Genomic DNA, 57,671 nt, shown 5'->3' with positions numbered 1-57,671 from the left:
TACCGCATATGTTAACAATTACATCCACCCTTGGCCTTCCAAGCTCCTCCAGGGGTATCACCTCTATGTTCTTTGCCCAGGGGCCATACTTCCTGTTTATGCGGACACCCAGAAGTTCAAGGATCATTGAGATGGTCTCACCGCCGGTCTTCAGGGTTTCAAATCCCCATAGAACAACTGCAACGGTTTCAGGGTACCTTCCATGCCTCTCAAGGTGGTCCCTGAGGAGCAGCTCTGCAGCCAGCCTCCCCCTGGCCTCTGCAGATGATGTGGGTATCTTCACTGGATCGAAGGCATACATGGCATACCCTGTGGGGTAGGTCTCAGGGTCCCTCACAGGGTCCCCGCCCCTCCCTGGTGGGACATAATTACCTGAGAGGGCCTCAAGAAGGGATTCTGTTTCCCCTGTGAAGTCGCACCTTTCTGATAAACCTCTGACCCATTCAACATAATCAGCAGGGAGATCCACATCCTTCCCAAGGAGTATATCCTTCAGTACCTTCAGTGCCCTCTCCTCAACTTTCCAACCTGCTGCGGTGTCCTTAACCTCACTGTAGTTAACCCCCATCCTCTCTGCGACCATTGAGTGTATGGATGGGTACTTCCTCTCAAACCTGAGGACCCCCATGAGGTAGGCTGCCAGATCATCAATGCTCCACTCTGTGTCAATGACATGAAGCCCCCTGGGGATGAGGCGCCTCTTCATCCTGAATATCTCTGATTCAATCTCGCCCATATCACCTTTGAGGTTGAGTCTGGATGCCTCCAGCTCTATCCTCTCCCTTAACTCCTCACCCCCCACCTCATGCCACTCCCCTATGAGTTCTTCAAGGTTCTGGTATTCCCCGTAAAGGTCAGAGGCCATGAATGGTGGTGATGCATGGGATATGGGGAGTGCATAGGATCTTCTCCTGGCTATGGTTGACTCCGAGGTGTTTCCAGCCCAGTAAAGGTATATGTTTGGCAGGTCCCCGATGAGGAGGTCGGGGTAGCATTTATCCCCGAGTGCCGTCTCCTTTCCAGGGAGAAATTCCAGTGTCCCGTGCATCCCGAAGTGCACCACGGCATCAGGTTCAAGGGACTGGAGGTAGAGGTAGAATGCCAGGTACTGGTGGTGTGGTGGCATGTTACGGCTGTGATATCCATTGGCGTCCATGAGTCCCCTTGACGGCTGTATGCAGAGGTAAACAGAGCCGAGTTCAACCACAGGGATCATTATGTCATCACCATCAACCATCACATCCCCTGGCGGTTCTCCCCATGTGGCACATATTTCACTCTTTAGCTCGTCGGGGAGTTCCCTGAACCATTCAATGTACTGGTCCGCTGGAAGCCTCACACCCCCACACTGGAGGTATGATGGGCTGTTTATGAGACCCTCAGCCATTATCATGTCCTTCAGGGCCTCTTCAGGGAGTCTGACGCTGTAACCATTCTCATGGAGTCTCTGGAGGAACCTCTCGAGGCTTTCAAGGACATCAAGGTACCCTGCGCTTCCAAGGTTCGCCTCTCCTGGAGGGTAGTCGTAGATGATAATGGCCAGCCTTTTATCATGGTTTTTTCTGCTTCTGAGCTTCAGCCAGTTTCTGATGCGTGCTGCAAATTTATCCATCCGCTCAGGTACAACCTCAACCACCCTCACCTCACCGAGGTCCGGGTCATCAAGGGTCCTCATACCTGCAGTGAAAACAGGCTCGAATCCCCCGTCCAGTTCAGGTAGTGTCACCCCCAGGACCACCTCCATTGGGTTCAGGCCGTTCAGGTCCCCCTCCCACTCATCAAGGTCTGTCTCGTAGCCCCTCAGACAGATGAGGTATGGTGCGTTTATCCTCCTGAGGAGTTCCCTGGTTGCTTCAGGGTCGCCTCCCAGGGGCCCCCCGTTGAGCTGAAAGTACTGCATGTTGACGAAGAGGTCCACATCACCCATGTACTCCTCCAGGGCCCTCAGATTGTTTTCAACATCCGAGAAAACGATGGTACAGTTTACCTCCCCGTGCAGCCTCCAATAGAGCTCCTCAACCAGTGGCCTTGTATCATCAAAGTGCATCCCCGAGTAGAAGAGCATTCCCACCGTTGGGAGGTCCGGGTCAAATTTTGATGCCCTCCGGTATGATTCAATGTCAGTGTAGAATCCCCTGAACGGGAGGTAGAGGCCGTATGCTGGCATCTCCACAGGGTCATCATGGGGGACCTCCAGGTCAGTATATGCGTCAAGAATGAAGAGGATCATGTTCATGAGGTTATCAGGGTCGCCACCCCCATAGTAGTCCATTATCCTGAACCAGTTCTCAAGGTCATCCCTGATCTCATCTGAACCACCTATCCTCAGGATCTCCCGGGTGTCCCTTGACCTCACCATTGAGTCGATTCTATCAGGGGCCAGTTCAACGAGTCTTCCTAGATCCAGACGCCCCATTGATGTGAGGGAGAGTATGTGGTTGCTTCCCCAGACGAGGGTTATGACGGTTTTATCCCTTCCCTCAAGGATACCTGGAAGTTCCCGGCCTATCCTCTCGTTTCCCCTTATATCCACAAGCACCACATCTGCCTCTTCAACGTCCCTCTCAAGCTCGTCCAGGGGGACAGAGGGGTCCTCGTACCTCTCCAGATATACCTTCTTTATGCTGACGATGTCCCCATGTTTATCCCTTATCTTCATGAGGGCCTCCTTGAGTGAGGCTGTGTTATTTATCGTGGTAACTGCAAGTATCCTCTTCATTTAACCACCTCAGGCCATTGCCATTATCCATTGAGAACAGATTGTCTGCAACCATTTCAAGGAACTCAAGGTCATGTGATATCACTATGAGGGATATTCCCTCAGCCCTGAGTTTACCTATCCACCGGGCGAGTCTCTTCATGTTATCAAGGTCCATACCGGTTGTCGGCTCATCCAGTACGAGGACCCCGGGTTTTCTGAATATATACGCTGATATGACTGTCCTCCGTTTTTCACCGCCGCTGAGTGAATGGGGGTGCCTTTCCCTTAGATGATGGAGGTTCATGGTCCTCAGGACACCCTCAAGGTCCCTGCTCCTGTAATCATCCACACCAAAGGTCAGCTCCCCCTCAACGGTGTCCATGAAGAGCTGGTGGTCGGGGTCCTGCATGACAAGACCGGTCCCACCATCAGCCTCAATGAATCCTCTGTCAGGTTTCAGGATCCCCGCGATCAGCCTTGCAAGAGTTGTTTTCCCGGAGCCGTTGGGTCCAGTTACCCCCAGCACCTCACCCTCCCTGAGCTCAAGGTTTATACCGGTTAAGCTGAAGTCATCACCATGGGTGTAGGCGAGATCCGAAACCCTGAGAACAGGTTTACCCTTCCTTTCTGTGGATCTGAAACTGAAACTTACATCAGGGGATCTCAGGCCGTATTTATCCCTGAAATCAGGGTCCATGAGTGCATCTGTGTCAGTGTCCTCCACCACAGAGCCCTCATCCATAACAATTACACGGTCAAATACATCAGGAACCCTGTAGGTCCTGTGGTCTATGAGTATCAGGGTCCTATCCCGCATTCTCTGGAGTACATCAAAGAGGTCATCCGTTGCCTTACGGTCAAGGCTGGACGTTGGCTCATCCATGAGGAGGATCTCAGGGGACATTGAAAGCTGTGAGGCTATTGCAACCCTCTGTTTCTCCCCATCTGAAAGTCTGAAGACGCTCTCATACCGTTTATGTTCCAGTCCAACCATACTGAGGGCCTCCCCCACCCTCTCATCAACGTCAGGGAGTTCAAGGTTCTCGGGTCCAAGGGAGACCTCATCATTGACGCTAAGGGTGAAGAACTGTGATTCAGGGTTCTGGAAGACGTATCCCACATCTGCTGCAAGTTCCCTAACCTGGAGATCAGATGTGTCCCTGCCATTCACCATCACGGTCCCCTTAAGGTCCCCTCCCATTATGGAGGGCACCACAGCCGTGATTGCCCGTGCAAGGGTGGACTTTCCACTGCCACTCCTCCCTGTGATGAACACAGCCTCCCCCCTCTTAATTCTGAGGTCAACATCCCTGACGGCATGCTGCTTCTGGTTAGGGTAGGTGTAGCTCACATCCTCAAATGAGACCGCATACAGCTGAACCACCCCCGCTGATCAATCCAAGTAACGTGAAGATGGCTCCAGAGACCAGAAGGAACACAGCATCCCTGTAACTGAAGGTCATCTTACCCCCTGCCACCCTCCGGGGGTTGAAGGCCCTTGTCTCGGCTGCAACAGCAACCTCATCTGAGATCTTGACAACCCTTATGATTAGTGGTATTATGAGGCCACGGTAGATGAGGGACGGTCTTCTTGCCAGCGACAGACCTGAGGCGTTGAGTCTCAGTTTTAGGGAATCCCATATTGATGAAGCCTCAACTGCGAGGGCCGGGATGTACCTGAGGGCCACTGTGAGCGTGAATACAATCTCCCCAGGAATGTGGAGGGACCTCAGGGCCTCTGCAAGGCTGCGTGGTGATGTTGTGAATGCGAAGAATAAGCCGGCGGCCACCAGGATGAAGAACCTTGCAAAGAAGGGGCCGAGAAACCCGATGGCGTATTCCATGTCACCTGACGTTAAGAATACTGCAACCACTGAGAGCACCCAGAAGAATGCGATGAATGAAAGGAATGGGGTTGCGGCCCTGAGGGAGCCTGAAGATGCCAGGAGCCCCGTGAAAATAGCCCCCAGCACCACCAGGACCCAGAGTCTGGATATCAGCACAGAGAATGCCACTGCAAGAAGCATGATCATGATTTTTGATAGGGGATTTATCTCACCGAAAAATCCTGTCTCCGTGGTGGTGAATGGAGAGAAAACCCTGTTAAGGTCCATCATATCCCGCCTGAATTACTGCTTCATTGCCCCCGCCTTTCTGAGTTCCGTTACGATTCCATAACCCACCAGTGCCCCGAGCACTCCTAGAACAGCCACCAGTAAGGCTGATGCGATGATCAGGAGGGGTGCCAGCATGAAATTTGCAAATCCAAAGAGGAATGGCACGGTGAGGATCACAATGGTCTCTGTGAACTTGGCAGCACCACAGCCAAGGAGAAGGGAGTTCCTGGATGAGTAACCGCCGTAGAAACCTCCAGCAGCAATATCACCTGCAAGGCCCCCCAGGAAGGTCGCAGGCAAAAGCGGGAGGAAGGCAGGCATTATAAAGCCGCATATGATCCCATTCACAAGGCCTATGATGGTGAATGTCCCCACCTTCCCCACGCCGGCAAGTCCTATGCTTATAACTATGCATACAAAGAATGCCGATACAATGGACTTGAGGGCGTCCACGGGTGTAATTGCAGAGATACCAAGGATGGTCACCGTCTGCACGATGTACATGAGTGCTATTATGAGACCCAGAAATGTGAGGTCAGATGTTGTGAAACTCCTAAGCTTAAACAAGCTAGCACCTCCCTAGATAATTATATCATCAAGGTAGAATATCTCCGAATTGAACCTGGAGGCCATATCCTCAAGTATACCCAGGCTCCTCTTCTCAGGCTCAGCGTTTACAAATACAATCTTCATGTTACCAATCTCCCCTTCAAGCATTCTGAGGTCCTCCTCAAGGTTGGAGTTTATGAACACGTTGCAGCGTCCATCCGAGATAACAACAGCCGTGCATGCCTCCTCATCGGCGGATTTTGAGACCTCCGCTGCCAGTTTCAGTGCCGGTGTAAGGGGTGTTCTGCCGCCGGCCTTAAGGCCCTCAAGTGCCTCCTCAACAGCCTCCAGACGGGATGTTGGTTCAGCCACAACCGTGGCATCGTAACCCCTGAAAGCTATAAGGGCTATCCTGTTCCTCTTTTCATAGGAATCCTTGAGCAGAAGCCATGAAACTGTCTTTGCAAATTTTATCTTACGCTCCAGCCTCATGGACGACGACGTGTCAAGTACCATGATGTAGAGGGCCCTGGCCTTCCCCACTCGGATCTTCTCCATGAGGTGCTCCGGTTCTATCCTCAGTGAACCATCTGCAGCGGCCCTCCGCAGTGTGGCATCAACCGCCACACTTGAAGGCTCAGGGTTCTCCCTTGCACGGACGTACTTCCCCCTTCTGCCCTGAACAGCCGGCCCTGCATGGCCCTGAAGAGAGGCCTTGAGGTCAGGGACCTTAAGGTCCTTCCGGAGTCTCCTGTTCCTGTCGATCTCAGAGTCATCCTCAAATTCCCCGTTCAGGATGTCCTCTATGAGTTCCTGTGAGAGTTCCTGTTCCCTCTGGAATGGGAGCTGCCTGAGTCTGTGCTTCATTGCAAGGAGTGCCGCCTCCTTAACGTCGTCCCCATTCACCCGCTTCCTGCCGTTGAAAGCCGCTAGGGTTCTCGCTGTCCTTGCTGTTATGATATCGGCCCTGTGGGTCCTGATTGCAAGCGCCGATGCTATTTCAACTATCTGGAGGAGCGCATCATCATCCATCTCAACACTGCTGAGGAGTCTGCGGGCCTCCATTATCCTCCTCCTCAGTTCATCCTGCCTTCTCCTGAACCTTGAATGGAATGCCTCAGGGTCCTCCTGGAAATCAAGTACCCTCTTTATGACCTTTATCCTCTCATCGGGGTCAGTGAGGGCCTCAACATCCACACTTAAACCGAATCTGTCAATTATCTGGGGCCTGAGGTCCCCCTCCTCAGGGTTCATGGTACCTGCAAGTATGAACCTTGAGGGGTGCCTCACAGATATGCCCTCACGTTCAACTATGTTCACGCCCATGGCTGCAGCGTCAAGCAACACGTTGACCACATGGTCATCAAGGAGGTTGACCTCATCGATGTAGAGGATGTTTCCATTGGCCCTTGCAAGTAATCCTGGTTCAAGGGCCTTTATCCCCTCATGGAGCGCCCTCCTTATGTCGAGGGTTCCCACCACCATGTCCTCTGTTGCCGAGACAGGAAGGTCAACAACCTCCATTTTCGCGGACCTCACCTGAAGTTTTCCCTGCATCTTAAGTTTTTCCTGGCACTCCATGCATAGTTCAGATCCATCAGGGTCACATCCGAACCTGCAGCCATCCACGATGTTTCTTTCTGGAAGAATATCACTCAGGGCTCTTACTGCAGTGGACTTTCCTGTACCCTTATCACCCCGTATCAGGACGCCGCCTATTGTGGGGTTTACTGCGTTGAGGACTAGGGCCTTCTTCAGCGTCTCCTGACCTGTGATCGCTGTAAACGGGAAGTATGCTGTATCCAATCTATCACCGTGTGGATGTATCTCAGCAGGGTATTTAATAATTACTAAAAAAATTCAGGTATTACTTTTAAGCATATAAAATCTGGAAAAGTAATAAAAATTTTTCTCTTTAAATTCTCCTGAATCTGGCAGTGAAAGACCTTCAGGATACAATCATATAAAAACAAAGAAACCAGGTTAAAAACGAAAATTTACCAAATCAATAAATAATATCCCTAAAAAATAAGCAGGATGAATATTCAAAATAAAAATTAACTCTCCAATGATGTCAGCAGGAAACTCCAACCATACACAGGATAAATATTCAAAATAGAAATTAACCTGAAATAAATTCAGGTAAACCTATGAAACCTTCCTGTAAACTTCAAGTATCCGCCTAACCTGCTTCTCTGTGCTGAATGAATCTGCCACTGCAAGTCCCCTCTCCCGGATTGCCTCAACCTCCTCTCTGTTATCAGGGTCAAGTATATGGTTTATCTTCTCTGCGATTGCAGCAGGATCCCTGGGCGGTACACTGTAGCCTGTCTCAGAATCCCTTACAAATTCCCTGAGACCTCCAACCGCTGTTGCAATGGTTGGGGTTCCACAGGCAAGGGCCTCAAGGGCCGCAAGACCAAAGGATTCCTCAAGTGATGGTAAAACAAAAATATCAGCTGCATTCATCCAGAGGGCAACCTCCTCGTAGGGTACAGGCCCCATGAATCTCACATCAACACCTGCTGAATCAACAATGGCCCTGAGTTCATTCATATATTCTTTATCGACACCTGCTCCAATAACCAGACACTGAACATCAGAAACCTCAACACCCTTCATTGCCTCTATGAGGTAAAGAACCCCCTTGATGGGTATGATATTGCCCACAAAGAGAATCATCCGTTTATCAGGAGCTATACCGAGTTTTTCACGGATCTCATGCTGGTTGAGTGGTTTGAAAACTTCCGTGTTGACCCCCATGTTTATTATATGAACACTATCCTCATCCAGTCCAAAGTCTGACACGAGTTTGTCCCTCATGTCCCTGCTTACAGCAATAACTGCAGCAGCCCTTCTGAGGACAAAGGAGGTAATCTTAAAGAGAACCCTGTTTTTCCTTGCAAGGTTGTTAATATCACTGCCGTGGACGGTTATTACAAGGGGTTTTCTGGTTAGCCAGTGACATAATAGTCCTATGAAGCCAGTTGGAAAGGCGTAATGTGCATGTATAACATCGAATCTCTTTGAAATGGAGGCCCATATGGATCTAATTAGAAGGGAACCGTACTTCCGTATCAGCCTGACCTTACCCTTCCTCTGATCGGTGTTTGCAACAACGAACTGTTCAACATCCGTGTAAAGTTTGAATGCATCCACATGGACCCTGATGAAACTCCCAAAGGACACATTTTCCTTACCAGGATACATATTTGAAATCACAAGAACTCCCTGAACCAAACCATCACCTCGTAAGCATATACTAGAATGTCTCTGGATGAAAACTTAAAACTTACTGAGAAGATGAACCAAAAACAAGCCATACAGAAAAAACTAAACCCTCAAGAATTTCTCAAGGGACTCAAGTGCCCTCAAGCGATCCTTTCTGTCAATCCTGGCCTCCTCAAGAGCACCCTTAAGGTAATCCACTGTGCTGTCATATGTATCCCTGTCCACAGGGTAGGGGTATCCGTCCTTGCCGCCATGTGCATAACTGTACTTAACAGGATCCCTCCAGCTTACCTCCTCACCATATATGAGGTCAGCAACAAGGGCCAGGGCCCTGATCTTTTTTGGTCCGAGACCTTCAATCATGACAAGCTCTTCATAGTTTCCTGGCTGGATCTCATATGCCCTCTCAAGGACGGCCATGTCCCTCTCTGTGAGGTCCAGAGGTAGAACCTCATGGTGTCGGGGCATGTCAAGTACGTTAAAGTCAAAGAGCGTCCTCTGCCCTGTCAGGTACCCCCTTATGTGTGAGGGACCATCGCAGACGATATCAACACTCACATCACGGGCACCCCGGCTTATGGGTGAGGTCATATCGAGGACCTCCCCCATGGTCCTATCAGATGATATACCGCTGTGGGGCGAGTCAACATAATCCCCAACCCCTGAACCAAGCCAGTGGTACCTCCTGGCATATCCCCCATCAGGGTTGAGGCCCTGCTGTACAACAGCCCACTCACCATCAGCATCAACAAGGAATGTATGCTGGTAGAGGCTGAAACCGTCCTGTATACAGTTACCATCCACCCTGGCAGCTATTCTGCTGGAATAAACGAGTTGGGAGGAATCAAGGTCAAAGAGTTTCCCCGCACCCTCAAGTTCTTCTGGTGTCCTGCGGGAAGCCCTTCCCTTACCACCTGCAACCATTATACCGTGCCTTTCAGGGTCAAGGGCTGATTTAAGGGCCCCGCAGGTTGTGGTGGTTGTCCCCGAGGAGTGCCAGTCAAACCCGATGGTGCAGGAGAAGGCCTGAAACCAGAAGGGGTCAGAAATCCTTGATATGAACTCAGAGGTCCCGTAATCCTCAATTATAACCTCAGCTATGGTAGCTGAGAGTTCAACCATCCTCCTCATGAGCCAGGCAGGAGGATGTCCGCCATGGAGAGGGAGGTTTGCGATACCTGTTCTTCTCATTCCCGACCACTGAACCCGATTACTTCACGCTGAACCTGAAGAGGCACCTCTCTGATCCATCTGCAATATGGTCAAGTGCCCTGAAATCACCTGGAAGCCCACTCCAGTCAAAGCTCAGCTTGAGAATGGCCTCACAGTTGAGGCAGAATCCAGGGTTTTTCCTGGCATCATCAATCCATGGACAGTTCTCGAATTCAACGTAGACGTTCTCATCATCCTCAAGGAAACCCACCCTCACGGTGAAGTTCTCAAATACATCTGCAACCCATGCAAGGTACGCCTCAAGTGGGTCCTCGTAGGTGGATTCCTCCATATATGCTTCAAATCCAGGTTTAAGTTCAGATATGATTCTATCCCTGAATATCCCTGATAGCAATTCCCTTATCTCATCCCTTTCGGCATCGGGTGAGGGCATTGCATTGAGGATGAAATTGTAGAAGTCAGAGATTATCCTTTTCCTCATGAGCTCCATTTCCCTCATGGCCGACCTGTGCCTGTATATCGCCATCTCAATGTTGGCGTTGAGTTCAGATGATTTGAAGGGCTTCACAATGTACCCGTAGGGCTCTGTTATCTTTGCACGTGCCAGCATCTCCTCATCGGCGTAGGCTGTGAGGTAGATTATGGGGATGTTGAAGCGGTCCCTTATCTCCCTCGCAGCCTCTATCCCGTCCATTTCACCCTTGAGAACTATATCCATGAGGACAAGGTCCGGTTCATGTATCTTACTTGCCCTTATGGCGTCCCTGCCTGTTGAGACGGTATCCACCACCTCATGGCCCATTGTCTCAAGTTTGTGTCTTATACCCATCGCCACTATGGCCTCGTCCTCAACAACAAGAATTCTTGCCATAAAATCTCCCCAAGGTCCTTTTAATTCAGATGATCCTCAATCACTCTGGAATCACTGGAACTTAAAATTTGATGTGAAATATGACCTTTAAGCCGCCTGTGGCAGTCTAAAAGCAACACATCTTGAACCTAAAACCTCTTACTGTACCTGATTTGAAGGATGAATTGTTACCGGAATCTGATAGCCATCTTGAACCTAAAACCTCTTACTGTACTCAACCTCACTGAATTTCACAGTGAACCTGGCAGGCCTCTCTATCTTGAGTTCACCATTTATCTGATCCACAAGATTCCTCACAATCCTTAGACCCAGGGTGCCTGTGTTCTCAAGGTCAAGGTCCTCTGGCAGTCCCACACCGTTATCTGCAACTATGAGGGTGTAACGGTCGCCATTCCTGTGAACCTCCACCGTGATCTCGCCTCCATCATCAGGGAATGCATACTTGATGCTGTTGGTTACAAGTTCGTTTATTATGAGGCCACATGGGATCGCTGTTTCGATGTTAAGCATCAGATCATCCACCCGGATTCTCACATCTATCTCACTTCTATCTGCACCATATGAGTCAAGGAGGTCACCGAGAAGTGTCTTGATGTAGTCCCTGAGGTTGACCCGTGATAGGTCCCTTGACTCGTAGAGCTTTTCATGTATGAGGGATATTGCCTCTATCCTGTGCTGGCTGTCCATGTAGAGTTCCCTCAGGCGGGGATCCCCTGTGGTGGATGCCTGCAGCATCAGCAGAGTCGATATTATCTGGAGGTTGTTCTTGACACGGTGGTGTATCTCCCGCAGAAGCAGCTCCTTCTCCCTGAGGGATTCCCGAAGGCGCTTCTCAACCGACTTCTTATGGGTTATGTCCATGAGGGAGAGGAGACACTTCTTGCTCCCAGGGATGGTGACGGTTGTTGCAAAGAAGTTCCTCTCCTCACCCCTCCTGTTTGTTAGTGTCAGCTCAAAATTCTTGGGTATGGCATCAGGGTTAACTGACATGAGCCTGTGGTATGCCTCTATACGCCCGGCATCAGAGGGATCCACAAAGTCCGTGAGCTTCATGTATCCCTGGATTTCACCCTTACTGTAGCCAGAAAACCTTTCAAAGGCACTGTTCGCAAGCTCTATCACCATGTCACTGCCACAGATTATTGTGAGGGTACCTGTATTCTCAAATATTACTCTGTACTCCTCCTTACTGGCCTTAAGTTCCTTTTCAATCCTCTTCTGGACCGTGATATCCTTCCCCATCAGGTATATAAGTTTCTCATCATCCACCTCAACCGCTGTTACTGATACATCGAGGGTGCGGCCCCGAAGACCCACACTGAACTTCATATGGCCACCCTCACATTCCCTCAGAAGCCTTTTAAAGTCCTCGTCACTGACCCATTCACTGATATTCCTGCCTGTTATATCCTCAGCAAATGATTTCAGGAATCCCGCTCCAGCGGGGTTAACATCAAGTATGGTACCATCAGGTGAACATATGAATATGGGGTTACCTGATTTCTCAAAGAGGGCACGGTACTTCCTTTCGCTCTCCTCAAGGGCCCTCTGAGCCTCACGAACCTTCCTCTCCTCCTCTGCTTGCTGAAGGGCCCTCCTGAAAGCCAGGGGTAATTTTGATAGGTTGTTCTTGAGTACGTAATCTGTTGCCCCTGCCTTCAGCATCTCAACGGCGAATTCCTCCCCGATCTTTCCACTGACAAATATGAAGGGGATGTCATATTTCTCCCTCACTATCCTGAGGGCGGATGCGCCATCAAAGTCCGGGAGGGTATGATCAGCCAGTATTATGTCCGGCCTGAATTCCTCAAGGGCCCTCCTGAATGAGTCCTCACTGTCAACTGTGAGGTGCTCGAAGTCCATACCATATCTCTTAAGCTCCCTTATGGCCAGCTCAGCGTCAAGGGGGACGTCCTCAAGGATGAGTACCTTAACCTTTTCTGACATTGAAAATCCTCTGATATGCACACTACTCCGGTGGCTGATTTATGATCATCCAGTAGAAACCAAGGGTTGAAACAGCGTTTATGAATTCATCAAATTCCACGGGCTTGCTCACATAGCTGTTTACGCCAAGCTTGTAGCTCTCAACTATATCCCTGTCCTCCTTGGATGAAGTCAGAACCACCACCGGGATTCTGGATGTGCTTTCATTTCTCTTAATCTCCTGGAGAACCTCAAGACCATCAACCTTGGGCATCCTGAGGTCAAGGAGTATGAGCTTCGGGAGGTTATCAGGGTCCCTCCCAGAGTAGGATCCCCTTGCGAATATGTAGTCAAGGGCCTCTGCATCATCCTTGACCCAGTGAAGCTTGTTTGCAAGGTTATTCTTCCTCAGCGCCCTTATCGTTAGTTCCGCGTCTGTCGGGTTGTCCTCAACAAGCAGTATATCTGCATCTGTCATCATCCCACCGCCTTTGGAAGTGTGAAGTATAGGAGTATATCTGCATCTGTCATCATCCCACCGCCTTTGGAAGTGTGAAGTATATTGTTGCGCCAGCATCAACCTCTCCTTCCCCCCAGACTCTTCCACCGTGCCTCTTTATTATCCTCTGGACTATTGAGAGGCCCACACCGGTTCCCTCAAATTCCTCCTGACTGTGGAGTCTCTGGAAGAGTCCGAAGAGTTTTCCCACATACTTCATGTCAAATCCTGCCCCGTTATCCCTGACATAGTAGATGTGCTCATCACCCCCGTCCATGTATCCCACCTCTATCCTTGCGGGGTTCCTGTCCCTTGTGAATTTGATGGCGTTTGAGAGAAGGTTACCCATAACCTGCCCCATGAGGACCCTGTCTGCCATTGCAGGTGGGAGGTCCTCCACAGAAAACTCTATGACCCTCCCCTCCTCCTGTGAGGCAAGTTCCCTGTAGGTTGACTCTGCAAGTTCCCTCATGTCCAGAGTCACAGGGTTCATCTCCTGCCTTCCAGCCCTTGATAGGAGGAGGATGTCATCGATGAGCTGCCCCATCTTCTTTGTGTTATCCCTGATTATTCCAATTACCCTGAGACCATCATCATCAAGTTTATCCTCATAGTCCTCGACGAGTATCCTTGAAAATCCATCTATAGCCCTTAAGGGGACGCGCAGGTCATGTGATACCGAGTATGCAAATGCCTCGAGTTCCTTATTGGCGTCCTCAAGTTCCGCAGCCTTTTTCGCGAGTTCCCTGTTCAGTTCTCTGAGGGAGCGAACCTTCTCAATCCTCTCAATGAGTAGTGCTATCATCACTGTGAAGAGCATCAGGAGGACTATCCTGAAGAGTTCATCTGATATGTTGAATCCAACTGCACGTGTCATTGGTTGAATTATGAGTAGAGCTGTGAATACTGCAAAAACAAAGAGAATCCATTTAATTACCCTGCCTGAGGGTTTTGGGACTGTGATGAGAGGTAAAATCAGTAAAATCCCATGCATCCAGTTAAAGGATAACATCATAACTGCCGCTGCAATCATCATCAGAATCTCTTCACGGTATTTCATGATAACCACATAGAATTTATGGGGATGATCATATAAAAAATTTCCTTTAAAGGAATGGATTGAAACACCTTTATCTCATGTTAGCTGAGATAGGACCGGGACATGGTTTGCAGAGAAACCATGTGAGAAATTAACTGGAAACCGGCTCATTGAAAAATTAATCGCCATAAAGAATGGCAATAGAAGACTTGCAGAGGAAAATGAGCGTACCTGACTACTTTCCAGTATCCTGTCCCACCGGGATATTCTCATTCTGTACCCCGCTGAGGACATCCCTGAGGAAACGGCCGGTGTGTGTTCCTGAGGCAGCAACCTCCTCCGGTGTCCCCTCAGCAACCACAAGGCCTCCCCTGTCACCACCCTCGGGTCCAAGGTCGATGATGTGGTCTGCAGACTTTATAACGTCAAGGTTGTGTTCTATCACAACGGCTGTGTTACCTGCATCCACAAGCCTTCCCAGTACATTGAGGAGTTTCCTGATGTCATCAAAGTGAAGTCCCGTGGTTGGCTCATCAAGGATGTAGAGCGTCTTTCCTGTGCTCTTCCTTCCCAGTTCCTTTGCCAGCTTGACCCTCTGGGCCTCACCACCTGAGAGTGTTGTGGCTGGCTGACCCAGCTTTATGTAGCCAAGGCCGACATCATAAAGCGTCTGCAGCTTCTTACGCACCTGGGGTATGCTCTCAAAGAACTCAAGGGCCTCCTCAACGGTCATATCAAGGACCTCTGCGATGTTCTTACCCCTGTATCTTACCTCAAGGGTCTCCTCATTGTACCTCCTGCCCCTGCAGACCTCACATGGTACATAGACGTCTGCAAGGAAGTGCATCTCTATCTTGATTATTCCGTCACCACTGCAGGCCTCACAGCGGCCCCCCTTGACATTGAAGCTGAACCTGCCAGGCCTGTAGCCCCTCTTCTTTGCCTCGGGGGTCTGGGCGAAGAGTTCCCTTATATGGGTGAAGACCCCGGTATAGGTGGCGGGGTTTGATCGTGGTGTTCTGCCGATTGGTGACTGGTCTATCATCACAACCTTGTCGATGTGCTCAAGGCCCTCGATGTCGTTGTGCTCCCCTGCATTCATGTGCTTATGGTGGAGCCTCTCATAGACGCCCCTGTAGAGTATCTCATTGACCAGTGTACTCTTACCTGAACCTGATACACCTGTGATACATGTGAAGACACCCAGCGGAATCCTCACATCGATGTCCTTCAGGTTGTTGGCCCTGGCACCCCTCACTGTGAGGTACTTCCCTGCGGGCCTCCTCCTGAATTCAGGTACCGGTATTGTTTCCCTGCCTGACAGATAAGCCCCTGTGAGGGAGGCAGGGTCCTCCATTATCTCCTCAGGTGTCCCCTCTGCAACCACGTGTCCACCGTGTTCCCCTGCACCAGGTCCAATGTCAACCACGTGGTCAGCGGAGAGTATGGTTTCCTCGTCGTGTTCAACCACTATCAGGGTATTCCCCAGGTCCCTGAGCCTCTTGAGTGTCTCAATCAGCCTCATGTTATCCCGCTGGTGGAGGCCGATGCTGGGCTCATCCAGGATGTAGAGGACCCCCACGAGTCCCGATCCAATCTGGGTTGCAAGCCTTATCCTCTGGGCCTCACCACCTGAGAGTGTGCCTGAGGACCTTGAAAGTGTCAGGTAGTCCAGTCCCACGTCAATCAGAAAGCGCAGCCTCTCACGTATCTCCTTGAGGATCTCCCTTGCAATGTACTCCTCCCTACCGGTGAGTTCAAGGCCCTCGAAGAAGCTGTGGGCCTCGCTAACTGACATTTCAACAACATCATGTATTGATTTTCCACCCACAGTGACCGAGAGGCTCTCTGGCCTCAACCTGCTCCCCTTACAGACCGGGCATGCATGGTTGCTCATGAATTTACCTATATAGGTCCTCATGTAGTTGGACTTGGTCTCCATGTAGATCCTTTCCATCCTGGGTATAACACCCTCAAAGCGTCTGTTAACACGGTAGGTCCTGTTTTTCCTCTGGAATACAAACTGGATCTTCTCATCTGTCCCGTAGAGGACGGCCCTCCTGTGTTCCTCGTCCAGTTCACCGAAGGGGGTGTCCAGGCTGAAGCCGTAGTGCTCCGCCACAGCCCTCAGCATCTGGTGGTAGTAGTTGTCCCTCTTACCTGACCTGCTCCAGGGGACTATGGCCCCCTCATTTATGGAGCGCTCAGGGTAGGGTACAACGAGGTCAGGGTCGATCTCAAGTTTACTTCCAAGCCCATTGCACTCCGGGCATGCCCCGTGGGGACTGTTGAATGAAAACATCCTTGGGCTTATCTCCTCAAAGTTTATGCCACAGTCAGGGCAGGCGAAGTGTTCACTGTAGACCCTCTCATTGCCGGTTTCATGGTACAGAACCCGGAGTGTACCCTCACCCATCTCAAGGGCTGTTTCAACAGAATCGGCGAGCCTCTTCCTGAATTCCGTGTCCTTTCTAACAGCAAGACGGTCCACCACCACATCGACTGAGTGTTTCCTGTTCCTGTCAAGGTTGAATTCCTCGTCAAGGTCCCTTATTTCACCGTCAACCCTGACCCTTACGAATCCCTGTTCCCTGAGCCTCTCAAAAACCCTCTGGTGCTCGCCCTTCCTGTCCCTCACCACAGGTGCCAGTATTATGATCCTTGTGCCCTCATCGTTCTCCATTATACGGTCCACTATCTGGGTTGATGTCTGCTGCTCTATCTCCCTTCCGCAGAGGTAGCAGTGGGGTTTACCTATCCTTGCAAAGAGGAGTCGAAGGTAGTCGTAGATCTCTGTTATGGTCCCCACGGTTGAGCGGGGGTTTACCCTTGTGGTCTTCTGGTCTATGGATATTGCAGGGGAGAGGCCCTCTATGTAGTCCACCTCGGGCTTCTTCATCTGCCCCAGGAACTGCCTTGCATAGGCCGAGAGGGACTCAACGTATCGCCGCTGGCCCTCAGCGTATATGGTGTCAAAGGCCAGCGACGACTTCCCTGACCCGCTTATACCTGTTATAACGATGAATTTATCCCTTGGGAGTTCAAGGTCAATGTTCTGGAGGTTGTGTTCCCTTGCACCCTTAATAACTATCTTTCCACTCATAATCCTCAGAATCTCCACTTATTCCATTACAGATTTCAGTTTTATTTTGATGAGGACCCCTTAAGGGACATTATCTGGTCCCTGAGTCTCGCGGCCCTCTCGAATTCCAGGTTCCTTGCAGCCTCACGCATCTCGGCCTCAAGGTCCTTTATTATTACTTCAAGTTCATCCCGGGGTATCTCCTCAGCCTTAAGCTCCTCTTTCTCCTTCTTCTCCCTGAGGGTCCTTTTTGTGCTCCTTGGCTTTATACCGTGCCTGCGGTTGTACTCCATCTGGATCTTTCTTCGCCTGTTGGTTGTCTCAACCGCGGCCTTAACCGAGTCTGTGAGTCTGTCGGCGTATATGAGCACCTGGCCGTTGACGTTCCTGGCGGCCCTCCCGATCGTCTGTATCAGGGAGGTCTCTGATCTGAGGAAGCCCTCCCTGTCGGCGTCCAGGATAGCCACCAGTGAAACCTCCGGGAGGTCCAGGCCCTCCCTGAGGAGGTTCACACCCACCAGGCAGTCGAATTCACCACGTCTCAGGTCGTCTATGATCTCAACACGCTCAAGGGTGTCTATCTCTGAGTGGAGGTACCTCACCCTAACACCAACCCGGGAGTAGTAGTCGGTGAGGTCCTCTGCCATCCTCTTGGTGAGGGTGGTTACCAGGACCCTCTGGCCAATGTCAACCCTCCTTCTTATTTCAGAGAGGAGGTCGTCAACCTGCCCTTTAACCGGCCGGATCTTTACCTCGGGGTCCACGAGGCCCGTGGGTCTTATGATCTGCTCAACGATGTTCTGGCTCCTTGAGAGCTCATATTTACCGGGGGTCGCAGAGACATAGATCACCTGGCTTATGCTCTCCTGGAATTCGTCGAAGCGTAGCGGACGGTTCTCCTTTGCACTGGGGAGTCTGAAGCCGTACTCGACGAGTGTCTCCTTCCTTGCCCGGTCACCGTTGTACATTCCCCTTATCTGGGGGACGGTCACGTGTGATTCGTCGATAACCGTCAGGAAGTCCTCGGGGAAGTAGTCAAGGAGGGTGTTGGGTTTCTCACCCCACTTCCTGCCGCTGAGGTGCATTGAGTAGTTCTCTATGCCCTGGCAGTAGCCCATCTCCCGCAGCATCTCCATATCGAATCTCGTCCTCTGCTCCAGGCGCTGGGCCTCAAGGAGTTTATTCCGGGCCCTGAGTTCCCTGAGGCGATCCTCAAGTTCCTCCTCTATTGACTCTATGGCCCTCTGGAGCCTGTCCTCGGGGATCACGAAGTGTTTGGCAGGGAATACTGTTATGCGGTCCAGTTTCTGCAGCCTCTTACCTGTTACCCTGTGGACGGTTGATATGGAGTCCACCTCGTCGCCGAATAGCTCTATCCTGATTGGGGGTGTTCCATGGATTGGGTTTATCTCTATGGTGTCACCGCGGACCCTGAACTGTCCCCTGTCGAATTCAACGTCGTTTCTCTCGTACTGCATGCTTACAAGGCTTGAGAGGATCTCCTCCCTCCCAATGGTGGAGCCCACCTCAAGGTGGAGTGTGAACTCCCCGTAATCTGCGGGTGCTCCTATGCCGTAGATGCAGGATACACTGGATACCACTATAACGTCGTCCCTGGACAGTAGCGCCTGGGTGGCCGAGTGCCTCATCCTGTCTATCTCATCGTTTATTGAGGCCTCCTTGTCTATGTAGGTGTCTGTCTGTGGTATGTAGGCCTCTGGCTGGTAGAAGTCATAGTAGCTCACGAAGTACTCCACTGCGTTATCAGGGAAGAACTCCCTGAACTCCTCGTAGAGCTGCGCAGCCAGTGTCTTGTTGTGGGATATGACCAGCGTCGGTTTCTGGACCTCCTCGATGACATTGGCGATGGTGAAGGTCTTACCTGACCCTGTGACCCCCAGGAGGGTCTGCTCCCTCATCCCGGAGTTTATACCCTCAACGAGGGACCTTATCGCCTTTGGCTGATCCCCGAGGGGTCTGTAATCTGATACCAGTTTAAATTTCATCACAAATCACTTAAAATAAGAAACTCGATTTATGGTGAAGATATATTTTCAGGTCACATTATATATACCTTTGCAGTTAGAAGGATGATAAACCAGGTATACCTCTGCAGTCTTAGAACGTTAAAGGGATGATAGGTTGACAAGGGTCAGGGATCCAGAAAAACTTCCAGACAGGACAGGCGTTTACATATTCCGTGATGAAAACGACAGGGTCCTCTACGTTGGCAAATCGGTCTCAATAAGGAAGAGGGTAGCATCCTACTTCAGGGAACATGAGAACCCCCGCCTCAGGGTAATGATGAGGCACCTTGACAGCATAGAGTACATCCTCACAGAGAATGAAAAGGAGGCCCTCATCCTTGAATCCAACCTCATAAAGAGGTACAGGCCCACCTACAACGTCCGCCTCAAGGACGATAAGAGGTACCCCTTCATAAAGATAACAGACGAGGAGTACCCCCGTGTAATCATAACAAGGACCATCGGGGGGGACAGTGCAAGGTACTACGGGCCATTCACCGATACAGGGGCCGTAAGGAAGACCCTGAAGTTCATAAAGTCCCTCTTCAGAATCAGAAGCTGCAGCAGAATGGATGGGCCCTGCCTCAACAGCCAGATAGACCTCTGCCATGCCCCCTGCAATGGCGGAATAAGCAGGGAGGACTACCTTGAGATAATTGAAAGGGTGGACCTCTTCTTCCAGGGCAGATACAGGGAGGTTATTGAGGCTCTCGAGGTGGAGATGCGCGATGCCTCAGAAAAACTGGAGTTTGAGAGGGCCGCGGTTATCCGGGACCAGATTGAATCAATACGTGAGGTTATGGAGAGGCAGTATGCGGCCTTCACAGACTCCATCGACCAGGACATAGTGGCCCTGGAGACCAGTGGTGACAACTCCGTCGTGGTGGTTCTGCAGATCCGTGATGGTAAGATCACAGGTAAGGATGACTTCATGCTGAGGGGCTCGGCAGATAGGAGGGAGATCCTTGAGTCCTTCCTCAAGCAGTACTATGCAATCCCCCGTTATATCCCATCAGAGATTATGGTTCAGTACCCGGTAGGGGATGAGGTCATAGCAGAGTGGCTCTCTGAGCTCAGGGGTGGTGAGGTCAGGATACATTCACCAGAGGGGGGCTCAGGCAGGAGGCTCCTGAACATCGCCTGGAAGAACGCCTCCGTAATCCTCCAACAGAAGGGTAAGGTGAAGGATGCGCTCCTTGAACTCAAGGGTGAACTCAAGCTCCCCTCCATTCCAAGACGGATTGAGGGCCTTGACATATCCAACATTGGCGGGGAACACGCCACCGGCTCAGTCGCTGTCTTCCTGGATGGTAAACCCGCCCCTGGAATGTACCGCCGCTACCGTATAAGGACCCGGGGACCGGATGACTATGCCATGATGAGGGAGCTTGTCAGGAGGAGGTACTCCAGTGATGAAACTGAAAAACCGGACCTTGTGCTGATTGACGGGGGTAAGGGGCAGCTCTCAGCAGCACTGGACGCCCTCAGGTCCTCTGGTGTGGATGTGCCTGTTGTGGGCATAGCAAAGAGGGAGGAGGATGTATACCTCCCGGGGCTTTCAGAACCAGTTGAGGTGTCAGACGGTGCCCTTCAGCTGCTCAGGCACCTCCGGGACGAGGCCCACAGGTTTGCAGTTGAATACCACAGGAGGATCAGGGACAGAAAATCCCTTGAGTCAGAACTCGACAGTATAAGGGGTGTTGGTCCCAGGAGAAAGAGGGCCCTCCTGGAGCACTTTGGAAGCGTTGAGGGTATAGGTAATGCCAGTGTGGAGGAACTTGCAGCGGTAAGGGGCATGAACCGGCCGGTGGCAGAGAGGATATACAGACACTTCAGAAGGGGTGATAATGGCTGAATCTCCTCCATAGGGTCTTCTGCAGGTCGGAAGTGTTTTATGGGGTGATAAAGGAATTTTCCAGCAAATTATTTATACTGACCATTTACATAATACTGATTGATGGTGTGAACCTTAATTCAGGGAATGGACGATACCCTGAATGATATCCAGGGAGGATTGAATGTCGCCTACAAGTCTGCTCGTTGTGGAAGATGAGAGTATAGTGGCCATGGACATCAAGCACCGGGCCGAGGGCCTCGGCTACCGCGTGGTCGGCATGGCAGCCTCAGGTGAGGAGGCCATAAAACTCGCCCGTGAGGAGAAACCGGACCTTGTACTCATGGATATAGTGCTCAAGGGTGAAATGGATGGAATAGAGGCGGCAGAGGTCATAAGAGCGGAGATGAATATACCCGTCGTTTACCTAATCGCATACTCTGATGAGAAGACCCTTAGCCGTGCGAAACTCACAGGACCCTTCGGATATATAATAAAGCCCTTTGAGGACCGTGAGCTTCACAGTGCAATCGAGGTGGCCCTCTACAAGCACAGGATGGACAGCAAACTCAGGGAAAGCGAGGAACGCTACAGGGCACTCCTTGAGGCATCACCAGATCCCATAATCCTCCTGGACTCTGACTCAAGGATACTATTTGCAAACAGAACCGTTGAGGAGTTAACAGGGCTTGACAGGAAGAGGTTAAGGGGTAAGAAACTCTCCATCCTGGAGAGGAAGGGTCTCCTATCACGTGAAGTCCTTGAGAAGATTGCTGATCTCATGGACCATGAGCATGAAACCTTTGAAATAGAATTTGTTGATGTAAAGGGAAGGAAGCACCACTTTGAGATACACTCCACCACCATTGAGACAACAACCGAGAAGAACCTCCTCCAGATAATAGGCCACGACATCACAGGGAGGGTAGAGGCCGAGAAGAGGAGGGAGGAACTCATCCGTGAGAGGTCAAAGGCCCAGCTTTATGGATTCGTTGTTTCGGCTGTGCCTGTTTTTGCATCATCAATCCCTCCACAGCTCAGAAATGCCATCATAAAGAACTTTGCAGACAGGTTTGAGAAGAACCTCAAACCCAACTTCCAGAGGATGATGGAGAAGCTGGAGGTTGTTGAGGACATCCGCTCGGGTAGAGCGCCCGAGAGGGTTTTCAATGCATACATAAAGTGGCTTTCAGGGTTTCTAGGGAACCTTGGAATCGAGACCACACTCCGAAGGGAGAAGTCAAGGTACGTCCTTGAATTTAAAACGTTTCCCTGGATCAATGAGGCCCGTCAGAATCCCATCTTCTCACTCATATTCAGGGCCATGCTGATGAGGAGCTTCACATGGACCGGTATCAAGGGAAGCGTCATACAGACCTCAACACTGAGGAGCAGGGACGAGAACCTCACATTCGAATTCCATATGGTATAGTGGAGGGGGAACCTCAAATTTGAATTCATACAGTATCTGAATGGATTAAGGGGGGTAAATAATGGATGCTATATCCAGGTTAGGTACGGGGATTAAGGGACTCGACGATATAATAGGGGGGTACCCTCAGGGGAGGAGTATTCTTGTAACAGGTGACGCAGGGGCCGGTAAAACCATCATGGGACTCCACTTTGCCATTGAGAGTGCAAATAAGGGCCTTAAAACAGTCTATGTTACAACAGAGGAGGATGAAACCGACCTGCGGATCCAGTGCGCCTCACTTGGGTGGAACATAGATGAACTGATGGAATCAGGCACCCTGAGGATCATAGGACTCTCCGCCATAAGGGCGAGGCTCACAGAGGCAGAGATACACATAGGTATTGAATCCGTCAAGGGAAACCTTCAGAAGATACTGTCTGAGATCCCGGAGGACACAGAGGTGCTTGTAATAGACAGTATAGGTAGCCATACAGAGAAACTCACGACACATGAGTTCCGGGACCAGTTTGACCTCCTCATCTATGAACTCAAGAAGAGGGGCATCACTGCAATGATAATCCTTGACAGCGCCACCTCCATGGAGTTCAATGAGATAGCCCTCTACGCGGTATACGGGGCCATAAAGCTGATAAAAAGGGAGAACCCCTACACAGGTAGAAGGGAGAGGGTTATGGATATTATAAAGATGAGGAGTACAAGGACACCGATTGAATTTGTGCCATACATCATATCAGATAATGGTCTTGAGGTCATAGAGAACCCTGAAGACTGAAATCTAAAAAATAGATGCGTCCCTGAATTATTTTTACAGTACAGTATGTTAAACAAAGTAATCTTTAAATTTTTCCGTGTTTTTCAATATTTCATTTAACTCCAGAACTTTGTAATAATTAGATAAATTTATATATTACATTATTACATTATTGATCAGAGTTATTCAAAAGGAGGTTTGCATGTTGAAGAGAAAGGTCATAATAAGGGTGTTTGAAATGAGAAAACAGTGCGAATTTCCTTGCCGGGTGAAAATTTCAGAGGAAACAGTTGGCCAGTTTCTGAATGAGATCATGACCAGCGATGTGTGCATGGGCAGTAAATATGTGGTGGAGGTCTATGAAAACTGGTGCGACAGCCCATACATCTTCTATTTTGACGGGGGAATGAACGTTAAACCTTAGTGAAAAAATAGGTGTGGGGGGTTTAAAGTCTTTCAATTGCCTTAACAAGAAGGTCAACGGTCATCTCGATGTCATTCATACTTGCCATGCTCACCGTTGTGTGGATGTACCTTGTGGGTACAGAGACCACACCTGCAGGTATACCCTCCCTTGTGAGGTGAATGGCTGTTGCATCGGTCGTGCCCCCCTCACTCACCTCTATCTGCACCGGTATATCCTCCTCCTTTGCGGTCTCAAGGAGCCAGTCCTTAACCCTTGGATGGGTTATTATACCCCTCCCACTCGCATCTGTGAGGATGACGGCAGGGCCACCGTCAAGCTTCGCCGGTGCCTCCTCCTCCTTCATACCTGGGTGATCCCCGGCTATTGTGACGTCAAGGGCAAGGGCCATATCCGGGTTGAGCTTGAAAGCCGAGGTCTTGGCACCCTTCAGCCCGACCTCCTCCTGTACCGTTCCAACACCGTAAACTGTTGCATCAGTATCAACCCTTTTAAGGACCTCAACCATTACAAGGCACCCTATACGGTTGTCAAGGGCCTTCCCTGTGAAGCGGGAATTGGGAAGTTCACTGTAGGGTGCATGGAATGTAATGGGATCCCCCACAGAGACAAGTTCCTCTGCATCCTCACGGGACTCTGCCCCTATATCGATGAACATGTTATCATGGGTTGTTACCTTCTTCCTCTCAGCGGCCTTCATCCGGTGGGGTGGCTTGGATCCAATGACACCCATCACGGGACCATTCTCCCCATGGATCCAGACGGCCTGGTTGAGTATCATCTGGTCACTGATTCCCCCAATCTTTGAAAACCTTATGAAGCCCTTCTTATCGATGTGCCTCACCATGAGACCTATCTCATCCATGTGGGCTGCAAGCATTACCGATGGGCCGGACCCACCCTTAGTTGCGATGATGTTACCCAGCCTGTCCTCCTCTATCCTATCAACATGACCTTCAAGTTCAGATGCTATGATATCCCTTACCTCTCCCTCAAATCCAGAGACTCCGCTGGCAAGTGAGAGACGCTTCATGAGTTCCTTCATACAATCACCGCTCAGTTTCTGATGGATTTTATGATTATAAGAACCCCGATGATAACCAGGAGGGCCTGGGGCCAGAACCTTGAATACTGGGGTGGTATAAGGCCTGATGCAAAGGCAAACCATATAACACCTATGATCACCAGCATTGATCCAAGGTAGATCCCCCAGAGATTTCTCCCATACTCTGGCTTTCTGGGTTTTCGTTTGATCTCAACTTCCTCTTCCATTATGGATTCCTCCTCCTAATTCTATCTTCAAGCTGGTATAAAATATTTGGCGACCATCCACCTCAAACTGCGGGTTGAAATAAACTTATTAAATGTCCGGTACAATAGAGTACCATGATTTCAAGGGACCATCCACGCTACCATTCACTTATACAGAGAGAAAAAATAACAGATGCCTGGCGAAGGGGAATACTTGCAGATTCGGGGATGATCGCCCATGGAAGGGGTGAGGCCTTTGACTACCTTCTGGGTGAAGAGACAACAGAACCCGCCAGGAAAGCCATAAGGGCTGCAGCAGCAGCTCTTCTCCTTTCAGAAAAACCTGTAATTTCAGTTAATGGAAACACTGCGGCCCTTGTCCCTGCAGAGGTGGTGGAACTTGCAGGGGAGATTGGAGGAAAAATCGAGATAAACCTCTTCCACAGGACAGAGAAAAGGGTGAAACTCATCGAGGAGGTCCTGAGGGAACATGGGGCATCAGAGGTCCTTGGAACAGGCGAACTCGTACACATAGATGGTATAATGAGCCCAAGGGCAACAGCAAGTCCTGAAGGCATATACAGCGCCGATACAGTCCTTGTGCCCCTCGAGGATGGTGACAGGACCGAGATACTTAGAAAATCCGGGAAAACCGTTATAACCGTGGACCTCAACCCCCTATCACGTACATCGCGGAGAGCCAGTATAAGCATAACAGATAACATTGTAAGGGCTTTGCCGGCCCTGATGGATGCTGTAAGGGAACTCAGGGGTACCCCAAGGGAGGAACTTGAGGGGATCCTCAGGGAATTTGACAACACAGAAAACCTTAGGGAAACCATAAAATTGCTTGATATAAGGCGTTACAATCCAGAGGTTGAGTCTTCCCAAGAATAAATCAGAGTGTGTAATTATGGTGGTTATTGGAGTTTCAGGGATGCCAGGAGCAGGTAAGGGCGTCGTATCAAGGGTCGCCGAGTCCATGGGATTTCAGGTTATAAGGATGGGCGACGTTATAAGGGATGAAGCCAGAAAACGCGGTGAGGACCCTGGAGTGACGGCTGTCCGCCTCAGAGAGGAATACGGTGAATACATTGTTGCCGAGAAGTGTGTTGAAAGGATACAGAAGGCAGAATCTGAGAGGTTCCTTATAGAGGGAATAAGGAGCCCCCACGAGGTCGAGATATTCAGGGAGAACTTCCCTGGATTCAGGGTGATATCTGTATTTTCAACGCGAAAGACAAGATTCAGACGCCTTAAAAAGCGTAGAAGAGAGGATGATACATCAAGTTACACTGAATTCGTTGAAAGGGATGAAAGGGAACTTGGATTTGGAATAGGAAATGTGATAGCAACCTCAGATTACATGATAATCAATGAGGGCCCCATCTGGAAGATAAAAAACCAGGCAAAAAAGATACTGAGGAAACTATGCGAGGAGGCAAGATGATGGATGCCGTGAGGGTTGAGGTTCCGGTGCGAGCAACAGAGGACCCTGAAAAGGTCAGGGAGGCCGTTATGAACGTATTTCCAGACCTTGAAGTTGAGAGTGGTGGAGATTTTCTGAAGGGTAAAGGCAATATTGAAAGCCTCAGTGAACTCAGGGAGGCCCTTGAGAGGCGAAGGATACGGTTAACCGCGCGGGAAATCCTGCTTAAGAACATCAGAGGTAAATCAACCCGTATTTACATAAACAAGCAGGCGGCCCTCATAGGACGTGTCAATGTTCTCGAGGAACCCATCACCCCTCTGGGAGACATAATGGTTGAGATTGAATCAGATGATATAATTGGGATCATTGACTGGCTTGCACCTGATGTATCCAGGGATAGGGGTGAAAGTGTGGATTAGAAACTAATCCTTATCAAAAAGCACAGCTACATAACTAAAAGAAAATAAAAACTAATCCTTATCAACAAGCACAGCCCTTTTTATATCCAGGAATCCGTTATCAAAGAACCACTTCTTTTCATATTCAAGTATCTCAAGTCTCTTTTTAAATATGGGGCCATCAAGGACAAGGGTCTCTGCCTCACCACCCTCAAAGGCAGGGTTTATACCGTACCTCTCACTGAGATCTGCAAGCTCAGAGATCATCTCTCTGTCAACAATCCTCCCGAGCCACGACTCATCCAGGCCCTCGGCTGCAACCGCTGTTACCATGACCCTGAATCCAAGGTCAACAACCTCCTTCATGTAATCCAGCGGGTCCCTGTGCCAGAGGGGTGCCACCGACTTCAGACCCAGCCTACTGCAGACCTCATCTATCCTTGACCTCTGATACTCAGAGTAGAGTGCCCCAGAGTAAACAGCATCTATACCCCTCTCCTTCAGCATGGAAAGGGTCTCTGCAAGGTCCTCAACCTCCTCCTCCTCAACACCCTCAGTCCTGGATTCAATGAGGGGTATTCCAAGGGCCTCTGCGAGGAGGGATGTGAGTTCGATGTTTGGCACGTGGTACATGTGGGACTCGGGGTTATCTGATACCATGGAAACCAGGAATCGGACCTCAGACTCCTGAAGCGCATGGTATAGGGCCATGGTACTGTCCTTACCCCCTGAATAAAGAACCGCAGACCTCATGCTTCACCCCTGTACTTCCTGTAGATGTTCCTGAGGAAACCCATGATGGAGTCTATGAAAACACCTGCAAGGCCAGTTATCACTCCAAGAATACCACAGGAAAGTACTATATTTGATTTAGCCGGTAAAGACCTTCTGAGTTCAGCCACCTTCTCCTCTGCAGGGCCCCTGACGCCTGTTACAACGATGTCCCTGGCCTCAAGGTAGGAGACGACTGAATCGACATTTGCTGGTTTCACCTCCACCACCAGTTTGACTGTGCTGTACCTTGTGTTTATGCCTCCAGTGTACATGAGCCACTCTGCAAGGTTTTCAAGGGCATTTACAGGGTTGTATCCCCTTTTTACCTGTAAAATTATTGTACCATTCGTGTAGACCTTCCATGAGGTTATATTGGAGTCTATAACTGCTATTTTATCCTCTATTATTCTTTTACGTTCCTCTGTGAATTTATCAGTCTTTATCACGATCCCCTCAGAGTGGACATCCACAACCCCCTCCTGGGAGGCTAGATCCGCTTTGAGCCTCTCTATATCGGTACCTGTTGAGACATCCGCAGTTACACTTTCTGTGGCTCCAGATGTTGATAGGTATATGCTCCTTGCAATTTCAGGGATCTCATCGTAGACCGGTGAAATAAGAAATGCGCCGCCAACGGTCCCTGCGATGAAGCCTATGAATACCACAAAAAGCAAGTTTTTTCTGCCAATTACTGGAGTCATGAGACCAGCGGAGAATATGAATGCAAGTAGAAGCAAAAATAGGGCCAGCATTATGATTACACTCAGAACATCCATTTTATTCACCGTGAATCCTTTTGAGGGGGCGCTTCCATCACTTACCAATAGTATCTCAGCTGGCCTTAAATATGTTGTGATTATCCACGGCCCAGGTGAATTCCCTCCTTAGAGGGGATAGAATAAGGATTCTGTGGAACTGCTTAATCAGGTTAATTCCCTGCTTCCCACAATCTGTCCCCCCTCCATGCTGACATAGACCTCCTTAACTGTCCTCCCACCCCTCTGGAGGGGGACAACCCATACCTCCACATCCGTGCCGTTCAGGTTTATTGAGCCCCTTGTGGGCTGGCCTGCAGTGTAGCCTGACTCTGCTGCTATCTGCCTGGCCTCCTCAGCCGTAACATTCTCTGTTGTGTTTGTTCTGTTATCTGTCATGTTGGGTACACTCACAGGTACCGGCTGTGGCTGGGGCTGGATTTGTGTGGAATCAGAGAGCCTCACCCTCTCCCCGTGATTGAATGAGCTGTATGAGTACAGCGTTACAAGAGTCGCTATGATGGCGATGATTGCAAGGGCCTTATACTCCCATCTAAGGTCACTAAACAAGAGAGATCCTCCAGAGTTTGATTGCTCAGGTGACTTTACTTATGGTTATGGTGCCGTTCTGGTTCCTCACAGTGTATGTGAATCCAGGTGTCATGTTGGTCGTTGTCACGTTGACCTTGGGTATAAGGTTGAGCCGGATAGTGTTTGAATTATAGAACACGGTGACCCTGCCATTCCTCACCTCAATGGTGTATGGAAAATCAGAGGTTAATGTGAGGTTAACAGAATACCCTGGTCCATTGGTGTAGGCTGCATTCACAGCGCCCACAACACGCTCACCCATCATCCTGGCCTCGCCAAGTTCACCCGCCTGTGTCCTTGAGAGTTCACTGTCCACTATGCTTACCATCCCTGCGATTATGATGAGAGCTATCAGTGTTGCGAAGAGGAAGTCTATGCTTAAAACACCAGCATCATCCATTAAATCACCTTAACTGTAATTGTTTGCTGCAAGTCCCAGGAGGTCCTTATATGTCGCTGAGAGGCAGAATGGACATCCAAGAGGGTCATACATGACACTGTTCCTTACCTTGATGGTTGTCCCGGCGATTCCAAGGAAGTACTCCCTGTCAACCTTTGAGATGTACTGGTTGCCGTTGTGGTCCTCAAGGAGTGGGTCCCCTATTATGAAGGTGCTCATCCTTGTGTACTGGGGGTCTGCAGATGATGACCTGTTTTCGAGGCGGTCAAAGAATGATAGGCCATATGGATCCACGAAGTAGTAGGGCCTTGGCGTTATGTTACTGGGGTTGTCGGTGCCGTTGAGGCAGTACCAGAGGTTCTGGAGTCTCCCATCACTGTCGACGCTCTCATTGAGCCTGTAATCTGCATATGTACCGTTACTTGCATAGTAGGGGTACTTGTAGATCACGTTACTTGCACGGAACTTGGTGTTTATCCATATGTAGGGGTCCTCTATGCCCTCCAGGCTCACATAGGATGACACCTGTGGCAGCCTGAACTCATAGACCTGGTCCCTCTGGACAACCTTCACAGGTATGCCTCCGCGTATCTCAACTGAGAACCCGAAGGGGTCATTCTGTGTTATTGTAACATCGGATGTTGTGAATGTGGCGTTGGTGTAATTGGTTATGGGTATATTGTTGATGTAGATCTGGCGGCCTGTCTGCCCTTCAAGCTCCTGTGACGTGTTTATGACGTTATCATTTATGGCATCAACTATGTTCCTTGTTATGTTGGCCTTGCTGGTGCCGGCCTGGAAGAACTCAGCGTTATCTATAACGTTCCTTGATGCATTGTATGCCGCGTTACGCCCTGCATCCGCAGCAGCCTTCTCAACGGTCGAGTATATTGATCCAACCACCGTTACGGTGACATCACCACCCATTGTAAGGGCTGCCAGCATGTTGGCCTCATTGGCTATACTCCCATAGGATATTGCGATTACAATTACCGGTATGAAGAGGAGTACTGCAAGTGGTGTGAATGCGTATCCATCCTCGTCACGGATTATACTCATATCTAACTCCTCCACAGTGTTAGTCTAACAGGTAATGAATTGGGTATGTCCCCTGTGTAGAGGGCTTCGGTCCTTATAAGTGACGGGTCTATGTTGTAGCCTGATGCCTGGAGCATCGCTATGAGCTCCTGCCTTGCAAGGGCCTGGGCAGTGTATGCGTCGTTGGAATATTCTGTGGCCCACATGTTTGCAAGGAATTTCGGGTATATCACAGCGACACGTGTACCTGAATATATCTCGGCGTTGGAGTCCCCTGACTCCCACCCCTGACCTGAATTTATGGTGACACGTATATCATAGGTTCCGGGTCTTGTACTGTAGTTTCCAGGTGTCCCCCCGGTTGTGAATATCCTGCTTCCTGCAACATCAATGGCCCCTATATCCAGAGAGAAGGGTACAGGGCCATTGTAGAGCTGGGTCCAGGCACTCGTTGAGTTTTTAACCTCAACCCTGATTGTTTTGGTGTCAAGGCCTGCCCCCATGAAGAGCAGGACCTTCTTGGCATCTGATCCAATGGCGAACTGCCTCACAGGTGCTGATACGTTGGTTGAGTTCTGGTAGCTTGCAAATGGGTAGTTGTTCCACTGGATGGGTAGTGATGTGTAGGAGACCGTGGAGTAGCAGTCAACAAGACCCACCAGGTCGTAGTCCTGGCCAGGGACATTGTCCCATATCGTCACCCTGACCTTATTGGTCTGCCCGGCCCTCAGGTAGTCCCTGATGTATATTATACCCGGCACGTTACCGTAACCATCAGACACTGCACTGTATGTCACTCCCCCATAATTGAATGAACAGAATGCCACATTCCAGGCGGTACCATTCCATACCTCCACAAGGGCATTGTCAACACCACCATAGGGGTTGACAACGGTGTATGCATCAAGTATCCTTGAACCTGTAGGTATGGGGACGTCCTGTGTGACGCTAACCGCACATCCATCTGCGCTGCCACCATTAACGCTATCAATTACGAATGGCAGACCATCAGAGTATAAATGGTTCTGTCTCACCATACTGCTCCATGCTATCACCCTCCTGGTGTTTAGGTTTGTAACTGTACCTGTGTTGAGGTCATATATACGGCCGTAACCCATGGTACCATTGTTATCCAGTCTTGTTAAGCCGGGCACCGCAAGGCCCGCAACGTCATTGAAGGGATATGTGCGGGTAATGATACCTTTCGGCACCTTTATTGTGTTTGTATAGTTGGCTATTACTGAGAACCATGGAAGATCGTAATCAGTGCTTCCTGTTGTGGTCATGTTGGTGAACTGGACATAGAACCTGTTTGAGCCACCCACAAGTGACGTTATGTTTCCCTGATAATTGTACATGAGTTCCCTTGTTGTTCCGGGCCTGAGGTTGAGGAAGGTGAAGCTATCGTTCCTGACAACATGGGGAACATTGTTAATCACCACGTTGGCCCCGTATGATGATCTGTTCTGCCGGTTACATGAACCGAGAAGGAACTTGCCCCAGTGGATGTTAGTTGACGGAACCGAGAAGGTGATGTTCTGGGGTGCTGTCTGGTATCCCCAGTAGGGTCTTGAGTAAAGAGTGTTCCAGAAATTGGTGAGCCAGTTGTGGAAGTTCCAGACGGTTGTGGTGAAGTTTATCTCCTGGTCCTCCAGTGTGACCTCCTCCATCTTGTACCATGCACGTCCAAGCCAGCCCTCCTCAGGACCTGAAATCACTATGGCCCTGGATGCGGTGTCCCTTGCTACGAGTATCCCGCTGTCATTCCTGAGGGTCGGGTATGGGCCCATCTTGAACTCATACCCAACGCCGGGTGGTAGTAGCGACCTCAGCTCAGACCTTATCACGTTCTCTGCACCTGCCGTGTTGTTCCTTGAGTACATGGCGGCTGCAGAGTAGAGTGTCCCGTCCTGTCTCATGACATCCAGGGCATCCGCTGCCAGGGCCTCAAGGTGCTGGTGGTCAGACCCCATATAATTTGGAAGTGCAAAGTAGGTCACAATTGATGCTGTGAATATGAATACAACAATCAGTGCCAGGACGGCGTCGGTTGTGAATATGAATCCTCCCTCATCATCACCGAAATCACGGATCATAACTGATCACCTGCATCAGGTAATATATTCATCATTTTATCCAGAGGTACAGGACAAATTTTGCGGGCCTTAACCTCACGTTATCAAGTGTTATCTGATCTGCGGGGGTACCCTTGGGTGCTGCCAGGATGTAGACATCCATTGATGCCCCAGGGTTACTCTGGGTCCTCACACTCAGTATGTTATCCCTGAATGTCGTGTTATTGTAGAGGTAGGTCTCGTTTATCTGTTTCTTGATCTCTGTTATGTGCTGGCCTATATCATTTGGGGGTACAACACGGTTGTTGTTAACATCAACAAATGCTGAATTGTATCCCCTGTTAATTACAAGAACCCAGTAGTCGTAGATTCTAAGATATGCATCATTGGTTGGGAAGTTGGTTGTGTAGGTCCTTGGCTGACCCGCATCCCTTATGAGACCCTCTATTGAACCCACACGCTCAACCTTTGTGGTGAGGACGTAACGTTCAACCCTTGCAATGTCAGGGGCGCTTGTGTTGAGTGTTCCAAGGGTTCTGACAGTTAGACCCTCAGTGGTGCTTATGTTGATGTAGTACCCATACTCCGGGCCCACAAGTTCCCCCATGTTGGTCGTATTTATCCCGGCGATCTTTGCCGGGGATAGATAGTTCTTCTGGGGCATGTTTCTCACAGGGTCATACCTTGCAAGTCCTATGCTCTGGGGGTTCCCAAGCTGCTCCCAGTTGGGAGGGACACCCGAGGTTTCAACCAACGCATCTGCTATATCCGATGCCTGGCGGTCAAGGGCGCTCTGGTAGATGGTGCTCTGTGTTAAATACATTATGTTATCCATGTCAGCAGCAAGTATGCCCAGCATGATGGTCAATGGTATGAGAGCCAGAAGTATGTCAAGTGAAAATGCAAATCCCCTCTTATCAGCCAGTATACCCCTCAATTTTATCCCCTTCTCTTTATATGTGGTTATTTATGCCGGGAATATTATATATACTTGCTCATTCATATATTAGCAGGAAGGTGATATACATGGACCTCAGGGGTCAGGTCTCAGCAGAATTTCTCTTGATCGTTTCATTCATACTGATAATCGTGCTCGTTTTCTCATCAATTGCAGGTCCTCAGTCCCAAGAGAACAGCATAGCCACCGCTGCAAGGGAGGGTGCATCATCTGCGGTTGCCGAGATTGCGTACACCAATGTATCCATGAAGCCAGTGAAGGTCACAAAGACAACCATAACAGGTGGAAGCAACAGGACCATAACCCTGTACTTTGACACTCCCCTCCCCTCAAATTACAGAACATTTGTGATAAACAGGACCGTTGAGTCCCTCTTAAGTCTCAATGGAGTAAAGCCCGTGAACAGCACCACCGTCAGGCTGGGGGATAGAACATACACGGTACAGGTCTAGAAAAATTATTCCCAGTTTTTATTCCCAGTTACATCCACGGTACAGGTGTAGAAAAAATTAATTTATTTATTTTCCGATTACGCCCCTTCCACACCAGTTATCCTCACAGGCCTGTTACCCCTCATGCTCATGACAGACCCCTCAACTTTAAGCTTCACTGTATCCCCCACCTTCACATCAAAGCCACCATTCTCAACTATGTAAACGTCTGGTTTAACGTTACTCCTTATATCATAGTCAACCCTGACATAGGATGTGTTTTCACCAGTCTCTATAACCTCACCGAAGGTGTAGTCCCGCACATATCTTATTCTGAATATGAGGAAGACCGCAGCCACAGCCAGCACAGCAAAGAGGAGTGTTGTGAGCGCCGGGAAAAATACAAATGGGAAGGCCATGGTGAGGGCAGAGTTACCTGATACAAAGATTATAACAACCCCAACAGCCACGTACATGAGGAAGAAGTCCCTGTAAGCCTCGAAGTCACCTGGGTACATGACCCTTATCTGGCGGTAGAGTATGTAAAGGAGGAGTCCAAGCAGTATAAGTGCCGCCGGCATGAATACAATTAGCGATATGAAATTGAAGACGTATATTATCGAGAGCACGATGAATCCAGAGGCTGTGAGCTGAAGTTTGAGGACCGCGTTTTCCTTCTCTGCCGGGTCAAAGCTCCCTGCCTTGATGATTATTGGGGCGCTATCCTCAGGTATCTTGATATCATGGTTCTTTGCCTCCTCGAGGATTTCCTGAACCTCCGCATCCTGCTGGGCTGGGATGCGCTCCCCTATTGACTCGGCCCTGTCCCTGATCATTCTTTTCACGTTTTCAACATCAACCTCTGAGATTCCCCTTCGAAGATCAGATGTCCTGCTTCTTATCTTAGATGGAAGCCTTATTATTCCAAAGATTGCCGATCCGATGAGTGTGAATAGAGTTATCACTGCACTGCCAAGTCTTGAGAAGAAACTCATGAAACCCCTCCTAGGTCCTTGTTATGTTTGTTATGAGTACGGTTGTGGAGTTAAGTGGCCACTGAACCACCGCACGGTACCATCCCCTCTGAACATTAACCGACTGTGATGTGAGGTTGTACTGTGTGGGGGCTGTTATATTTGACCTTGTACCGTTACTGTAGGTAACCGTGAATATCACGCTGTTATTGGCAAAGATGAGTGCACCATCAACGGGTATATAGAAGCTCACGGTCCTCTTCGCCCCTGGACCATTGGAATAGACTATATCAGCTGCATCTGCTAGTGTCTGAACAGCCACCTTTGCATCTGATGCCCGGGATACATCTGTACTAGCCTCTATTGAGCTCCCTATGAGGGGTATGGTCACGCCACCCAGCACAAGGAGGACCACGAGTATGAGTAGGAGGTACTCCAGGGAAACCTGTCCCCTGCTATCCATGCTGATCACCTTCAACATTATTCAACTGATATTGTTTATGTGGAGGCCCTCTTAAATACTTGGCTAAAATACCAGGTCAAATACCTTAAAGAGTATCACTGCAAGGTCACCCACAAGGAGTGAGATCAGAAGTCCTATGAATATCGCGGGGGCAAAGGGCAGACCCCTCCTTATACGGAACTCATCACGGATCTTCCCATCAGCCACAAGGTCCCTGAGTGTCTGGATCTCCTCCTCCCTCAGGCCGGCGGCCATTGCCGAAATTACAGGTTCACCCCTGTAGGTAAGCGTGGATACATCCCCTGTCCTTGCAGCGGTCCTGAACCTGTCGGTGAATGAGGTGTCATCAAAGTAGTATTCATCACCCTTCCTGTAGAGCGTGTGGGCGAGTATCATTCCCTCCCTGAGTTCATCCACATGCATGGTATCCTGCAGGGCCTCCCTTGTGATGGAAGTCAGAAGCTTCCTTATGAGCTGTATGGCGGTTATTGAGACCCAAAGCACAACAACGCCGCTCACGGTCAACTCGAAGTTCCTGTAGAGGGAGTAGACGATTATAACGGATACCATCACAGCCTTCACCCTGTTGGGGAGGCGTGATATGACCATGGTGAGCAGGTAGATGAGTATGAGGGAGAGCACTATTATCTGGAAGGGAAGGAAGTCCGTTACAATGAACGTAAGCGTCACCGCCGATGTGATCACAAGGGCGAGGACCATGTTTGTCTTGTACTGTTTCATGGGCTCCATGAATTCATCCATGAGGTCCCTCCTTGATGTGTAGATTATGAAGAAGACGTATACCAGGAGGAATGGCAATAGAGACAGTATGCTGTTTATTATAAGTGTTAAGGGGAACGGATAAGCTGCTGTTACAGGAAAAACTACTCCCCGGAAGGTGTAACTCACGATTGATGGCTGGAAAGGTAGAAGCGCCGTGATGGCGGTGAATAGCTTGACGTCGCCACCGGCCCAGGCACCCATCCTCCAGAGGATGTAACCGAGGGCAAATATACCCGCCGTGAAGATGACGGTGTATATGAATATCAGGGGGTCAGCCTCAGTGTAGGCCCTCAGGGCGTTAAAGGCAAGGCCAAGGCCAATGACAGGAAATGTAAGGCGATTAGGGATTAAACCCCTCTTTATATCACTGTATGAGGCATAGAAACATACAATAAGTGCTATGAAAACAGGGATCAGTTCCATGACCATAAAATCACTCCTCTAATGTGAACATTAAGAGAATAATATATTCAGGACTTGTTTTTAATTAATTCTCAAAGTGAGGATATTTAAGTTTTTGTGAATAAATTTCAGATTGTGTGCCGAGGTTACAAACTAAAGGGTGGATACAGATTGACTCAGGACAGAGAATCAGTCAGTGATCTTAGAAGACCTGATAGGAGAACACTTGTTCTAATGCTTTTAATATTCTCTGCTGGGTTTGCCCTGAGGGCCGGTGCGGTTGCCACGGTCCAGGGTATATACAGTGGGACCTACAGCCAGCCATACATGTATGACATGGACTCCTACTATAACCTGAGGCTCGCATCCAGCCTCCTTGAACATGGGACCCTCTCAGAGGATGGGTGGGACAGGTGCTCATATTACCCCCCAGGTGTGCCCCTCAATTATCCGCCACTTCTCGCTTACCTCACGATCCTTTTTTACATGATCCTGTCACCTTTAACCGGGCTGACTGACCTGGCATTCTGGCTTCCAGCATTTATAGCCCCCCTTGGAGGTGTCCTTGTATTCGCCCTTGGAAGGTCACTTGACTGTGACGATCTCTCATCGGCGGCCGCAGGTCTCATGGCGGTTTCTGTACCCTTCTACTTCATGAGGACTGTTCCTGGATTCTATGACACAGACATGTTCAACCTCGTCCTTCCACTGGCTGTGGTACTATCACTCCACCTTTCAGTTAAGGAGAATAGCTGGAGGCATGCAGTCCTTGGAGGGGTCCTTATGGCCCTGTACTCAACTGCATGGAATGGCTGGCAGATACTGTACTCTCTCCTTGCAGCCAGCGCGATCATATCACTTAAGTTAAGGCGCAGGGAGCCCATCATACTCCTCCTGGTAAGCACAGCCCTCATTGAGGTCCTTGCACCTGGTAGTATCCTATCAATCATTTTTGGAGCTCTCAGGATACCTGGAGGTGTGAGTTCCGCATATCCCTTCCCGAATCCATACGCCAACATAACGGAGCTGCAGAGGCCTGGAATTGCAGATGCGGTGATCGCCCTTGGACCGGGTCTCCTACTGGCTGGACTGGCCGGTTTCATGATCCTCATAAGGGATCACGGGAAAAGTGTGCTGTTACCTCTCCTCTCCCTCTGGACACTGACAGGGGCCGTTTTAATGCTCTGGGGTATAAGGTTCTCTGAGGTGGCTGCCATCCCCCTTCTTGTCACATCTGCACTGTTTCTCAGTGACCTCAGGGAAAAGGAAATTACAGTGGGTTTCATGGACCTCTCTGACCCAACATTCAGAAAAGCCCTGCATTTGGCTATGGCGGCCATTGTGGTCCTTCCCTCGTTCCTCATATGCATTGACAGTTACAGTGCACTGCACCCGAGGGTTAATGATGACCTCATGGAAGCGGCACATTACATAAGGGAGAATACATCCAGTGGTACGGTGGTGATCTGTAACTGGGTCCACGGGCACTTCTTTGCCTTCATGGCTGAGAGGCCCGTGAATTTTGATGGGAGACTTGCCTACATTGAAACCATCCTCTGGAGGGGTGCTGATTATCCCCTTGATCCCCGGGTTCCAGGTGTTTACAGGGAGTACTGGCAGGACAGGGCACTTGCAACATCGGACCCGGTGCTTTCAGCTGAGATCCTCTCAATGCTTGCATCCTCTGGAGATGATGCCTACCTTGAGGTTCTGAAAAATGAAAATGACCCTGCAGTCTCTGCCATCATCCTGGGTGACGTGCTGGGTGTTGAAAGGGGTGAACGTACGGACTACCTCATGAAGAGGTACGGTTTCCATGAGAGCGCTGCGGAAAGGGTTACATCCACCCTTAACCGTGAATCAGATTATGTTCTCGTAACCTACGACCGCCTCATAGACAAGGGTTACTGGATCCTCTACTATGGAAGCTGGAATTTCACCGGAAAAACAGAGGAACCACTCTACTCCACGGGTACCATCACCTCATTTGAACCGCTGAAAAGCAGTGATGGACTGGTATATGATGGTGAAAGTGTGAAATTCAATGGTATGAATGTTTCAAGGCTTTACCTGGTGAATGGGACCTCAGGGATTATTGAGGGGGACCCCGATTCAGATATCGTTGCATTCGCACTCCTTGAAAGAAACCGGACAGTGGTCCTACAGAGGAGGTATGAGAGGTCAATGTTTGTGAGACTAGTGCTTCTTGGTGATGGTGGAGGTGTATTCAGGGCTGTTATGAGGAGCGGGGACGTCACTGTATGGGAGCCCATTGATGAGGTAAAGCTGATTACAAAATAAAGGTAAAGGAATCAGGATTCCCTATTTTCAAATGCAGCCCTCAGAAATGATACAAAAAGTGGGTGTGCCCTGTTTGGTCTTGATTTGAACTCAGGGTGGAACTGGCATCCCAGGAACCATGGGTGATCCCTGATCTCAATCATCTCCACCAGGAACTCATCGGGTGATGTCCCTGAGATTATCAGGCCCTTCCCCTCAAGTTCGTCCCTGAATTCATTGTTCACCTCAAACCTGTGCCTGTGCCTCTCAGTTACAAGTTCCTCCCCGTAGGCCTCATGGGCAAGGGTACCCTTCCTGACCCTGCACTCATAGGAGCCGAGGCGCATGGTTCCACCCATCTTCCTTATCCTTTTCTGCTCCTCCATCATGTCAATCACAGGGTATGGTGTGTCCGGGTCGAACTCTGTACTGTTGGCGCCCTCCATTCCATTGAGCCTTGCAAATTCTATCACCATGCACTGCATCCCCAGGCATATTCCGAAGATGGGGATCTTCTCCTGAAGGGCGACTCTCACAGCATCGAGTTTCCCTGAGATACCCCTCTCACCGAAGCCGCCCGGAATCAGTATGGAGTCAAGGTGTCTGAGGTCATCCGCACTGACCTCATCATCAGCGCTTATCCATTCAATTTCAACTCGGATTCCGAGGTGGGCTGCGGCGTGCTTCAGGGCCTCCCTTATGCTTATGTAGGAGTCCTCAAGTTCCACATACTTGCCCACTATTCCAACTGTCACCACCGGCTCCTCTTTCATGAGGGATTCCACGATTTCCCTCCACTCCTTAAGATCCGCTTTCCCCTCAACATCCAGTTCTATCCGCCTCACTATGTATTCGCCGACGTTTTCACTGTCAAGAACCAGGGGGACCTCGTATATGGATGATGCGTCCGGGGCGTTTACGACCGCCTCCTCCTCAACGTCACAGAAGTGGGCTATCTTCTTTTTGAGTGATGAGTCTATGGGCATCTCACTGCGGCAGATTATCATATCGGGATTTATACCTGTACTCCTGAGCTCCTTTGTGCTGTGCTGTGTTGGCTTTGTCTTGAATTCTCCTGCAGCCCGCAGATATGGTACATAGGTTACATGGACGAACATGACATTCTCGTGGCCCTCCTCATTTCTGAGCTGCCTCAGGGCCTCCAGGAATGGCTGTCCCTCTATGTCACCCACGGTTCCGCCCACCTCCACCAGGACGACGTCAGCCCCGCTTTTATCTGCAATCTTCCTTATCATTGCTTTGATCTCATCGGTGATGTGGGGTATTATCTGGACACATGAGCCCAGGTAGTCGCCGGACCTCTCCCTCTTGATGACAGATAGGTAAACCTTACCTGTGGTTATGTTGGCCTCGCCGGGGAGGTCCGCGTCCAGGAAGCGCTCATAGTGGCCCAGGTCAAGGTCTGTCTCCATACCATCATCGGTAACAAAGACCTCACCGTGCTGGTAGGGGTTGAGGGTCCCCGAGTCCCAGTTGAGATAGGGGTCTATCTTGATGGCTGTCACTGAAAGCCCGTATGATCTCAGTATCCTTCCAATTGATGCTGCTGTTATCCCCTTGCCTATGGAACTTACAACTCCTCCTGTTACAACAATGTACTTGGCCAGATAAACCAACTCCTGACTGGTTGAATAAGATTAATGGAATAGTCTATGTGTCTCATCAGTATTAAAAATTCGTGCCCTGAATCCAGAACCTAGATGGTCCTCATGACCCCTATGAGTCTGTGGCCATCCTCTAGGCCCAGTGAGCCCTCCCTGACGGAGAATTCATCGTATGATTTCACACCATCGGGTTCAACACCATCACCTGCAATTATGCAGGGTACAGGGTCAGGTACATGGGTTTTGACCTCTACGGGTGTGGGGTGGTCCGGGAGCACGGATATCCTGCAATCGTATTCTGTCATAGCATCAAGTATCCTTCCCAGTACGAAGCGGTCTATGTTCTCTATTGCCCTTATCTTCTCCTCAGCGTCACCTGCGTGTCCAGCCTCGTCGGGTGCCTCCACATGGACGTACAGGAAGTCGTATTCCTCAAGGGCCGCAGCGGCGTACCTGCCCTTGGCCCTGTAGTCGGTGTCAAGGTAGCCTGTTGCGCCGGGGACATGGATGTTTTCGAGGCCCGCATATACACCAAGCCCCTTTATGAGGTCCACGGCTGTTATTGTGGCGCCCCTCAAACCATATTTTTCAGTGAATGGTTCCATTGATGGCCTGGTGCCCTGACCCCAGAGCCATATCATGTTTGCGGGTCTTTTTCCCCTTGCCATCCTCTCATGGTTGACCCTGTGTGACTCAAGGACATCCCTTGAATTTAGCATGAGCTCCCTTATATGGTCGGCCCCGGGTGCCCCCCGTGGAAGGTGCTGGTCCACTGGTTCACCGACGATGTCATGGGGGGGTTCGATGCGCACATCGGCATAGCTGGAGCCAGTGATGACGAAGAGGTTCCTGTAGCTCACTCCAGCATAGAATCTTCCCGGGGTTTCAAGGTGGGTGTTGAGGGCATCTATGAGCTCTGCTGCATCAGCGGTTTCAATGTGGTCGGCGTTAAAGTCCACTATCCTTTCATCTGCGTTTATCAGGTTACACCTGAATGCAACGTCCTCTGGGGAGAGCTCCACGCCTATACTTGCGGCTTCAAGGGGTCCCCTCCCGGTGTAGTACCTCCTGGGGCTGTAACCCATTATGCTGAGGTTAGCCACATCTGATCCCGCCTCCATGCCCTCTGGTACTGTTCTGAAGAGTCCACATGCGCCTTCCTCTGCAAGCCTGTCCATATTGGGTTTATCCGCCGCCTGAAGCGGTGTCCTGCCACCAAGTTCATCCAGGGGGTAATCTGCCATTCCATCTCCAACAAGAATAATGTACTTCATGATCATCACTGTAAGGGATTAGAAACATCCAATAACGTACACATTATCATCACTCTAGCGGATTAAAAAAATGATATGCTATTCTGTCTCTCTGTGTCTCCGCCATATGGTCAGGGTGTCTGTTAACATTGCCGATGCTGTCTCCAGGGACCCTGCACCCCTCCCAACGGCTGTGACCTCCCCTGCAAGGTCGGTCCTGAGGGTTGCCATGTTGAGTGTCCCGTCAACGGCGTAGGGGGACCCCATCTTCACGAGCCTGGGCCCCACCTCCAGTTTATCATCTGATATCTCAGCGATGAGCTTTATGAGGTAACCATCCTGGGCTGCCAGTTCAATGGCACCCTGGGTTATGCCTGTGATACCCTCCACACTGACATCCCTGAGGGTGCATGGCCTCCCGAGGATTGCATTGGCGAGTATAACCGCCTTGCATGCAGCGTCTGTACCCTCCACATCCTGTGCAGGGTTGGTCTCTGCTATACCAAGCTCCTGTGCCTCAAGGAGGGCCTGCTCATAGGATGAACCCTCTGAGGTCATCCTTGAGAGTATGAAGTTTGTGGTGCCGTTCAGTATCCCTATAACCGATTCTATGCTGCAGGATGTGAGGGTCTCCCTTGCAAGGTTTATTATTGGCATGGCCCCGCCAACCGATGCCTCGAACATGAGCTCGGCGCCGGCCTCTGAGGATAGCTCCATGAGTTCAGAGTAGAAGAGTGCCAGGTGCCCCTTATTGGATGTCACAACGTGTTTCCCATCGCCGAGGGCCTTCATGAGGAGTGACCTGCCTGGTTCACCATCCGTTATGCTGGTGGGTGTTGCCTCAACCAGGCAGTCGTATTCAACCTCATCCAGGAGTTCAAGGCCGCTCATACCCTCAAACCCACTGGGGTGTGAGCCTACGCCCTCCCTCTTCTTGTGTTTGAGGATTTCAGCTATATCAAGACCGTTTATATCATAAATTGCCCCTGATGAATCTGCAATTCCGGTGAAGGTTAACTCCAGACCATACCTTTTTTTGAGGTATTCACCCTTGAGCTGGGCCGCCCTGAGGAAGCCCTGACCCACCGCTCCGAGACCAACCAGACATATCCTCACTCTCATCACCCCCTAGACCTCTGTTATGAGGAGGAGGTCATGCCTGCTGGCGGCCTCCTGAATCCTCTCAAGGACCCTCTCCCTGGTTCCATGTTCGGCCTCAACGGTTATCCTGGCTGACTGTCTTTCCCCTGACATTCTGAGTGAAAGGTCAGATACGGAGGCCCCTCTGACGCTGTTTATTACCTCCACAGCCTCATGGAGGTCTCCCTCTGAGATTTCACCTATGAGTATGCTCGTGAATTTCTCCCTGAGGGGGGCGCCGTCCATCTCGATTATGTTAACACCACGCTCCTGGAGTTTGCTGAGGGCAGCGTCAAGGGTTTCCCTGTCACCCTCCACCGTGAGCTGCACCGGTACCATCGGTCCGTATTCACGGTCCCTTTCATGTATAACCGTCACTATATTGACGCCGGAGCTTCCCAGGGGCTCCAGTACAGATAAAAGCTGGCCGGGGGCATCCCGGAGTTCAATAACCAGGTTTAACCGCATCCTTAACACCTACTGGGTCCATTCACCCCTCTCAACAACTATGTTACCGTCCTCATCAACCGGGGCGTTTCTGAGGATCTTCTCAGGGTCAGTCTTCTCAACCTCATCCTCACTTGTCCTGTTAATGTTATCAACGATGTAATATGTTTCCTCAAGTTCAGGGACATCTTCAAGTGCCCTTGAGAATTCCTCGAGGATCTTCTCAGCCTCTTTCTCTATCTTCATGAAGGATTCCTCCTGGTGTGATGGTTAATCGTAAATGTGAACATATGAGTCTACTATTGATGTGCATCGATATAAATGCTTAGATTGGAGACACACCAAATCAAGAGAGGCAAGGCCCTGATGGGATCATCGCTGAAAGACCCCACCCTCATTCATGAGTCTCCTCATGAAGGTCTCATGGTCGAATCCAGGGAGCACCCTCCTTCTAAGTATCCGATCAATACCTGAACCGTACTGGGCTGCCTTCTTGGGCCTCGTTGCAATGTACTCAGGGACCCCCATCTCAGCTGCCACCTCCCTGAGTATGTGCTTTCTCATCTCATCATCGGGACCCGTTATCTTGAGGCATGTGGGGACCCTGAGGGCTAACCCTATAACCTCCAGGTCAAGGAAGGGGACCCTGAGTTCCACCGAGTTTGCCATTGTAACAGCGTCATCCCGTTCAAGGTTGACATGGTATATGTTCTCCAAATCATGCCTCAGCGCCTCTTCAAGGTTTCCATCCTCAAGGAGCCTCCTGTAGCGGTGGTAACCTGCAAAGAGCTCATCTGCTCCCTGCCCCGAAAACATAACCCTGAAGCCTGCAGCCGACGCCTCCCGGGATGCAAGGTAGAGGGGCATGGCGATGGCGATCTGCATGGGACTGTACACCTCAATCGCACCGAGGACGTGGGGAAGGGCGCCCCTCACAGCCTCCTCTGTAACCTCAATCACCTGGAGGTCCATGCCAAGGTCCCCTGCTGCCATTGATGCGAATTCAACATCCGCTGATCCGGGCGTGCCAACAGTGTAGAGGGTGATGTCCAGGTATTCTCTGAGGAGAACCGCGAGAAGGGTGCTGTCCACGCCACCTGAGAATACAAGCGCAGCATCCCTGAGCCCCCTGACCCGCTTCTTCACAGACTCCCTGATGGCAGATTTCAGTGACTCTTTAAGTTCCCAGGGGTTTTCAGCGCAGGTTCTGGGCCGGGGGAGTCCCCGCAGCTTCACCATCCTCCCATTTATAATGGCGTGACCCGGTGGAAGACTCTCCACACCCCTCAGGCCTATACTCCAGAGTGCCTTTCTCTCCGATGCAAAGGCCTCTCCTGCATGGTAGAGGGGCTTAACACCCACAGGGTCCCTCACCGCTGCAAGGTTCTCACCATCAGTGTAGAGGAAGGCGTAGTCACCGTCGAGTTCACTGACTGCAAAGCGGATTGCATCCTCAAGGTCGCCGCCGTGGCCCTCTATGAGGTCCAGTATGATGTGGGCGTCACCACCACCAGATGGGGGTTCATGACTGTAGATTTCACCGTTGAAGACCAGGACGCCATTACCTGTAACTGGCTGGGGTCCGCCCACTATTGAGAGGAGGTTGTGGCCCAGTGCAATGCCCTCTGAGGGAGGGGCCTCAAGCACATCCTCCCCCTCACTGGTTCTTATGGTGATCCTGCCGTCATGGTAGAGGCCCCTTGCATCAGGGCCCCTGTGTCCAATCGTTCTGAGCATTGCGGCGACCTTTTCCCTGGCGCCCGCTCCCCTGAAACCTGCTATTCCACACATCCATTTCACTCTGGGGGCTTCAGGCCACCTTTTCACCGGCCTCTGGGCCCGGCTTTACTGAGTATATTTCCTCAACAGTCATGAGTATGGCGGATTTTGGTTCGAGTTCTGTCATGACGTTCTGGGCCCATTCAACGACCATGTCAAAGTATTTGCCTGATTTGAAGATTTCAACTGTTCCCTTGAACTGGTATGGGCATTCCCTGGCGTTCTGTGGTATCAGTGCCATCTTCGGGTTTTCATGGAGGTTTCTTATCGTCTTCTTCATGTAGTTGTCTGCAATGAGGATGGTCTTCTCATCGAGTGGCCTTGCGAATCCTATGGGGACCACGTTGGGTGTGCCCTCCTCATCGGCTGTTGCGACAAAAACGAGTTCCTTTTCGATGGCATCCATCATCTCACGACTCATCATATAATATCACCATTTATCTATTACCCAGGGATCAGTAGATAAATTTAACCCCCGTTCTTTAGGATTGCTATGAGGTCTTTAAATGCGTTTTAAACCGTTATAAGAGATTATATGTGTCCATAAAGCATTCAGACACTCTCTAATGTCTCCTGAATTCCGTGCATCCCTTGAGGATTATATGGGCCTGTCGCCATGCCATGTTAAATCCCCTCTGGAAAGCCCCTATACTTAAACTGAAATCCCATTAAAATCCTGCTGGAATATTAGGTTCTTTACGTGCCTTTAAGCTGGATAGGGGATTGAAAATTGTCATTAAGGCCATGGTGGAGATGGAAAGAGGATATTCATTTATCCTGAAAATGAAAAGATTTCATAAGGCCTATTTTGATTTTAAAGGCTCATATAAGGCTTTTTTGAGTCAAATAAACCAAAATATTTATATATAACCTTAAATTCAAGTTTTTAATGTCACAGTGACCCTACCGGGCACTGTGGATTGGAGGCGGTAAAATTTCGGTGAACATGAGACTGGTGTGCATGCTCACTGCATGCATGCTCCTCATGAATACAGCAGGATATGCAGTGGCAGCTGATGATACAGCCTTAGAGGTTGAAATGAAATCTGGCGAGGCACTGGATCAGTGCTCCAGTTTAAATGAAAATTGCAGTGAAGACCTTGTGAACAATGACAGCGACGACACTTTGCCTAGCGGGGCCGATCATCTGAGTGCAGATAACACTGAACCCCCTGTTTCAGTGGACAGAGAAGCGGATGAACCCTCTGATGGATATGCAGATAACAGCACAAAACCTGAAGTGGCAGATACAGATATGGAGAACGCCAGTGGCAATTCAGGCAGCCAGTTCCATGCTGCAGGCGATAATTCAGGCGTGAACCATACAAACATCCTCAGCGCTGCGGTTAACCTCAGGAAGTACATTGAAACCTACGGTAAGCTACCAGCAACAGTATCAGTGGGAAGCCAGAAGCTGACGGTTGCACAGTTCCTTGATCTGATGCTAAGGGATCTCCTTAAAACTGCAGGAAAATCAGTTTCACTTACAGTGCGTTCAGTGCAGCTCGCTTCGAGCCCATCAGGGTCAGCGACAGGGCAGCTATCAAAGTCAGCGTACATCAAACTTGCAGAGAATGTACTGAAGTTCATAAACAGTAACGGCAGGGTACCCAACTATGTGAGTTCCAGTATCGGCAGGATATCCTGTGATAACCTCATATACGCGGTTTCAAGGATCCTGGCATTCCATGCTGACAATGGCAGATTACCCAGCTATGTTACGGTGAAGAAGATCAGTGCTACATCAACGACCCCACCATCCTCACTTAAAAAGAGACCTGAGAATGACCCATACAATGGTGAGAGCACCTCCCGGTACCTTTCGGCAACAGCAAACTGCCAGGTGAATGACCCGGCAATAAGGTCACTGGCAGCAAACCTCACCTCAGGTCTCAGCAGTGCATGGGATAGGGCAACAGCGATATTCAACTGGGTACGCGACAGCATCAGCTACAGCTTCTACTACAACACAAAGTACGGTGCCACTGGAACGCTGAAAACAAGGACAGGTAACTGTGTCGATCATACTCACCTCCTGGTGGCCCTCTTCAGGGCTGCAGGGTTAGCTGCCAGGTACGTGCATGGTACATGCACCTTCACCTCAGGTAACACCTACGGCCATGTCTGGGCCCAGGTACTTGTGGGTGATACCTGGTACGCTGCAGATGCCACGAGTTCAGCAAACAGTCTGGGTGCTGTATCAAGCTGGAACACTGCAACAGCAAAGATTAAGGGGATATACGCAAGTCTTCCCTTCTAGTGGTTTTTAAACCACTATTTTATTTTTTTGTGTTGATTTGAGCCCTGAAACTGAAATTTAAAAGTGATGCTTCTGAATAAAGCATCAGTACCCCTGCAATAAGCACACTGTCCACCATAAAAAAATAATACTTCTGAATAAAGCATCAGTACCTTGCAATGAGCAGGCTGTTCACTATAACAAAGAGCGACAGTCCCATATCCCCCACAGCAACCGCAACCCAGAGGGGTACGGATCCGGCGACAGAAAGCACTGCAAGGGAGAGTTTAACTGTGACCGTTAAAGCCGTGTTGATCCTCACGGTGCGGAGGGTCCTCCTGCTTAGATCCATGAGTTCATCTATCCTCTCAAGGTTATCCTCCACGAGGGTTATATCGGCTGTTTCAAGTGCCACATCTGATCCCCTGACACCCATGGCTATCCCCACATCTGCAGCTGCAAGGGCCGGTGCATCGTTAACACCATCACCCACCATTGCAACGGGTCCCGTGTTTCTCACCTCATCAATCACCTTCATCTTATCCTCAGGGAGAAGACCCCCATGGTAGTTTTCAACTCCAAGTTCCCCTGCAACCGCAGCTGCAACCTCCTCGGTGTCCCCTGTTAGCATCATGACCTTAATTCCTCTATCCCTGAGTTCTGTGATTGTCTTCCTGGCGGAATCCCTGATTGTATCTGCAAGGGTTATCTTCCCTGCTATCCCCTCTGGCCCCTGAAGGTAAACCGTGGTCCCCTTGCCTGGGCTGGCACCGACAAGCTCAGGGCTCCCAATGGTGTACCTAACACCATTGACGTAACCTGAAACACCCTTCCCGGGCATGGACTCAAATTCACTGACCTCATCAGTTTCTCCATTGTAGGAGTCCACTATGGCCTCTGCGATGGGGTGCCCTGACCTCTTCTCAAGGGAGGCTGCGATCCTGAGGACCTCATCCCTCCTCTCAGCGGGTTCAACCGAGGTGACCCTGGGGGATCCCTCTGTGAGGGTCCCTGTTTTATCGAAGATTATGTTTCTCACCGATGCCATGGCCTCCAGGAACTCCGAGCCCTTGATGAGTATGCCCCTTCTTGCAGCGGCGGTCATCCCTGAGACCATTGCAACGGGTGTTGATATGAGGAGTGCGCATGGACATGAGATGACGAGGAGTACCAGGGCCCTGTACAACCATGTCTCTATGGATCCCCCCAGTATGATGGGAACTGCTGCTGTTAAAACCGCGAGTGATATAACGGCTGGAGTGTAAACTGATGCAAAGCGTTCTATGAACCTCTCCCTGCGGGATCTTCTGGTGGCAGCCCTTTTAACAGTTTCAATAACACCTGCAAGCACAGTGTTATCTGCTTCCCTGGTAACCCGAACCTCCAGGTATCCATCAAGGTTCTGAGTACCTGCAAATACTTCACTGCCCTCCTGCACGGTTATGGGAAGGGATTCCCCTGTTATATTTGACTGGTCGACCTTCGACCTGCCCCCGGTGACGGTTCCGTCGAGTGGAATGGTCTCACCGGGTTTTATACCGATTATGGATCCCACCGTCACCTCCTCAACCTTAAAAATTTTCTCCCCATCACCGAGGACCCTTGCTGTTCTGGGCCTGAGTCTTATGAGCGATTCCACGGATCTGTGGGATCTTCTGTGAGCGTACTCCTCAAGGTACTCTGCAATGTTATACAGAACCGTCACCAGGGCCGCCTCTGTGTAGTCACCCAGTACTATGGCACCGGCGACTGCTATTAGTATGAGGAAGTTCACTGTGAAGCGTCCCCTCAGGACTGATCTGATTGCTGCCGGGAATATCCTGTAGCCGGCAGCCACCACTGCTGCGATTAGCAGTGGAATTGATATCAGACTGCCTGTGAAGCTGAGGATGATCCCTGCTGCGAGTAGTGCGCCTGATGCTGCAATGACCTGTATATCTTTATCCCCCTCCTCAGGGGAGCATGAGCTGCATTCACATCCCATACAATTCACCTGAACATATGAATACACATTCATATGTATTCATATTATATAAGTGTTACCTAATATTGGTGGTGCCAGAAGGCGTCAGTATAAGATAGCCAAAAAACCCTTCAAAAATCATGAAGGGAATTAATGAGATAACAAAAAAAGAAAGAGGATTATTTCCTTGCCCTTGCAATCTTCCTTGCAATCACAAGTTCACCTATGGCTATCAGACCGACAAAGAACTTTTCAAGACCACCTGTAGCCCATATGGCCTCACCAAATGTGGAGTTCCTGATCCTCTCCTCGTACTCCTTAGGCTTGATCCTCTTACCTGTGCGTCTCCTTGTGATGATTGCGGCGGCCTCCATGAGTTCGTCCCAGCTAACACCCTTGAGTTCACGGTTCATTGCCTCGAATATCTTGGAGACCTTGATCTCATAGAGCTGTGAGAGGGTCTCAACGATGTCAAAGGACCTCACAACACCAACAACCCTTCCCTCATCATCCAGCACAGGGACACTCACAAGTTTGTGGTGGGCTGTTTCAAGGACTGCCAGCCGCGCAGGGTCGTTCTCATTGACGTGGACTATCCTCTCAGGGGGCTGCATAACGTCGGATACAAGTTCAACTCCATCCCTGAGTCCCCTCATAACATCAAAGCTTGTAACCCATCCAACAAGTTTACCCTCCTCATCCACAACCGGTGTTGTGAATTTCCTTGTCTTCTCCATCTTCAGGGATACATCAACAACCCGGTCCCCAGGGGAGACTGCTATAAACTCCTTATCCATTATCTCCTTAACTTTCATCTGACAACCTCTCCAGTTTAAGTGCTGCCACAGGACACTTAGACGAACAGACCTCACAGAGGATACATTTATCTCCATCAACAACAACTTCCCCATCCTCGATCCTTATGGCGCCGGTGGGACAGTTCTCCTCACATACAAGGCACTCAACACATGCATCCTGATCAACAATGAGCCTACGGGTCTCAATGACAGGTCCAAGTTCCCTTTCAAGTTTTATGGCATCTGCAGGGCACACGTTGACGCAGGCACCGCATCCAATGCAGATGGATCCATCAACATTCGCAGTTTCCCCCACCCTTATGGCGCCTGTGGGGCAGAATCTCTCACAGGTGCCGCAGGCGGTGCATTTATCTGTAACCTGGATATCCCTCATGCGGAGTGTTCTGTGTGGGATCGTCACGTATTCAAGGTTATATGTGACATCCTCATCAATGGTGGCTGTGCTCTCAACAACATTTATGCATCTCACGGGGCATGTCTGGGCACATATCTCGCATTTAACACAGTTATCAAGTATCCTTGCGGCCCTTGAAGCAGATGAATCTGATATGGCATCAACAGGGCATTCCTCAACGCAGAGGTTGCACCTGACGCACTTGGGTGTTATGTCTATGAATTTGTCACGAACCCTGCACCTTCCAAGTTCCACGCTGACTTCCTCAGGGCTCTCCTCAAGGTCCATCGACTTCAGTGCAACATCCCTCTGGAGATCATCCAGTTTCTTTTTAAAGACTATATCCATGATACAACCCCTGTACTGGTTTAAGCTTTGTAGAGATTAAAATGACCCTCCTCTATTAGTTTAAACATGTTCACTTAAATTATTTTTTGGAATTTCTGCGTGTATCTGGATGGGCGTCCCCCATGAGGTACCCCTCCAGAACCTCAAGTGCCTCTCTCCCTGGGAGGGACGATGTGGCACCGTAGCCCTCTATACACCTTGATGCTATGTAGTTTCCAAACAGGCATGATACATCCAGTTCATGTCCTGAAAGCCACGAGTAGAGGAAACCTGCATTGAATGCGTCCCCGGCGCCCGTTGTATCCCTGCATGTGGTCTCAAGTGCCTCAACCATCACCTCTGAACCATTGAAGGCCCTGACACCCTCAGAGCCCATCTTCATGACAACCACGTCAACCCCCAGTTCAGCCGATGCCCCGGCAGGGTCAGTGGATCCTGTCATGAGCTCCAGTTCCCTCCGGTTAACCAGGAGGATGTCTGTCCTCTCAAGGATACCCTCAAGTTCGGATACATCCCGCTCTGCATAGAGGTGACCCGGGTCGAGGCTCACTGTCACGGAATCATCTATGACCTCCAGGACCTCCCTCTGGACCCTGATACCTGATCCTGCGAAGGATGTGAGGTGAAGGAGTCTGGTTTTAAGTGCCTCCACCTGGACCTCATCCATGCTGAGGGTGTCGTTAACCCCCGGGTCCACGTAGAGCGCCCTGTTTCCCTGGGGGTCAACGAATCCCATGACCCGGCCACTTCTTCCCCTCTCTGAAACAGCAACGTAGTCGGCGACACCCTCCCCCTGGAGGTTCTCCCTGAGGATGGAACCCTCCCTGTCACCTGCAACCTTCCCTATGAAGGCCGTCCTCAGGCCGAGTCTTGCAAGGCCTATTATGGTGTTGGCTGCTGATCCACCGCAGGACTCCACCATATCGCGGACAAAGACCTCCTCGTCGGGTCCCGCTATCCTCTCAACCATGTGGAGCTGGTCCATGTTAAGGGCCCCGAGGCCCACTGCATCAAATAACATCAGAGAACACCGTGAAGGTCTATCCTGTGATCCCCAAGTTTACCGTCATAGTTACCTGCGGATACCATCAGGACACCGTCGTAGCGGCACACAGCCTCTATACCCACCCTCATGGCCTCCTCAAGGGCCTCCAGGGACAGGCCATTTATGACTATCTCCGGTATGTACCCGACGCCCTCAGGTACCCTTGAATCATCACCCAGGAGGTCCCTCAGGCTTGGACAGTAGGGGTGGTTGGTTGTGGGGCCTATCCAGGGGTAATTCGTCTCAGGCTTGGAGGCGGCCGAGCAGATATCAAAGGGTGTTACAACACCCTCAACCTCACCTATAGCATTTATAGCGGCCCTTCCAGCCTCAAGGACGGTTTCAGGGTCCCTGCACATGTACCAGAAGTTGGCCCCCATCACCGCATCCCTGTAACCCAGCTTTGATTCGATCTTAAAGTCAGGAACCGCTATGGGGACGTTGATCATTTCACGACCATTGAACTCCTCAATCCACTCATAACCGTCCCCGCAGTGGCCCACATGCTTCATCATATCCATGTACCCTTCAGGGTCGGGTGTGGAATTGTAGAGGGCTGTGAATGGCTTCACCAGTATATCCTGCCTGATCCTGTAGGAGAGTTCGACCTGGAACTTCTCCAGGTCAGGGAGGGCGTAGTAGAACTGTACAGTGGCCCCTGGCCTCCCATCTGGTGTTTCATCAGCCGAGAGGAATGATTCAACGCCACCCTCAACTCTCCCTATAACAGCGCCTGGGGTTGCAGTTGAATCGTAGGCCGCCCTCCTCACGGTTTCCATGTCACGGGCCGTTATGGTTGCCCTCACACACCTTCCTGTGAAGGCCTCTGAGAATGTATCCTCGATCAACGTTCCGTTAATCTCCATAATCAACACCTGCCGCTCCATTCAGCCCAGGGACCCCACATCCTCCCCTCTTACCCTCTTCCTGACTGCCAGGCTCTCCTCAACGAGTTCATCGGTATCATCCACCGGTGTGATGGTGGGGTAGGCGTCCCGGAATATGTTCTCGAATCTCTCAGCAACCCTGAAGTCCACCCTGAAGGATTCAAGGGCCCGTTCAGGGTCATCTGAATATGCCTTAACGAATTCCATTACGTAGTCTCTCCCGAACCTTGAATGGAGGTCCACAAGTGGCAGGAGGGCCCTTGCGTCCCGGGATATGACTGCCACCTCAGCCTCCCTGAGGGCGTAACCGTTGCCGTTGAATGATATGGGTATACCCTTACCCCTGAGTTCCCTGAGGGGCTCGACATCTGTTATGCTGTCACCCACGTACATGGCCGCCTTCTCTGTTAAACCAAGTTCAGAGAGTATACCTTTCAGGGCGACCCTCTTACCGTCCCCACCAACAGTCCTTACCTCATCAAGGAGCCTCCCTATCCTCATCTCAGGTATCTTCCGGAAGAATATCTCATCCAGGTCCTGGAAGTCACCATCAATGACTTCCTCCCTGAGTTTCATGAGCATCTCCCTTTCATCATCCCCCAGGGGGACGTTGAGGGTGAGGGTGGTGTGGCGGGTGTTCTCAATGGGGAAGCCTGTGCGCCTGCAGAGGGCCTCTATGTAGTGCCTGTAACTTGTGCTTATGATGTAGGATGGCATGAGCTGCATGGCAAGCTCGAGGGTCTCCTCTGCCCCGGGTACAAGTTTGAGGGTCTCCTCTGAGAACTCAATGAGTTTCTCATCGGTGACACCATAGGCCACCAGGAAGGGTACTATGAGCTTCAGGGTGTCCCCTGCATTGTAGCCTGGCCTCTTTATCTCATCTGCCAGTATGTCATCAAATTCGCTGACCTTCCTGAAGAACCTGTCACCTTCGGGCATGAAGTGGGCCGCGGCCTCGAAGGCGTTGTCGTTCAGTGAAACCGGACCCTCGCAGTCTGTCACAAAGACCCTATTCAAGGTTATCATCCTCCAGGTTAAGTTTCACTGCGGTAACCGGGCATATGTCCTGGCATTCACCGCAGAGTATGCAGGTGTCATCGTCAACCTCCACCTCACCATCCAGTGCCATGGCATCAACGGGGCAGTGGTTTACACAGACGCCGCACCTCTGGCAGATGACATGATCCACCTCCACCGAACCGCTTCTTGGTCCCCTGAGGATTCTGCGCTCAAGGTATATCCTGCCATCGGATGCCTTGAAGCCCTCCTCTGTTATTTCAATTGCATCAACAGGGCAGACCCCTCTGCAGCGACCGCAGAAGACGCACCCATCCTTTATCTCAACAGGGGCGGGTGTTACCGGTTCTATAACTCCAACCGGGCACTCGGTGACGCATAGTCCGCACCCGATGCACCTATCCTCAAGGACCCTTATGCTTCTCTTTGGTTTCGTGAAGTCCACTATATGGTTGAGTTCAAGTATTTCAAGGTCTGAGTCGACGAGCTCCTCTATACCGTCCCTTATCTCCTCTGTGACATCCACCCTGAATTCGGGTTCGTCCCTTGTGAACCTCCTCTTCACACTCCTCAGAACCGAGTCTATCCTGCCCAGGTTCTTCACGAGTTTCTCTGATTCCCTCTCAAGGATCTCCCCTGCTATCTCCATGTTATTGAGTTTTGAGAAGTTCTCGTAGGCCCTCTTTCTGGAGGAGTACTTTATGGCTGCTGATGGGCAGACATCCATGCACTCCTCGCACCTTGCACAGTATGATGGGTCTATGTAGGGGAGCCTGTTTATCTTACCCACCTTTATGGCGCCCCTGGATGGGCAGACCCTGGTGCAGGTCATGCAGCCTATGCAGTCCCTCTGGTTAACCACAACAGCCTTTCCACCCACCACCGAGCGTGGGAGAATCTCACCGTATTTTATGGCCTCTGTGGGGCATGCCCTTGCACAGTAGCCGCACCTGACACATTTATCCTCATCTATCTCACTGTGAACCCCGGTCTCCCCTGATGAGGCCAGGTGTATTGCCCCTGTCCTGCAGGCAGATACACAGGCACCGCAGCCACGACAGATCCTGGGGTTTATAACCGGGACGTTCTCCCTTATGGGCTCCCCGAGGATTGTCTTCATCCTTATGGCATCGTAGGGGCAGGCCTCCCTGCAGAGGACGCAGCCGAAGCAGCGGTCATCGATTTCAACCTCCCCTGTGTCGGGGTCGATGTGCACGGCATCCACGGGGCATACATTCAGGCAGGGCTTATCAGGGCAACTCCTGCACTTCTCATGGTCGATTTCATAGTCAACGTCAACTTCCCTCAGGGGCTTTACGGGTTTTGCTGCAGCTGGAATGTTATCATCTCCTCATCACTTTACAGGAAGCGCCGCCGGTTTTATGGTGATCCTGATTACCTCCTCACCGTTGGACTCATCAATGAGGAACCTTGCAACGTAGTAGCCGGCAACACCGAATGGACAGGTCTGGTAGCATGTGCTGCACCTGAGGCACTTCTCAGGGTCCCTTACGACTCCCTCATCCTCCGAGTAGGTTATGGCACCTGATGGGCACTCATCGACGCATAGCCTGCACTGAACACACTTCTCGGGGCTCCAGGTTATGATCCTCATCTTGAGGCGGTCTGTTATCATCTCAAGGATGTCCCTGGTGATCTCCTCATCGGGCAGAACCTCCAGGGCCCTTTCAAGGAGGGGTCTGAGGGGTTGGTTCATCCTGTAGACCTCACCGGCCCCGAGTTTCTTTATATCATCACTGCGCTCCTCGATGGCCGCCTCCAGTTCATTGACAGCCAGGTTTATAACCATCTTCTGCTCCTCAACGTATGCCACGTGTATCCTCTTGAGGGCACCCTTAACTGGACACTTCTCAAGGCAGTCACCGCATGCTATGCACCTGCTCTGGTCAATCTCGACCCTGCCGTCCTCCTCAACGATGGCATCAACCGGACAGGCCTTCAGGCATTTCTTGCAGCGTATGCAGAGGTAATCGTCTATCACGTAGAGTTTCTCGGAGGGCACGATTGTGAACTCTTCCCTTATGAGGTGGTTTTCACCGCATTCTATGGTCTTGGGGTCGGTGGGGCAGACCTCGGCGCAGAATCCACACCTGATACATGCCCCCTTCACTATCACCGGGTAGGTCAGGCCCTCCTCCTCAGGGGTGTCGGTATCGCGGACCAGTTTTATCGCGCCAGGGGCAGGGCATGCGGTGGTGCAGGCCCCGCAGCCTATACAGTACTCCTTATGTACTGTGGGGAAATCCCTGAATCTTTCGGGTTTTTCAAGGATCTCGTGTTCTGTATGTGCATTTGCAAATTTCTCTGCCCATGATTTACGGGCAAACTCGTAGAGGTACCATATTACAGAGGACATAGGACATCAACATGATCAATTTTTTAGAGCAGTATCTCCCTCTTTCCCTGATTCTCGTCCAGGACCACGACCCTCTCTGCACATGCAATGCAGGGGTCTGCGCTGGCATAGGTTGCAATGGCATCTGCAACGGTTGCAACGTCCCGTAGCATGTACTTTGCACAGGCATCGATGTTCATGATGCTGGGGGTCCTTATGGAGATGTTCTTTATGAGGTTGCCGTTGGTCTCAATCATGTAGGCCACCTCGCCCCGGGGTGCCTCGTTTCTCCACTCACCATACCCTGCCTTCACATCCACCTTCTTCCTCACAGGGCCGGATGGGATATTGTCTATGATCTGCTTTATCAGGTCAATGGAGACCCTTACCTCATCGAAGCGGTTCATGACCCTTGCAAAGTTGTCTCCCTCATCCCTCCAGATTGTCCTGAAGTCCAGGTGGTCCCTGTAGGTTGGGTGGTCCTCCCTGAAGTCATACCTTATACCTGAGGCCCTTCCTATGGGTCCCACTGAACGGGCCTTCTCTGCCTCCTCCTGGCTCATGTAACCCACGTCCCTTGACCTGAGCCCTATGAGCGGTCCGTGCTCGAACATTTCAACGTAGCGGTCGAATTCCCTTTCAAGGTCCACTATGATCTCCCTTATCCTTGAGAGGTGATCCTCTGAGGCGTCCATCCTCACACCCCCCACAACATTCCAGCCCATGTTGACACGGTTACCTGTGAGTAACTCGATGGCATCCATTACAGGCTCCCTCAGGGCCAGCATGTACATGAACATGGTCTCATGGTCAAGGGCCTTGAAGTAGGTCGAATTTGCGATTAGGTGGCTCTGTATCCTGTCAAGTTCGTTTGTAAGGGCACGGAGGAACTGGGCCCTTGGTGGGGCCTCCACCTCAGAGATTGCCTCGAAGGCCTCTGCAAAGGTCTGTGTGTGTATGTATGAGCATATTCCGCAGACACGCTCAGAGAGGTATATGGCCTTCTGCCAGGTCTTGTTCCTCATCACCCTCTCTATTCCCCTGTGGACGTATCCGTACTCTATCTCGGCCTTCAGAACCTTCTCACCCCTGGTCTTCACCTTGAGCCTTATGGGCTCCTTGTAGCCGGGGTGCATGGGTCCAAGTGGCAGTATCATCTCTTCCTCCCCCTCTCTGCTATTGCATCGGGTGCCACCGATAGTATGGCCTCAAGTATCTCGGAGGGCCTTGGAGGGCAACCAGGGACCTCGGCGTCCACCGGTATGAAGTCAGAGACCGGTGCATAGACGCTCCCACCCTCCTGGTTGAACACGTCCCCTGAGATGGGGCAGTTACCCAGGGCCACCACTATCTTTGGCTCAGGTGCCTTGCTGTATATCCTCTGAAGCTTCTCCCTCCACTGCTCTGTAACGGCACCGGTCACCAGTATCACGTCAGCCTCCCTTGGGTTCTGGTGGACGTATATACCGTACTGTTCAAGGTCATATCTGGGTGATAGGAGTGCAAGGACCTCTATGTCGCAGCCGTTGCACCCCCCTGTGTTCACAAGACACACATGGATTGATGTTTTCCTCAGAATACTTTTAAGGGCATCCAACATTTCTTTACCTCTACATATACTCTTTTATGATCATGTTAAGCTTTTAAGGGCATCCAACATTTCTTTACCTCTACATATACTCTTTTATGATCATGT

At 50.6% G+C, this 57,671-nt stretch carries 52 protein-coding genes (1 of these 52 running past the window's edge); 10 read left to right on the top strand and 42 right to left on the bottom strand.

Annotated elements, in window-relative coordinates; genetic code table 11:
- The 13 genes from L5462_RS04360 to uvrB form a co-directional block, all read right to left on the bottom strand.
- A protein-coding gene (locus tag L5462_RS04360) for a cobaltochelatase subunit CobN (RefSeq protein ID WP_237779598.1) crosses the window boundary here: on the bottom strand, positions 1 to 2,719 show its 5' portion. Its footprint begins 836 nt before the window's first position; the window shows 2,719 of its 3,555 coding nt (coding positions 1-2,719); its start codon is at positions 2,717 to 2,719; the stop codon falls past the left edge of the window.
- A complete protein-coding gene (locus tag L5462_RS04355; protein WP_237779597.1) occupies positions 2,685 to 4,085 on the bottom strand; it encodes an ATP-binding cassette domain-containing protein in 1,401 nt (466 codons plus the stop codon). The genes L5462_RS04360 and L5462_RS04355 overlap by 35 nt, the downstream gene beginning before the upstream one ends.
- The gene (locus L5462_RS04350; protein ID WP_237779596.1) at positions 4,057 to 4,815 is read right to left on the bottom strand and encodes an energy-coupling factor transporter transmembrane protein EcfT; all 759 of its coding nucleotides are present in this window, start codon (positions 4,813 to 4,815) and stop codon (positions 4,057 to 4,059) included. The genes L5462_RS04355 and L5462_RS04350 overlap by 29 nt, the downstream gene beginning before the upstream one ends.
- Positions 4,816 to 4,830: 15 nt before the next feature.
- The gene (locus L5462_RS04345; protein ID WP_237779595.1) at positions 4,831 to 5,385 is read right to left on the bottom strand and encodes a hypothetical protein; all 555 of its coding nucleotides are present in this window, start codon (positions 5,383 to 5,385) and stop codon (positions 4,831 to 4,833) included.
- A gap of 12 nt (positions 5,386 to 5,397) precedes the next feature.
- Positions 5,398 to 7,173 carry a magnesium chelatase subunit D family protein gene (locus L5462_RS04340; protein ID WP_237779594.1) on the bottom strand — a complete coding sequence of 592 codons (1,776 nt, stop codon included), beginning with the start codon at positions 7,171 to 7,173 and terminating at the stop codon, positions 5,398 to 5,400.
- Positions 7,174 to 7,515: 342 nt separating this feature from the next.
- Positions 7,516 to 8,607: a glycosyltransferase family 4 protein gene (locus tag L5462_RS04335; RefSeq protein WP_237779593.1), complete on the bottom strand. Its 1,092-nt coding sequence runs from the start codon at positions 8,605 to 8,607 to the stop codon at positions 7,516 to 7,518.
- Positions 8,608 to 8,700: 93 nt separating this feature from the next.
- Entirely contained in the window at positions 8,701 to 9,789 is a 1,089-nt protein-coding gene (locus tag L5462_RS04330; protein WP_237779592.1) for a DUF763 domain-containing protein, read from the bottom strand.
- A gap of 19 nt (positions 9,790 to 9,808) precedes the next feature.
- A complete protein-coding gene (locus tag L5462_RS04325; RefSeq protein WP_237779591.1) occupies positions 9,809 to 10,642 on the bottom strand; it encodes a methanogen output domain 1-containing protein in 834 nt (277 codons plus the stop codon).
- Positions 10,643 to 10,837: 195 nt separating this feature from the next.
- A complete protein-coding gene (locus L5462_RS04320; RefSeq protein ID WP_237779590.1) occupies positions 10,838 to 12,589 on the bottom strand; it encodes a histidine kinase dimerization/phosphoacceptor domain -containing protein in 1,752 nt (583 codons plus the stop codon).
- 22 nt (positions 12,590 to 12,611) lie between these two features.
- A complete protein-coding gene (locus L5462_RS04315; protein ID WP_237779589.1) occupies positions 12,612 to 13,049 on the bottom strand; it encodes a response regulator in 438 nt (145 codons plus the stop codon).
- Positions 13,050 to 13,098: 49 nt separating this feature from the next.
- Positions 13,099 to 14,127 carry an ATP-binding protein gene (locus L5462_RS04310; RefSeq protein WP_237779588.1) on the bottom strand — a complete coding sequence of 343 codons (1,029 nt, stop codon included), beginning with the start codon at positions 14,125 to 14,127 and terminating at the stop codon, positions 13,099 to 13,101.
- 214 nt (positions 14,128 to 14,341) lie between these two features.
- Positions 14,342 to 17,209 carry an excinuclease ABC subunit UvrA gene (gene uvrA / locus L5462_RS04305; protein WP_237779587.1) on the bottom strand — a complete coding sequence of 956 codons (2,868 nt, stop codon included), beginning with the start codon at positions 17,207 to 17,209 and terminating at the stop codon, positions 14,342 to 14,344.
- Positions 17,210 to 17,250: 41 nt separating this feature from the next.
- On the bottom strand, positions 17,251 to 19,197 hold the full coding sequence (gene uvrB, locus L5462_RS04300) for an excinuclease ABC subunit UvrB (RefSeq protein ID WP_370637010.1): 1,947 nt from the start codon (positions 19,195 to 19,197) through the stop codon (positions 17,251 to 17,253).
- A 133-nt stretch (positions 19,198 to 19,330) separates the two neighbouring features.
- On the opposite strand from uvrB, the gene uvrC reads away from it, so the two are divergent.
- From uvrC to L5462_RS04280, 4 genes are all read left to right on the top strand, one after another.
- On the top strand, positions 19,331 to 21,070 hold the full coding sequence (uvrC, locus tag L5462_RS04295) for an excinuclease ABC subunit UvrC (protein ID WP_237779585.1): 1,740 nt from the start codon (positions 19,331 to 19,333) through the stop codon (positions 21,068 to 21,070).
- Between the two features lie 163 nt (positions 21,071 to 21,233).
- A complete protein-coding gene (locus L5462_RS04290; RefSeq protein WP_237779584.1) occupies positions 21,234 to 22,481 on the top strand; it encodes a methanogen output domain 1-containing protein in 1,248 nt (415 codons plus the stop codon).
- Positions 22,482 to 22,542: 61 nt separating this feature from the next.
- Positions 22,543 to 23,256 carry an ATPase domain-containing protein gene (locus L5462_RS04285; RefSeq protein ID WP_237779583.1) on the top strand — a complete coding sequence of 238 codons (714 nt, stop codon included), beginning with the start codon at positions 22,543 to 22,545 and terminating at the stop codon, positions 23,254 to 23,256.
- A gap of 181 nt (positions 23,257 to 23,437) precedes the next feature.
- Positions 23,438 to 23,659, top strand: coding sequence for a hypothetical protein (locus L5462_RS04280; RefSeq protein WP_237779582.1), 222 nt, complete (start codon positions 23,438 to 23,440; stop codon positions 23,657 to 23,659).
- 22 nt (positions 23,660 to 23,681) lie between these two features.
- Here the strand turns inward: L5462_RS04280 and L5462_RS04275 are convergent, their stop codons facing one another.
- Positions 23,682 to 24,704 (bottom strand): M42 family metallopeptidase, encoded by a 1,023-nt coding sequence (locus L5462_RS04275; protein ID WP_237779581.1) that lies wholly within the window; start codon positions 24,702 to 24,704, stop codon positions 23,682 to 23,684.
- A gap of 11 nt (positions 24,705 to 24,715) precedes the next feature.
- On the bottom strand, positions 24,716 to 24,931 hold the full coding sequence (locus L5462_RS04270; protein WP_237779580.1) for a hypothetical protein: 216 nt from the start codon (positions 24,929 to 24,931) through the stop codon (positions 24,716 to 24,718).
- Between the two features lie 114 nt (positions 24,932 to 25,045).
- Between L5462_RS04270 and L5462_RS04265 the strand changes: the two genes are divergently transcribed.
- The 3 genes from L5462_RS04265 to L5462_RS04255 are packed head-to-tail and all read left to right on the top strand — an operon-like array spanning position 25,046 to position 26,761.
- Entirely contained in the window at positions 25,046 to 25,807 is a 762-nt protein-coding gene (locus L5462_RS04265) for a 4-phosphopantoate--beta-alanine ligase (protein WP_237779579.1), read from the top strand.
- Positions 25,808 to 25,823: 16 nt separating this feature from the next.
- The gene (locus L5462_RS04260; RefSeq protein ID WP_237779578.1) at positions 25,824 to 26,360 is read left to right on the top strand and encodes an AAA family ATPase; all 537 of its coding nucleotides are present in this window, start codon (positions 25,824 to 25,826) and stop codon (positions 26,358 to 26,360) included.
- A complete protein-coding gene (locus L5462_RS04255; RefSeq protein ID WP_237779577.1) occupies positions 26,357 to 26,761 on the top strand; it encodes an RNA-binding domain-containing protein in 405 nt (134 codons plus the stop codon). Before L5462_RS04260 ends, L5462_RS04255 begins: the two co-directional genes overlap by 4 nt.
- A 51-nt stretch (positions 26,762 to 26,812) precedes the next feature.
- Here L5462_RS04255 and L5462_RS04250 read toward each other — a convergent pair whose 3' ends face one another.
- The 7 genes from L5462_RS04250 to L5462_RS04220 all read right to left on the bottom strand — a co-directional run bounded on the left by L5462_RS04250 (position 26,813) and on the right by L5462_RS04220 (position 33,310).
- Positions 26,813 to 27,493 (bottom strand): TIGR00289 family protein, encoded by a 681-nt coding sequence (locus tag L5462_RS04250; protein WP_237779576.1) that lies wholly within the window; start codon positions 27,491 to 27,493, stop codon positions 26,813 to 26,815.
- Complete coding sequence (locus L5462_RS04245; RefSeq protein WP_237779575.1) at positions 27,490 to 28,290, bottom strand: hypothetical protein; 801 nt, start codon at positions 28,288 to 28,290, stop codon at positions 27,490 to 27,492. The genes L5462_RS04250 and L5462_RS04245 overlap by 4 nt, the downstream gene beginning before the upstream one ends.
- A 147-nt stretch (positions 28,291 to 28,437) precedes the next feature.
- Complete coding sequence (locus L5462_RS04240) at positions 28,438 to 28,839, bottom strand: hypothetical protein (protein ID WP_237779574.1); 402 nt, start codon at positions 28,837 to 28,839, stop codon at positions 28,438 to 28,440.
- 25 nt (positions 28,840 to 28,864) lie between these two features.
- Positions 28,865 to 29,260 carry a hypothetical protein gene (locus L5462_RS04235; protein ID WP_237779573.1) on the bottom strand — a complete coding sequence of 132 codons (396 nt, stop codon included), beginning with the start codon at positions 29,258 to 29,260 and terminating at the stop codon, positions 28,865 to 28,867.
- 9 nt (positions 29,261 to 29,269) lie between these two features.
- Entirely contained in the window at positions 29,270 to 30,319 is a 1,050-nt protein-coding gene (locus tag L5462_RS04230; RefSeq protein WP_237779572.1) for a hypothetical protein, read from the bottom strand.
- Positions 30,320 to 30,321: 2 nt separating this feature from the next.
- Positions 30,322 to 32,394, bottom strand: a complete 2,073-nt coding sequence (locus tag L5462_RS04225) for a hypothetical protein (RefSeq protein ID WP_237779571.1) — start codon at positions 32,392 to 32,394, stop codon at positions 30,322 to 30,324.
- A gap of 31 nt (positions 32,395 to 32,425) precedes the next feature.
- Positions 32,426 to 33,310, bottom strand: a complete 885-nt coding sequence (locus L5462_RS04220) for a hypothetical protein (RefSeq protein ID WP_237779570.1) — start codon at positions 33,308 to 33,310, stop codon at positions 32,426 to 32,428.
- A gap of 89 nt (positions 33,311 to 33,399) precedes the next feature.
- On the opposite strand from L5462_RS04220, the gene L5462_RS04215 reads away from it, so the two are divergent.
- Positions 33,400 to 33,783, top strand: coding sequence for a hypothetical protein (locus L5462_RS04215; protein WP_237779569.1), 384 nt, complete (start codon positions 33,400 to 33,402; stop codon positions 33,781 to 33,783).
- A gap of 77 nt (positions 33,784 to 33,860) precedes the next feature.
- Here L5462_RS04215 and L5462_RS04210 read toward each other — a convergent pair whose 3' ends face one another.
- The 3 genes from L5462_RS04210 to L5462_RS04200 form a co-directional block, all read right to left on the bottom strand.
- Complete coding sequence (locus tag L5462_RS04210) at positions 33,861 to 34,757, bottom strand: DUF2101 family protein (RefSeq protein ID WP_237779568.1); 897 nt, start codon at positions 34,755 to 34,757, stop codon at positions 33,861 to 33,863.
- 10 nt (positions 34,758 to 34,767) lie between these two features.
- Positions 34,768 to 35,199: a class III signal peptide-containing protein gene (locus tag L5462_RS04205; RefSeq protein ID WP_237779567.1), complete on the bottom strand. Its 432-nt coding sequence runs from the start codon at positions 35,197 to 35,199 to the stop codon at positions 34,768 to 34,770.
- 63 nt (positions 35,200 to 35,262) lie between these two features.
- The gene (locus tag L5462_RS04200) at positions 35,263 to 36,411 is read right to left on the bottom strand and encodes an A24 family peptidase C-terminal domain-containing protein (RefSeq protein WP_237779566.1); all 1,149 of its coding nucleotides are present in this window, start codon (positions 36,409 to 36,411) and stop codon (positions 35,263 to 35,265) included.
- 144 nt (positions 36,412 to 36,555) lie between these two features.
- On the opposite strand from L5462_RS04200, the gene L5462_RS04195 reads away from it, so the two are divergent.
- Positions 36,556 to 38,685, top strand: coding sequence for an STT3 domain-containing protein (locus L5462_RS04195; RefSeq protein WP_237779565.1), 2,130 nt, complete (start codon positions 36,556 to 36,558; stop codon positions 38,683 to 38,685).
- Positions 38,686 to 38,696: 11 nt separating this feature from the next.
- Here L5462_RS04195 and pyrG read toward each other — a convergent pair whose 3' ends face one another.
- From pyrG to L5462_RS04160, 7 genes are all read right to left on the bottom strand, one after another.
- Positions 38,697 to 40,301, bottom strand: a complete 1,605-nt coding sequence (gene pyrG / locus L5462_RS04190) for a glutamine hydrolyzing CTP synthase (RefSeq protein ID WP_305067733.1) — start codon at positions 40,299 to 40,301, stop codon at positions 38,697 to 38,699.
- A gap of 80 nt (positions 40,302 to 40,381) precedes the next feature.
- Entirely contained in the window at positions 40,382 to 41,563 is a 1,182-nt protein-coding gene (locus L5462_RS04185; RefSeq protein ID WP_237779564.1) for a cofactor-independent phosphoglycerate mutase, read from the bottom strand.
- A 78-nt stretch (positions 41,564 to 41,641) separates the two neighbouring features.
- The gene (locus L5462_RS04180) at positions 41,642 to 42,664 is read right to left on the bottom strand and encodes a homoserine dehydrogenase (protein WP_255772485.1); all 1,023 of its coding nucleotides are present in this window, start codon (positions 42,662 to 42,664) and stop codon (positions 41,642 to 41,644) included.
- A gap of 6 nt (positions 42,665 to 42,670) precedes the next feature.
- On the bottom strand, positions 42,671 to 43,150 hold the full coding sequence (locus L5462_RS04175) for an ACT domain-containing protein (protein WP_237779562.1): 480 nt from the start codon (positions 43,148 to 43,150) through the stop codon (positions 42,671 to 42,673).
- Positions 43,151 to 43,159: 9 nt separating this feature from the next.
- Positions 43,160 to 43,375 (bottom strand): Asp-tRNA(Asn) amidotransferase subunit GatC, encoded by a 216-nt coding sequence (gene gatC / locus L5462_RS04170; protein WP_237779561.1) that lies wholly within the window; start codon positions 43,373 to 43,375, stop codon positions 43,160 to 43,162.
- 126 nt (positions 43,376 to 43,501) lie between these two features.
- Positions 43,502 to 44,920, bottom strand: coding sequence for an asparagine synthase-related protein (locus L5462_RS04165; protein ID WP_237779560.1), 1,419 nt, complete (start codon positions 44,918 to 44,920; stop codon positions 43,502 to 43,504).
- A gap of 19 nt (positions 44,921 to 44,939) precedes the next feature.
- Positions 44,940 to 45,332: a pyridoxamine 5'-phosphate oxidase family protein gene (locus tag L5462_RS04160; RefSeq protein WP_147670878.1), complete on the bottom strand. Its 393-nt coding sequence runs from the start codon at positions 45,330 to 45,332 to the stop codon at positions 44,940 to 44,942.
- Between the two features lie 522 nt (positions 45,333 to 45,854).
- Here L5462_RS04160 and L5462_RS04155 point away from each other — a divergent pair.
- Positions 45,855 to 47,168, top strand: a complete 1,314-nt coding sequence (locus tag L5462_RS04155) for a transglutaminase family protein (protein ID WP_237780015.1) — start codon at positions 45,855 to 45,857, stop codon at positions 47,166 to 47,168.
- Between the two features lie 145 nt (positions 47,169 to 47,313).
- Here L5462_RS04155 and L5462_RS04150 read toward each other — a convergent pair whose 3' ends face one another.
- The 10 genes from L5462_RS04150 to L5462_RS04105 form a co-directional block, all read right to left on the bottom strand.
- Positions 47,314 to 49,131 (bottom strand): cation-translocating P-type ATPase, encoded by a 1,818-nt coding sequence (locus tag L5462_RS04150; RefSeq protein WP_237779559.1) that lies wholly within the window; start codon positions 49,129 to 49,131, stop codon positions 47,314 to 47,316.
- A 158-nt stretch (positions 49,132 to 49,289) separates the two neighbouring features.
- Positions 49,290 to 49,925: an HPP family protein gene (locus tag L5462_RS04145; protein WP_237779558.1), complete on the bottom strand. Its 636-nt coding sequence runs from the start codon at positions 49,923 to 49,925 to the stop codon at positions 49,290 to 49,292.
- Positions 49,915 to 50,670: a 4Fe-4S binding protein gene (locus L5462_RS04140; RefSeq protein WP_237779557.1), complete on the bottom strand. Its 756-nt coding sequence runs from the start codon at positions 50,668 to 50,670 to the stop codon at positions 49,915 to 49,917. Before L5462_RS04140 ends, L5462_RS04145 begins: the two co-directional genes overlap by 11 nt.
- Positions 50,671 to 50,749: 79 nt before the next feature.
- Positions 50,750 to 51,691, bottom strand: coding sequence for a carbohydrate kinase family protein (locus L5462_RS04135; RefSeq protein WP_237779556.1), 942 nt, complete (start codon positions 51,689 to 51,691; stop codon positions 50,750 to 50,752).
- Complete coding sequence (locus L5462_RS04130; RefSeq protein ID WP_237779555.1) at positions 51,691 to 52,581, bottom strand: formylmethanofuran--tetrahydromethanopterin N-formyltransferase; 891 nt, start codon at positions 52,579 to 52,581, stop codon at positions 51,691 to 51,693. The genes L5462_RS04135 and L5462_RS04130 overlap by 1 nt, the downstream gene beginning before the upstream one ends.
- A gap of 21 nt (positions 52,582 to 52,602) precedes the next feature.
- Positions 52,603 to 53,628 carry an energy-converting hydrogenase A, subunit R gene (locus L5462_RS04125; RefSeq protein ID WP_237779554.1) on the bottom strand — a complete coding sequence of 342 codons (1,026 nt, stop codon included), beginning with the start codon at positions 53,626 to 53,628 and terminating at the stop codon, positions 52,603 to 52,605.
- Entirely contained in the window at positions 53,612 to 54,901 is a 1,290-nt protein-coding gene (locus L5462_RS04120) for a 4Fe-4S dicluster domain-containing protein (protein ID WP_237780014.1), read from the bottom strand. Before L5462_RS04120 ends, L5462_RS04125 begins: the two co-directional genes overlap by 17 nt.
- Positions 54,902 to 54,973: 72 nt before the next feature.
- Positions 54,974 to 55,996 (bottom strand): 4Fe-4S binding protein, encoded by a 1,023-nt coding sequence (locus L5462_RS04115; RefSeq protein ID WP_237779553.1) that lies wholly within the window; start codon positions 55,994 to 55,996, stop codon positions 54,974 to 54,976.
- 23 nt (positions 55,997 to 56,019) lie between these two features.
- Positions 56,020 to 57,132 (bottom strand): nickel-dependent hydrogenase large subunit, encoded by a 1,113-nt coding sequence (locus tag L5462_RS04110; RefSeq protein ID WP_237779552.1) that lies wholly within the window; start codon positions 57,130 to 57,132, stop codon positions 56,020 to 56,022.
- Positions 57,129 to 57,575: an NADH-quinone oxidoreductase subunit B family protein gene (locus tag L5462_RS04105; protein ID WP_237779551.1), complete on the bottom strand. Its 447-nt coding sequence runs from the start codon at positions 57,573 to 57,575 to the stop codon at positions 57,129 to 57,131. Before L5462_RS04105 ends, L5462_RS04110 begins: the two co-directional genes overlap by 4 nt.
- Positions 57,576 to 57,671: the final 96 nt, after the last annotated feature.

The sequence above is a fragment of the Methanothermobacter sp. K4 genome (assembly GCF_022014235.1).
In the GTDB taxonomy this organism is placed as follows: domain Archaea; phylum Methanobacteriota; class Methanobacteria; order Methanobacteriales; family Methanothermobacteraceae; genus Methanothermobacter.
The sequence above is the reverse complement of the archived record's forward strand: the minus strand, read 5'-3'. Positions and strand labels throughout refer to the sequence as shown.

Coding starts and splice junctions, on each gene's coding strand:
- L5462_RS04350 (WP_237779596.1), bottom strand. CDS start 4,815: ATGGACCTTAACAGGGTTTTCTCTCCATTCACCACCACGGAGACAGGA.
- L5462_RS04330 (WP_237779592.1), bottom strand. CDS start 9,789: ATGAGAAGAACAGGTATCGCAAACCTCCCTCTCCATGGCGGACATCCT.
- L5462_RS04325 (WP_237779591.1), bottom strand. CDS start 10,642: ATGGCAAGAATTCTTGTTGTTGAGGACGAGGCCATAGTGGCGATGGGT.
- L5462_RS04320 (WP_237779590.1), bottom strand. CDS start 12,589: ATGTCAGAAAAGGTTAAGGTACTCATCCTTGAGGACGTCCCCCTTGAC.
- L5462_RS04315 (WP_237779589.1), bottom strand. CDS start 13,049: ATGATGACAGATGCAGATATACTGCTTGTTGAGGACAACCCGACAGAC.
- L5462_RS04310 (WP_237779588.1), bottom strand. CDS start 14,127: ATGAAATACCGTGAAGAGATTCTGATGATGATTGCAGCGGCAGTTATG.
- uvrA (WP_237779587.1), bottom strand. CDS start 17,209: ATGAGTGGAAAGATAGTTATTAAGGGTGCAAGGGAACACAACCTCCAG.
- L5462_RS04290 (WP_237779584.1), top strand. CDS start 21,234: ATGTCGCCTACAAGTCTGCTCGTTGTGGAAGATGAGAGTATAGTGGCC.
- L5462_RS04285 (WP_237779583.1), top strand. CDS start 22,543: ATGGATGCTATATCCAGGTTAGGTACGGGGATTAAGGGACTCGACGAT.
- L5462_RS04280 (WP_237779582.1), top strand. CDS start 23,438: ATGTTGAAGAGAAAGGTCATAATAAGGGTGTTTGAAATGAGAAAACAG.
- L5462_RS04275 (WP_237779581.1), bottom strand. CDS start 24,704: ATGAAGGAACTCATGAAGCGTCTCTCACTTGCCAGCGGAGTCTCTGGA.
- L5462_RS04270 (WP_237779580.1), bottom strand. CDS start 24,931: ATGGAAGAGGAAGTTGAGATCAAACGAAAACCCAGAAAGCCAGAGTAT.
- L5462_RS04265 (WP_237779579.1), top strand. CDS start 25,046: ATGATTTCAAGGGACCATCCACGCTACCATTCACTTATACAGAGAGAA.
- L5462_RS04260 (WP_237779578.1), top strand. CDS start 25,824: ATGGTGGTTATTGGAGTTTCAGGGATGCCAGGAGCAGGTAAGGGCGTC.
- L5462_RS04255 (WP_237779577.1), top strand. CDS start 26,357: ATGATGGATGCCGTGAGGGTTGAGGTTCCGGTGCGAGCAACAGAGGAC.
- L5462_RS04250 (WP_237779576.1), bottom strand. CDS start 27,493: ATGAGGTCTGCGGTTCTTTATTCAGGGGGTAAGGACAGTACCATGGCC.
- L5462_RS04245 (WP_237779575.1), bottom strand. CDS start 28,290: ATGGATGTTCTGAGTGTAATCATAATGCTGGCCCTATTTTTGCTTCTA.
- L5462_RS04235 (WP_237779573.1), bottom strand. CDS start 29,260: ATGGATGATGCTGGTGTTTTAAGCATAGACTTCCTCTTCGCAACACTG.
- L5462_RS04230 (WP_237779572.1), bottom strand. CDS start 30,319: ATGAGTATAATCCGTGACGAGGATGGATACGCATTCACACCACTTGCA.
- L5462_RS04225 (WP_237779571.1), bottom strand. CDS start 32,394: ATGATCCGTGATTTCGGTGATGATGAGGGAGGATTCATATTCACAACC.
- L5462_RS04215 (WP_237779569.1), top strand. CDS start 33,400: ATGGACCTCAGGGGTCAGGTCTCAGCAGAATTTCTCTTGATCGTTTCA.
- L5462_RS04210 (WP_237779568.1), bottom strand. CDS start 34,757: ATGAGTTTCTTCTCAAGACTTGGCAGTGCAGTGATAACTCTATTCACA.
- L5462_RS04205 (WP_237779567.1), bottom strand. CDS start 35,199: ATGGATAGCAGGGGACAGGTTTCCCTGGAGTACCTCCTACTCATACTC.
- L5462_RS04200 (WP_237779566.1), bottom strand. CDS start 36,411: ATGGTCATGGAACTGATCCCTGTTTTCATAGCACTTATTGTATGTTTC.
- L5462_RS04185 (WP_237779564.1), bottom strand. CDS start 41,563: ATGAAGTACATTATTCTTGTTGGAGATGGAATGGCAGATTACCCCCTG.
- L5462_RS04180 (WP_255772485.1), bottom strand. CDS start 42,664: ATGAGAGTGAGGATATGTCTGGTTGGTCTCGGAGCGGTGGGTCAGGGC.
- L5462_RS04175 (WP_237779562.1), bottom strand. CDS start 43,150: ATGCGGTTAAACCTGGTTATTGAACTCCGGGATGCCCCCGGCCAGCTT.
- gatC (WP_237779561.1), bottom strand. CDS start 43,375: ATGAAGATAGAGAAAGAGGCTGAGAAGATCCTCGAGGAATTCTCAAGG.
- L5462_RS04165 (WP_237779560.1), bottom strand. CDS start 44,920: ATGTGTGGAATAGCAGGTTTCAGGGGAGCGGGCGCCAGGGAAAAGGTC.
- L5462_RS04160 (WP_147670878.1), bottom strand. CDS start 45,332: ATGATGAGTCGTGAGATGATGGATGCCATCGAAAAGGAACTCGTTTTT.
- L5462_RS04155 (WP_237780015.1), top strand. CDS start 45,855: ATGAGACTGGTGTGCATGCTCACTGCATGCATGCTCCTCATGAATACA.
- L5462_RS04150 (WP_237779559.1), bottom strand. CDS start 49,131: ATGGGATGTGAATGCAGCTCATGCTCCCCTGAGGAGGGGGATAAAGAT.
- L5462_RS04145 (WP_237779558.1), bottom strand. CDS start 49,925: ATGAAAGTTAAGGAGATAATGGATAAGGAGTTTATAGCAGTCTCCCCT.
- L5462_RS04140 (WP_237779557.1), bottom strand. CDS start 50,670: ATGGATATAGTCTTTAAAAAGAAACTGGATGATCTCCAGAGGGATGTT.
- L5462_RS04135 (WP_237779556.1), bottom strand. CDS start 51,691: ATGTTATTTGATGCAGTGGGCCTCGGGGCCCTTAACATGGACCAGCTC.
- L5462_RS04130 (WP_237779555.1), bottom strand. CDS start 52,581: ATGGAGATTAACGGAACGTTGATCGAGGATACATTCTCAGAGGCCTTC.
- L5462_RS04125 (WP_237779554.1), bottom strand. CDS start 53,628: ATGATAACCTTGAATAGGGTCTTTGTGACAGACTGCGAGGGTCCGGTT.
- L5462_RS04115 (WP_237779553.1), bottom strand. CDS start 55,996: ATGTCCTCTGTAATATGGTACCTCTACGAGTTTGCCCGTAAATCATGG.
- L5462_RS04110 (WP_237779552.1), bottom strand. CDS start 57,132: ATGATACTGCCACTTGGACCCATGCACCCCGGCTACAAGGAGCCCATA.
- L5462_RS04105 (WP_237779551.1), bottom strand. CDS start 57,575: ATGTTGGATGCCCTTAAAAGTATTCTGAGGAAAACATCAATCCATGTG.